56 protein-coding genes (2 of these 56 only partly in view) are annotated in these 57,671 nt (G+C 38.7%); 35 read left to right on the top strand and 21 right to left on the bottom strand.

Going from position 1 to position 57,671, the window contains the following annotated elements:
* A protein-coding gene (locus tag CHB66_RS04895; RefSeq protein ID WP_089238541.1) for a sodium:proton antiporter crosses the window boundary here: on the bottom strand, nt 1-15 show its 5' portion. Its footprint begins 1,485 nt before the window's first position; 15 of the gene's 1,500 nt are visible here — the first part of the coding sequence; its start codon is at nt 13-15; its stop codon lies beyond the left edge, outside the window.
* Nucleotides 16-207: 192 nt separating this feature from the next.
* Nucleotides 208-1,434, bottom strand: coding sequence for a Glu/Leu/Phe/Val dehydrogenase dimerization domain-containing protein (locus CHB66_RS04890; protein WP_089238539.1), 1,227 nt, complete (start codon nt 1,432-1,434; stop codon nt 208-210).
* 312 nt (nt 1,435-1,746) lie between these two features.
* Between CHB66_RS04890 and CHB66_RS04885 the strand changes: the two genes are divergently transcribed.
* Nucleotides 1,747-2,223 carry a hypothetical protein gene (locus tag CHB66_RS04885; protein ID WP_089238537.1) on the top strand — a complete coding sequence of 159 codons (477 nt, stop codon included), beginning with the start codon at nt 1,747-1,749 and terminating at the stop codon, nt 2,221-2,223.
* A 247-nt stretch (nt 2,224-2,470) separates the two neighbouring features.
* Here CHB66_RS04885 and CHB66_RS04880 read toward each other — a convergent pair whose 3' ends face one another.
* Nucleotides 2,471-3,532: an anhydro-N-acetylmuramic acid kinase gene (locus CHB66_RS04880; protein WP_089238535.1), complete on the bottom strand. Its 1,062-nt coding sequence runs from the start codon at nt 3,530-3,532 to the stop codon at nt 2,471-2,473.
* 145 nt (nt 3,533-3,677) lie between these two features.
* Here CHB66_RS04880 and CHB66_RS04875 point away from each other — a divergent pair, with 145 nt between their 5' ends.
* The 12 genes from CHB66_RS04875 (at nt 3,678) to CHB66_RS04820 (ending at nt 16,865) form a co-directional block, all read left to right on the top strand.
* On the top strand, nt 3,678-4,403 hold the full coding sequence (locus CHB66_RS04875; protein ID WP_089238533.1) for a type III pantothenate kinase: 726 nt from the start codon (nt 3,678-3,680) through the stop codon (nt 4,401-4,403).
* Complete coding sequence (locus CHB66_RS04870; RefSeq protein ID WP_089238531.1) at nt 4,387-5,670, top strand: hypothetical protein; 1,284 nt, start codon at nt 4,387-4,389, stop codon at nt 5,668-5,670. Before CHB66_RS04875 ends, CHB66_RS04870 begins: the two co-directional genes overlap by 17 nt.
* A gap of 11 nt (nt 5,671-5,681) precedes the next feature.
* Nucleotides 5,682-6,986, top strand: a complete 1,305-nt coding sequence (locus tag CHB66_RS04865) for a tetratricopeptide repeat protein (RefSeq protein WP_089238529.1) — start codon at nt 5,682-5,684, stop codon at nt 6,984-6,986.
* Nucleotides 6,987-7,072: 86 nt separating this feature from the next.
* Nucleotides 7,073-7,615, top strand: a complete 543-nt coding sequence (gene lptC, locus CHB66_RS04860; protein ID WP_089238527.1) for an LPS export ABC transporter periplasmic protein LptC — start codon at nt 7,073-7,075, stop codon at nt 7,613-7,615.
* A 3-nt stretch (nt 7,616-7,618) separates the two neighbouring features.
* Nucleotides 7,619-7,828 (top strand): hypothetical protein, encoded by a 210-nt coding sequence (locus CHB66_RS04855; protein ID WP_089238525.1) that lies wholly within the window; start codon nt 7,619-7,621, stop codon nt 7,826-7,828.
* On the top strand, nt 7,828-9,114 hold the full coding sequence (locus CHB66_RS04850) for a hemolysin family protein (protein WP_089238523.1): 1,287 nt from the start codon (nt 7,828-7,830) through the stop codon (nt 9,112-9,114). Before CHB66_RS04855 ends, CHB66_RS04850 begins: the two co-directional genes overlap by 1 nt.
* A gap of 74 nt (nt 9,115-9,188) precedes the next feature.
* Nucleotides 9,189-11,300 (top strand): peptidylprolyl isomerase, encoded by a 2,112-nt coding sequence (locus CHB66_RS04845; RefSeq protein WP_089238521.1) that lies wholly within the window; start codon nt 9,189-9,191, stop codon nt 11,298-11,300.
* 205 nt (nt 11,301-11,505) lie between these two features.
* On the top strand, nt 11,506-11,772 hold the full coding sequence (locus CHB66_RS04840; RefSeq protein ID WP_089238519.1) for a DUF493 family protein: 267 nt from the start codon (nt 11,506-11,508) through the stop codon (nt 11,770-11,772).
* 167 nt (nt 11,773-11,939) lie between these two features.
* Nucleotides 11,940-12,167, top strand: a complete 228-nt coding sequence (locus CHB66_RS04835) for a 4a-hydroxytetrahydrobiopterin dehydratase (protein ID WP_089238517.1) — start codon at nt 11,940-11,942, stop codon at nt 12,165-12,167.
* Between the two features lies 1 nt (nt 12,168).
* Nucleotides 12,169-12,855: a 16S rRNA (cytidine(1402)-2'-O)-methyltransferase gene (rsmI, locus tag CHB66_RS04830; RefSeq protein WP_089238619.1), complete on the top strand. Its 687-nt coding sequence runs from the start codon at nt 12,169-12,171 to the stop codon at nt 12,853-12,855.
* 122 nt (nt 12,856-12,977) lie between these two features.
* Entirely contained in the window at nt 12,978-13,772 is a 795-nt protein-coding gene (locus CHB66_RS04825) for an inositol monophosphatase family protein (protein WP_089238515.1), read from the top strand.
* Nucleotides 13,773-13,850: 78 nt separating this feature from the next.
* A complete protein-coding gene (locus tag CHB66_RS04820) occupies nt 13,851-16,865 on the top strand; it encodes an AsmA-like C-terminal region-containing protein (protein WP_089238513.1) in 3,015 nt (1,004 codons plus the stop codon).
* Nucleotides 16,866-17,037: 172 nt separating this feature from the next.
* Here the strand turns inward: CHB66_RS04820 and CHB66_RS04815 are convergent, their stop codons facing one another.
* The gene (locus CHB66_RS04815; RefSeq protein WP_089238511.1) at nt 17,038-17,943 is read right to left on the bottom strand and encodes an AEC family transporter; all 906 of its coding nucleotides are present in this window, start codon (nt 17,941-17,943) and stop codon (nt 17,038-17,040) included.
* An 89-nt stretch (nt 17,944-18,032) separates the two neighbouring features.
* Here CHB66_RS04815 and CHB66_RS04810 point away from each other — a divergent pair, with 89 nt between their 5' ends.
* Nucleotides 18,033-18,263, top strand: coding sequence for a hypothetical protein (locus tag CHB66_RS04810; protein ID WP_089238509.1), 231 nt, complete (start codon nt 18,033-18,035; stop codon nt 18,261-18,263).
* On the opposite strand, the gene CHB66_RS04805 is transcribed toward CHB66_RS04810, so the two are convergent.
* Nucleotides 18,260-18,634, bottom strand: a complete 375-nt coding sequence (locus tag CHB66_RS04805) for a UDP-glucuronosyltransferase (protein WP_089238507.1) — start codon at nt 18,632-18,634, stop codon at nt 18,260-18,262. The genes CHB66_RS04810 and CHB66_RS04805 overlap by 4 nt on opposite strands.
* 142 nt (nt 18,635-18,776) lie before the next feature.
* Between CHB66_RS04805 and CHB66_RS04800 the strand changes: the two genes are divergently transcribed.
* The 4 genes from CHB66_RS04800 to CHB66_RS04785 all read left to right on the top strand — a co-directional run bounded on the left by CHB66_RS04800 (nt 18,777) and on the right by CHB66_RS04785 (nt 23,965).
* Complete coding sequence (locus CHB66_RS04800; protein WP_141107369.1) at nt 18,777-19,910, top strand: hypothetical protein; 1,134 nt, start codon at nt 18,777-18,779, stop codon at nt 19,908-19,910.
* A 125-nt stretch (nt 19,911-20,035) separates the two neighbouring features.
* Entirely contained in the window at nt 20,036-21,109 is a 1,074-nt protein-coding gene (locus CHB66_RS04795; RefSeq protein WP_089238503.1) for a DUF4221 family protein, read from the top strand.
* A gap of 137 nt (nt 21,110-21,246) precedes the next feature.
* The gene (locus CHB66_RS04790; RefSeq protein ID WP_170932431.1) at nt 21,247-21,609 is read left to right on the top strand and encodes a hypothetical protein; all 363 of its coding nucleotides are present in this window, start codon (nt 21,247-21,249) and stop codon (nt 21,607-21,609) included.
* Nucleotides 21,610-21,700: 91 nt separating this feature from the next.
* A complete protein-coding gene (locus CHB66_RS04785) occupies nt 21,701-23,965 on the top strand; it encodes a TonB-dependent receptor (protein WP_089238501.1) in 2,265 nt (754 codons plus the stop codon).
* Nucleotides 23,966-24,193: 228 nt separating this feature from the next.
* On the opposite strand, the gene CHB66_RS04780 is transcribed toward CHB66_RS04785, so the two are convergent.
* Nucleotides 24,194-25,324: a DUF4221 family protein gene (locus tag CHB66_RS04780; protein ID WP_089238499.1), complete on the bottom strand. Its 1,131-nt coding sequence runs from the start codon at nt 25,322-25,324 to the stop codon at nt 24,194-24,196.
* A 415-nt stretch (nt 25,325-25,739) separates the two neighbouring features.
* Between CHB66_RS04780 and CHB66_RS04775 the strand changes: the two genes are divergently transcribed.
* The 4 genes from CHB66_RS04775 (at nt 25,740) to CHB66_RS04760 (ending at nt 29,238) form a co-directional block, all read left to right on the top strand.
* Nucleotides 25,740-27,008: a serine hydroxymethyltransferase gene (locus tag CHB66_RS04775; protein WP_089238497.1), complete on the top strand. Its 1,269-nt coding sequence runs from the start codon at nt 25,740-25,742 to the stop codon at nt 27,006-27,008.
* Nucleotides 27,009-27,023: 15 nt separating this feature from the next.
* Nucleotides 27,024-27,872 (top strand): twin-arginine translocase subunit TatC, encoded by an 849-nt coding sequence (gene tatC / locus CHB66_RS04770; protein WP_089238495.1) that lies wholly within the window; start codon nt 27,024-27,026, stop codon nt 27,870-27,872.
* Between the two features lie 4 nt (nt 27,873-27,876).
* On the top strand, nt 27,877-28,314 hold the full coding sequence (gene rpiB / locus CHB66_RS04765) for a ribose 5-phosphate isomerase B (RefSeq protein WP_089238493.1): 438 nt from the start codon (nt 27,877-27,879) through the stop codon (nt 28,312-28,314).
* A 132-nt stretch (nt 28,315-28,446) separates the two neighbouring features.
* A complete protein-coding gene (locus CHB66_RS04760; protein WP_089238491.1) occupies nt 28,447-29,238 on the top strand; it encodes a M15 family metallopeptidase in 792 nt (263 codons plus the stop codon).
* Between the two features lie 34 nt (nt 29,239-29,272).
* Here CHB66_RS04760 and CHB66_RS04755 read toward each other — a convergent pair whose 3' ends face one another.
* From CHB66_RS04755 to CHB66_RS04745, 3 genes are read right to left on the bottom strand one after another with little or no spacing between them, the layout of a single operon-like run.
* A complete protein-coding gene (locus tag CHB66_RS04755; RefSeq protein ID WP_089238489.1) occupies nt 29,273-31,741 on the bottom strand; it encodes a bifunctional UDP-N-acetylmuramoyl-tripeptide:D-alanyl-D-alanine ligase/alanine racemase in 2,469 nt (822 codons plus the stop codon).
* A gap of 44 nt (nt 31,742-31,785) precedes the next feature.
* On the bottom strand, nt 31,786-32,835 hold the full coding sequence (locus tag CHB66_RS04750; protein ID WP_089238487.1) for a lysylphosphatidylglycerol synthase transmembrane domain-containing protein: 1,050 nt from the start codon (nt 32,833-32,835) through the stop codon (nt 31,786-31,788).
* Between the two features lie 3 nt (nt 32,836-32,838).
* A complete protein-coding gene (locus tag CHB66_RS04745) occupies nt 32,839-33,588 on the bottom strand; it encodes a segregation and condensation protein A (protein ID WP_089238485.1) in 750 nt (249 codons plus the stop codon).
* 187 nt (nt 33,589-33,775) lie between these two features.
* Between CHB66_RS04745 and dxs the strand changes: the two genes are divergently transcribed.
* Together dxs and CHB66_RS04735 are read left to right on the top strand one after the other, a co-directional pair.
* Nucleotides 33,776-35,692, top strand: coding sequence for a 1-deoxy-D-xylulose-5-phosphate synthase (dxs, locus tag CHB66_RS04740; RefSeq protein WP_089238483.1), 1,917 nt, complete (start codon nt 33,776-33,778; stop codon nt 35,690-35,692).
* Nucleotides 35,693-35,768: 76 nt separating this feature from the next.
* A complete protein-coding gene (locus tag CHB66_RS04735; protein WP_170932430.1) occupies nt 35,769-36,002 on the top strand; it encodes a DUF2442 domain-containing protein in 234 nt (77 codons plus the stop codon).
* Nucleotides 36,003-36,019: 17 nt separating this feature from the next.
* On the opposite strand, the gene CHB66_RS04730 is transcribed toward CHB66_RS04735, so the two are convergent.
* Nucleotides 36,020-37,108, bottom strand: a complete 1,089-nt coding sequence (locus tag CHB66_RS04730; RefSeq protein ID WP_089238481.1) for a BF3164 family lipoprotein — start codon at nt 37,106-37,108, stop codon at nt 36,020-36,022.
* Between the two features lie 124 nt (nt 37,109-37,232).
* Between CHB66_RS04730 and CHB66_RS04725 the strand changes: the two genes are divergently transcribed.
* Nucleotides 37,233-38,009, top strand: coding sequence for an alpha/beta fold hydrolase (locus tag CHB66_RS04725; RefSeq protein ID WP_089238479.1), 777 nt, complete (start codon nt 37,233-37,235; stop codon nt 38,007-38,009).
* 263 nt (nt 38,010-38,272) lie between these two features.
* On the opposite strand, the gene CHB66_RS04715 is transcribed toward CHB66_RS04725, so the two are convergent.
* The 3 genes from CHB66_RS04715 to CHB66_RS04705 all read right to left on the bottom strand — a co-directional run bounded on the left by CHB66_RS04715 (nt 38,273) and on the right by CHB66_RS04705 (nt 40,453).
* Complete coding sequence (locus CHB66_RS04715) at nt 38,273-38,614, bottom strand: type II toxin-antitoxin system HicB family antitoxin (RefSeq protein WP_089238475.1); 342 nt, start codon at nt 38,612-38,614, stop codon at nt 38,273-38,275.
* Nucleotides 38,611-38,853, bottom strand: coding sequence for a type II toxin-antitoxin system HicA family toxin (locus CHB66_RS04710; RefSeq protein ID WP_089238473.1), 243 nt, complete (start codon nt 38,851-38,853; stop codon nt 38,611-38,613). Before CHB66_RS04710 ends, CHB66_RS04715 begins: the two co-directional genes overlap by 4 nt.
* A gap of 181 nt (nt 38,854-39,034) precedes the next feature.
* Nucleotides 39,035-40,453, bottom strand: a complete 1,419-nt coding sequence (locus CHB66_RS04705) for a DASH family cryptochrome (RefSeq protein WP_089238471.1) — start codon at nt 40,451-40,453, stop codon at nt 39,035-39,037.
* A 131-nt stretch (nt 40,454-40,584) separates the two neighbouring features.
* Here CHB66_RS04705 and CHB66_RS04700 point away from each other — a divergent pair, with 131 nt between their 5' ends.
* On the top strand, nt 40,585-41,172 hold the full coding sequence (locus CHB66_RS04700; protein ID WP_089238469.1) for a hypothetical protein: 588 nt from the start codon (nt 40,585-40,587) through the stop codon (nt 41,170-41,172).
* Between the two features lie 16 nt (nt 41,173-41,188).
* Here the strand turns inward: CHB66_RS04700 and CHB66_RS04695 are convergent, their stop codons facing one another.
* Entirely contained in the window at nt 41,189-42,145 is a 957-nt protein-coding gene (locus tag CHB66_RS04695) for a Fic family protein (RefSeq protein WP_212668438.1), read from the bottom strand.
* Between the two features lie 294 nt (nt 42,146-42,439).
* On the opposite strand from CHB66_RS04695, the gene CHB66_RS04690 reads away from it, so the two are divergent.
* Both CHB66_RS04690 and CHB66_RS04685 read left to right on the top strand, forming a co-directional pair.
* A complete protein-coding gene (locus tag CHB66_RS04690; RefSeq protein WP_089238467.1) occupies nt 42,440-44,845 on the top strand; it encodes an alpha-L-rhamnosidase-related protein in 2,406 nt (801 codons plus the stop codon).
* A 2-nt stretch (nt 44,846-44,847) separates the two neighbouring features.
* Nucleotides 44,848-45,831, top strand: coding sequence for a TlpA family protein disulfide reductase (locus CHB66_RS04685; RefSeq protein WP_089238465.1), 984 nt, complete (start codon nt 44,848-44,850; stop codon nt 45,829-45,831).
* On the opposite strand, the gene CHB66_RS04680 is transcribed toward CHB66_RS04685, so the two are convergent.
* Both CHB66_RS04680 and CHB66_RS04675 read right to left on the bottom strand, forming a co-directional pair.
* Nucleotides 45,832-46,254, bottom strand: a complete 423-nt coding sequence (locus CHB66_RS04680) for a secondary thiamine-phosphate synthase enzyme YjbQ (RefSeq protein WP_089238463.1) — start codon at nt 46,252-46,254, stop codon at nt 45,832-45,834. It abuts the gene before it with no gap.
* Nucleotides 46,255-46,587: 333 nt separating this feature from the next.
* On the bottom strand, nt 46,588-47,601 hold the full coding sequence (locus CHB66_RS04675; RefSeq protein WP_089238461.1) for a dipeptide epimerase: 1,014 nt from the start codon (nt 47,599-47,601) through the stop codon (nt 46,588-46,590).
* A gap of 68 nt (nt 47,602-47,669) precedes the next feature.
* Here CHB66_RS04675 and CHB66_RS04670 point away from each other — a divergent pair, with 68 nt between their 5' ends.
* Genes CHB66_RS04670 through CHB66_RS04660 form a run of 3 tightly spaced genes read left to right on the top strand, consistent with a single transcriptional unit; the run spans nt 47,670 to nt 50,391 of the window.
* Nucleotides 47,670-49,139, top strand: a complete 1,470-nt coding sequence (locus tag CHB66_RS04670; RefSeq protein ID WP_089238459.1) for a M14 family zinc carboxypeptidase — start codon at nt 47,670-47,672, stop codon at nt 49,137-49,139.
* 42 nt (nt 49,140-49,181) lie between these two features.
* Entirely contained in the window at nt 49,182-49,913 is a 732-nt protein-coding gene (locus CHB66_RS04665; protein ID WP_089238457.1) for an SIMPL domain-containing protein, read from the top strand.
* Between the two features lie 7 nt (nt 49,914-49,920).
* Nucleotides 49,921-50,391, top strand: coding sequence for a YehS family protein (locus tag CHB66_RS04660; protein ID WP_089238455.1), 471 nt, complete (start codon nt 49,921-49,923; stop codon nt 50,389-50,391).
* Between the two features lie 16 nt (nt 50,392-50,407).
* Here CHB66_RS04660 and CHB66_RS17275 read toward each other — a convergent pair whose 3' ends face one another.
* The 5 genes from CHB66_RS17275 to CHB66_RS04640 all read right to left on the bottom strand — a co-directional run bounded on the left by CHB66_RS17275 (nt 50,408) and on the right by CHB66_RS04640 (nt 53,944).
* Entirely contained in the window at nt 50,408-50,620 is a 213-nt protein-coding gene (locus CHB66_RS17275; RefSeq protein WP_394335274.1) for a DUF4221 family protein, read from the bottom strand.
* A gap of 3 nt (nt 50,621-50,623) precedes the next feature.
* Nucleotides 50,624-50,860, bottom strand: a complete 237-nt coding sequence (locus CHB66_RS04655) for a hypothetical protein (RefSeq protein WP_089238453.1) — start codon at nt 50,858-50,860, stop codon at nt 50,624-50,626.
* 179 nt (nt 50,861-51,039) lie between these two features.
* Nucleotides 51,040-52,611, bottom strand: coding sequence for an Rne/Rng family ribonuclease (locus CHB66_RS04650; RefSeq protein ID WP_089238451.1), 1,572 nt, complete (start codon nt 52,609-52,611; stop codon nt 51,040-51,042).
* 184 nt (nt 52,612-52,795) lie between these two features.
* Nucleotides 52,796-53,614, bottom strand: coding sequence for a tetratricopeptide repeat protein (locus tag CHB66_RS04645; RefSeq protein WP_089238449.1), 819 nt, complete (start codon nt 53,612-53,614; stop codon nt 52,796-52,798).
* A 21-nt stretch (nt 53,615-53,635) separates the two neighbouring features.
* The gene (locus CHB66_RS04640; RefSeq protein ID WP_076498592.1) at nt 53,636-53,944 is read right to left on the bottom strand and encodes an HU family DNA-binding protein; all 309 of its coding nucleotides are present in this window, start codon (nt 53,942-53,944) and stop codon (nt 53,636-53,638) included.
* Nucleotides 53,945-54,104: 160 nt separating this feature from the next.
* Between CHB66_RS04640 and mutY the strand changes: the two genes are divergently transcribed.
* From mutY to gltB, 4 genes are all read left to right on the top strand, one after another.
* Entirely contained in the window at nt 54,105-55,178 is a 1,074-nt protein-coding gene (gene mutY, locus CHB66_RS04635) for an A/G-specific adenine glycosylase (protein ID WP_089238447.1), read from the top strand.
* Between the two features lie 51 nt (nt 55,179-55,229).
* Complete coding sequence (locus tag CHB66_RS04630) at nt 55,230-55,685, top strand: single-stranded DNA-binding protein (protein WP_089238445.1); 456 nt, start codon at nt 55,230-55,232, stop codon at nt 55,683-55,685.
* Nucleotides 55,686-55,842: 157 nt separating this feature from the next.
* On the top strand, nt 55,843-57,192 hold the full coding sequence (gene gldE, locus CHB66_RS04625) for a gliding motility-associated protein GldE (RefSeq protein WP_089238443.1): 1,350 nt from the start codon (nt 55,843-55,845) through the stop codon (nt 57,190-57,192).
* 408 nt (nt 57,193-57,600) lie between these two features.
* On the top strand, nt 57,601-57,671 hold the 5' end (the start) of the coding sequence (gltB, locus tag CHB66_RS04620; protein WP_089238440.1) for a glutamate synthase large subunit. Its footprint extends 4,420 nt past the window's final position; 71 of the gene's 4,491 nt are visible here — the first part of the coding sequence; the start codon lies at nt 57,601-57,603; its stop codon lies off the right edge, out of view.

Genomic DNA, 57,671 nt, shown 5'->3' with positions numbered 1-57,671 from the left:
AATAAAGTTTTTCATTCAAATGCTTTTTATGGGTATATCCAAAGATTAGCCTGATGTCTAGCCAAAATTTCTCAATTACAAATTTGCAATTGTGGAGAAATCATCCCGCTAAACTACTTATTTTGAATGAAAAGGACTAATGAAAACAATTCAGCCAGCTCCAAATAATTTTGATATTTGGTTACTGGCTGATGATTGGTAAAATTGTTATACGAGTTGTTTCAGGGCAATTTCGAATGAAGCCTGTGCAATTCTTGTCTTGCTAGGATTGACTTCAAATGTTTTTTTCATTGCCTTGGCAATAGTTCTACTTACATCTTTGAAAATGGCATCATCTGTTAATTCAGCCTTGTCAGACATCAAGTAAGCGAATACCCTTGCCATCCCACAATTAGCTATAAAGTCAGGAATGACGGAGATTTGCTCATCAGTCCAAACGCCTGTTGGCCCAAAGAAGATCTCGGGGTCTGCAAATGGGACATTGGCGCCACAGGAAATCACCTCCAAGCCAGCTTTCACCATGCGCTCAGCTTGATTTTTATTGATCAACCGAGATGCAGCAGCAGGAATGAATATTTCTGATGGGATGTCCCAGATTTTAGCGTTGATCTCTTCAAAAGGCATCATGTCCGCTGCCACTAGTTTGTTTCCAGCTCTATTGACAAACAACTCGCGGATTTGATCCAAAGAAAAACCATCCTCTTTGATCAGTCCACCTTCACGGTCAATGATACCAACGATTTTGACTCCTTCTACCGCAAGGAAACAAGCTGCCGCTGCGCCTACATTGCCCCAGCCTTGGATGACTGCCCGCTTGCCTTTAAGCTGTCCACCCCAGATTTTATAATAGTGCCTTACCGCTTCAGCGACACCATACCCAGTGATCATATCTGCTACGGTGTATTTCTTTGGACCATTGGGCGTGTAGTCAGGATCTTCTAGTACCTTGGAAACACCTTGGCGCAGTTGTCCTATTTTTCGGATTTTTTGTGGCTCTGTCGCATTGAAGTGACCATTGACTACGCCTTCTTGTGGGTGCCAAAGTCCGTAGGATTCAGTGATTGGGATGACTTCATGGATTTCGTCCACATTCAGATCACCGCCTGTGCCATAGTAATTTTTGAGTAGTGGCATGACAGCCTTGTACCACCTTTGTAGTACTTCAGGTTTTCTAGGGTCATTGGGGTCAAAATTAATTCCTGACTTAGCACCACCGATAGCAGGACCTGAGACAGTGAATTTTACCTCCATGGTTTTAGCAAGAGATTCCACCTCCCTTTTGTCGAGGCCTTTTCTCATGCGAGTACCACCGCCAGCAGCTCCTCCTCTGAGGGAGTTGATCACCACCCAACCTTCGGCTTCAGTTTCGCTGTCACTCCATTCAAAAACGATTTCAGGTTGCTTATTCTCAAACTTCTTGAGTAGTTCTTTCATCTGTTGTAATATTTGGGTTTAATCGTAGGCAAAAATAGAAATAATTGGGAGATAGACAGTATGGTTAGCGGATTTGAAAAATTGAGATAAATGAAAAATTCAATTAAATATGCAATGATCTTGATTTAGATAAAATCCTCCGCACTATTTTTCAGACCTAGTACATAGAGTGCATTATATTTTTTGAACGAAATAAATTGTCTAAAAAGTATTAAATAGTTTTGTACTTTATTTTTGGCTTTGTAATTTAGACCTTAGTTATTTCAACTAGTATTTGGCTTTTATTTAACACAAATTTTAAAACTATTTTATATGAAAAAGTTAACCTTAATCCTTTTCTTTTTAGCTTTTGCTTTTACTTCTTTTGGTCAACAAGCAAAAACTTTTATAGACACAAAAAACCGCTTGCTTTCAGCTCCAAAATACTATCAAAATGAAACTCGTCTTAAAAACAGCGAAATAAAAACATTGATGGAGTTAAATTCAGATACTAAGCAATTTTTGGATAAAGCGTTGAGAAGCCAGAAAATAGTATTGCCACTTTATGTGATCACGACTGTAGGTTTAATTTCTACCTTTTTCATAAGTGATTCTGGGACAAGAGATATTGTTGGCCTTTCGGCTACGGGTCTAGGAATCACTGCCTCAATATTCGAAGCCAATTACAACCTTAATGTGCAAAGAGCTGTCAATCTATACAATAAGAACCTATTTGAAGGTCAAAAGACAAGTACGAGATTAGACTTCAAAGTCGATCCCCTTGCTTCTGGACTGGTATTAACTTTCTAAAAAGTATCCTCTTATCAGCGTTTTATTGGCACGCGGAACCTGTCCCGAAAATCGGGATGACACAGATGTATCGGATTTCTACTGATTTTATTCGCTTAGCTTGGTGTAGATGCAATCTACACCTTCATATTTTTTAGTATATAAAATGAAAAGTAAGTAGCCTATATTTGATCAGCGACCATCCGCTCAATCTGCTCAATCAGCGTTCTATTGACACGCATATTTTTCGGGTTTCCACTGATTTTGTTTAAATACCATAAACCATCCCCCCACAACTATCCCTGCTTGCTCCTGTGACAGAAGCCAAGCAGTTATTTTCGTTTCTTAAGCGAAGCACTCCCAAAAAGGCAAAAATCAGCGCTTCTTTAAAGTCGATAATTGTAGGATCAGCTTTAGGAATATCCAGATTTTCACCCAAAGCTTTTCTCAATTCATCCATAAAATAGCTGTTATAGGCACCTCCTCCAGTTACAAGCAATTTCCCTTTTGCATTCGGGATGACTTTTTTGATCTGATAAACATAGTGGATGATCAAGGTATGTAATTTATCCTCTATCGGTACATCAGGGTACCTTTCCAAAATATCATAAAATACCTCAAGATCTTCTCTTCCAAGTGATTTGGCTCCTCGTTTATGGTAAAATGGAATTTCATTGAGCTCTCTTAAAATTTCCGGGAATAAAACACCGCTGCTTGCAAGAGCTCCTCCTTTGTCATATGGCATCCCTTTTTGCTGAGCATAATGATTCAGAAGTAAGTTGAAAGGACAGACATCAAAGGCAGTCCTTTGATCTGCAGCATCCAAACTGATATTGGCAATGCCACCCAAATTGATACAGTAATCATAGGCACCGAAAAGCAGCATATCTCCGATAGGAACCAAAGGTGCACCTTGACCTCCTAGCTGTACATCAAGCATGCGGAAGTCATTGATAACGGGCAAGCCTGAAGCTGCATGAAGCGCCCAGCCATTTCCAATTTGTAGACTAAGCCCTTTGTTAGGTTGATGGAATACAGTATGTCCATGGGAAGCTATGGCTTGTGGCGCTATGGCATGTTGCTCACAAAATAACTTGACCTCTTGCCCCATCCATCTACCAAAATCTATATCTAATAAAGAAAGCTCAAGACCAGAAAATGTGTGACTTTTGAGCAATCGTTCTCCAAGGTTTTCTGGAAAGGGAATGGTCTCTGCATAAGGAATTTCGAAGGTCCATTTTTCATCCTTGGAAAATTGAGCAAAGGCGATGTCCAAGCCATCTCCTGATGTACCAGACATCAACCCGATCATGTGATAGCTCTTGGTCATGGTTAATTTTTGTTAAATAAATAGGCTTAAAGTTAAAAATAATCTTTTGAAAACAGCCCTCAGGTTAAAATGACTAATTTAGCCGACTGACTGGATTTTCAAATCAAAAAATGCTGGGATTTCTCAGCGCTATTGCACACAAGTATTGAGACAATTTATCGTAGATATAGGCAATACAAGGATCAAGACGGCGGTTTTTGAAAGAGAGGAGATGCTGGCCACAAGTTCCTTCGAATCGCTCGCCGATTTGAAATCATATATATCACAGCAGAAATTTGACGCCTGTCTGATCAGTTCAGTCAAGTATGCTGAGGAAGATTTGAAAGAAGCTTTGGGTTTTGACTTTCTGTATCTCACACGGGAAACGGCAATACCGATTAGCAACAAGTATGGCACCCCGGATACGCTTGGAGTGGACCGCAAAGCGGCCGCCGTAGGCGCTAGGGCGAAGTTTTCTGAAGGAAATCTGCTAGCGATTGACCTAGGGAGTTGCATTACTTATGATTTCCTCAATGCAGCTGACGAGTACTTAGGAGGAGCGATTTCTCCAGGACTTGCCATGCGCTTCAAGGCCATGCATCAGCAGACTGCCAGACTGCCATTGGAAGTGCTCAACGAACAAGAAATGCCACAGTTACTGGAAAATAGTACTCGAAGCGGCCTTAGGAGCGGTGTATATCATGGTATCCTTTTCGAAATGGAAGGATTTATAGCAGCTTACAAGCAGCAACATCAAGATTTAAAGGTCATTATTTGTGGAGGAGACTCAAAATTCTTTGAAACCTTAACAAAAGACTACATATTTGTAATCCCCAATTTGGTCCTGTTCGGATTGAATAGAATATTAACATACAATGTCCATAAAAAATAGACTGCGATTACTCGGCACCTTGGGTGTCTTTTTCATATTTACCAACGCTTTTTCTCAGACGACGGCATCCTCTTACAGTGCCTTGGGTCTTGGTGAATTCAACTACGGAGGGCTTACACACAATCAAGCCATGGGTGGTTTGGGTATCAGTTATGGTACAGGATGGGCGATCAACAATGTCAACCCAGCGCTCTCTACCCGAAATACGGTATTCAACTTTCAGGCAGCGATGACCTATAGAAATGTGAATGCAGCCACGACTTCCGAGTCCGAAACTTTGGACGGTGGAGGACTTTCTTATTTAGCCTTGTCCTTACCGCTCAAATCGACCAAGCTCACTATGGGCATGGGAATCAATCAATTGACAGGAGTGAATTATAACATTTTAGTCAATGGTGATGTTGCTAATTCAAATCTAAGCTCGGTCAATAGGGTAGAAGGTGAAGGAGGTATATCAGAAGCATACCTTTCGACGGGATATTACTTAGCCAAAAACCTCAGTGTAGGTTTGCATGCGTCCTACCTTTTTGGTTCTACGATCAGAACCAATCAACTGAGTTTATTAGATAGTGCGAGAAATCAAATAGGTGCTACCTCAGAATATTATGAAAGATTCACGGTAGCTGATGTTTCCTTCAAAGGAGGGATACATTATTTCTTCAAAGTAGGCGATGGTAAAAACATTCACCTAGGCGCCATTTATCATATGTTTGGGGATATTAGAGGAAAACAGTTTGCGAAAGTCGCCGATCAGGGCGAAGCTAGCGACCCCGATGCACCCGGAGATATCATCAATAATAATGATAGAGGAACAATTTTCCTTCCTAATAGATTAGGTTATGGTATATCTTTCGAAAAAATTAATAAATTTGTAGTTGGTCTTGAAGCTCAATTTCAAGACTTTAGCCAATACAGGAACTTTGCAGGGGAAAGTGGAGATCTTGGAGAAAGCTTCAAGGTAGGTCTAGGGGCTCAATTTATCCCAGACGCTTTCTCTATGGACAACCTTCTTAAGCGAGCTACCTATAGAGTTGGGCTGGAATACATCCAAACGCCATACGTTGTCAACCAATCTCAGATCACTGATGTTGGCATCAATTTTGGAGGCTCGCTTCCAGTAAACTCCCTGTCATTGGTCAACATGGCTGTGAAAGTTGGAACTCGAGGAACAACTGGAAATGGCCTGATAAGAGAAAATTACTTTAACGTAAGTTTCGGATTTTCTCTCAACGATAACACGTGGTTTTATAAACGATCATTTGAATAAACTAAACACCTATGAAACTTAAATTTGTATTAGCCGGGTTAGTGACCTTCATGGTGGCAGGATTTGCGCAGGCGCAAGACGGTTGGAATTGGCCATCTGATGAGAAGATGGAAGCGAAAGCGAGGGAGTACAATGCTGCTTACTCTGATTATTTGAATTCAGAACAATATATTGAGGCTACGAAACCACTAAATTGGTTGTTGGTCAACGTTCCAGAACTCAATGAATCTATTTATATCAAAGGAGTGTCTGTATATCATGGCGCTCAAGGAGCAACAGATGATGCAGCTAAGAAAAGAGCTTACCAAGATTCAGTACTTACTCTATTTGATCTAAGAAAGCAATATTTCGATAGAGAAGATGTTTGGATCGAAAATAAGGCCTTCTATGCATACAACTACAATAGGGGCGAAAAAACTAAAGTTGGAGATGCTATAGAAGTTTTCAATAGGGTAATTGAAGTAAATGGTGAATTTAGAACACCTTCTTTGTTAGCTGGTTACTATGACCTAGTTTACAGAAATTACATGTGGAACAAAGCTTACAGCAAAGAGGAAATCATTAGTAAATATGACAATATTACTGCATTGGTTGAGGCTGCTCAAGCAAATGGCGTAGATGTAGCACAAGCTACTGGCACTAGAGATCAATTGATCGTAGCAATGGAATTGATTGACTGTGATTTCATAGAAAACACCTTAGGTGCTAAGTTCAAAGCAAACCCGCAAGATGAAGCATTGGCTAATCAAATTTTCAAATATTCGGTCCAATATAAGTGTTTAAACACTACAGCGTTCAATATGGCATTGGAGTATATTGATACCAACAATCCATCATTCTCAACTTCTCAAGTAAGAGCAATGAGATTGATGCAAAATGGAGATTATGAAAAGGCACAGCCAATCTTGGAGAAAGCATTGACACTAGCTGAAACTGATGTTCAAAAAGCAGACGTTCAAATGGACCTTGCTAAAGTTCATGGTCAAGCAAATAGAAAAAGCGCTGCAAGATCAGCTGCAATGGAAGCAGCAAGACTTGATGCTGAAAAGTCAAAAGATGCGTGGAGGCTTATTGCGCAACTTTATATGAGTTCTTTCAATGATTGTAAGGGTGGTGAGAGCAGAGCAAAAGATTACTCTGTATATATCGCAGCTTACAATGCTTATCAAAGAGCTGGTGATTCTTCAGGAATGGCTCAAGCTAAGTCAAGATTCCCATCTAAAGAAGAGTTGTTCACTGAAGGGCTTCAGGCTGGTCAGACGATCAACACAGGATGTTGGATTGGCGAGACTGTGACTTTGGCCACAAGAGATTAAGTTAATCCTAAAAAATATAACTATCCTAAAAGGCGGTTCCTGAAACCGCCTTTTTTTGCTTTGTAAGCTTTATGTATATTTGCCAGATGTCGAGAATATTGCCTCTTATTGGACTGTTTGGAATCTTGTTGCTAGTATCCTGCAAAGGAGAAGAGGATACGAGTTTTCTGGAGTCTTACTTAGGCCCGGCATCTATTGCTTATGATATTGATTTGGTGCATTCGGATAGTACAGTCATCAAGATTAATCTTAAAGCTAAGAAGCAACTCGAATTCCAAAATGGAGACAATGAATTTCCTGACGGCATAGAAATTTTTTTCTATGATGAAGATGGAGCGCTTACAACGAAAATCAGAGCAAATAGAGGCTTTTATATCAAAAAAGAGGATATTTATCGTGGTGAAGGGGATGTACAAGTAGAGAACTTTGAAAAGCAACAAAAGCTATCTTCTGAGGAGCTCTTTTGGAATCCGACAAGAAAAAAGATTTATACAGAGAAATTTGTCACCATCCAAGACCCCCAACGCTTGATTAAGGGAACAGGGATGGAGGCTGATGAATCTTTCAGTGAGTATGAAATTTATTCCGTGATAGACAGTAGAACAATTATCCCAGGAGAAGGAAATTAGATCATGAAATTGAAAGATATCATACTTTTATCACTTTCTGCTGCTTTGGTAGTGATCGGAACACACCTAACGATTACCGAGGGGATTACACTATCCTATCCGGTATTTATGCTGGCAATAGCGATTTTGTTTTGGTATAGGTATAGAAAAAATGAAGCCCTGATCAAAGATAAAGAACAGGAAGCAAATAAAAAGATCAAGAAAAAGAAATAATGGAATACCAGTATCTCGCTTATGTATTGATTACTTTGGTGTTTTCGGCTCTTTTTTCAGGAGTGGAGATTGCATTCATTTCATCTAATAAATTGCAGATTGAGCTTCAGAATAAACAAGGACAATATTCAGGCAAAATTCTGGCAAGATTTGTCAAAAGGCCTGGGCAGTTTATTGGAACAACCTTAATTGGAAATACCATTGCATTGGTGCTTTATGGCATTTTTATGGCTAGTTTGTTAGAACCGATGATCAAGGAATGGATACCTGATAGCTTTGACAATCAGGCCAGCGTTATGGTGGTACAGACGATCATTTCAACCATTATTGTATTGATCACTGCTGAGTTTATCCCTAAGAGTATCTTTATGCTCAACCCTAATAGCTTATTAACTGCCTTATCTCTACCTTTCTTGGCAATTTATTATTTGATGTATCCGGTGGTTTGGTTTGTGGTGGGCTTGTCAAGGTTTTTTATTACCAAGGTCTTAAGATTAGAGTACAGTGAAGATAAGCCAGTTTTTAAAGTGACTGATTTGAATAGTTTTATTCAAAATAACCTACATCAAGACGGAGACGAGGGTAAAATTGAAGTAGATACGAAGATTTTTGATAATGCAGTAGAGTTTAAGTCTATCAGAGTGCGCGAATGTATGGTTCCGAGAACGGATATCGTGGCTGTGGATATTGATGATAGTGTCACCGAACTCAAAGATATTTTTGCCGAAAGTGGACACTCTAAGATCATCGTCTACAGAGAAAGTATAGATGATGTGATAGGATATTGTCATCAGTTAGAGTTATTCAAGAAACCCAAGTCCATTGAAGATATTTTGACACCGATTATCATTGTTCCAGAATCAGCACTTGCCAATGAGCTTTTGGTTCAGTTTATTCAAGAGCGAAAGAGTTTGGCGCTTGTGGTGGATGAGTTTGGCGGTACAAGTGGAATTGTGTCTATGGAAGATATCATAGAAGAGATATTTGGGGAGATTCAGGATGAGTATGACAATGATGATTTGATAGAGCAAAAAGTTTCAGACCATGAATATCTGATGAGCGCAAGACACGAAATAGATTACCTAAATGATAAATATAATTGGGAGTTACCCTACGGAGAATTTGAAACGCTCTCTGGATTAGTCATCTCACTTATAGAAAATATACCCAATAAAGGTGAGTCTGTCTCGTATGGACCTTTCACGTTTACGGTGGTGGCCAAGCAGGATCACCGCATAGATACTTTGAAAATCAAAGTTAATTCCCCAACAATTTCCAAGAAGTAATTTATTGAGAGCGATAATATTTTGAATTTAACGCTAGATGTAATTATTTTGCGGCACTTCAAAAAACCAGAAGAATGGCATTAATTAAAAAAATCAGACAGAGAACAGGTCTTGCAATCGGTGTAATTGCAGTAGGTTTGATATTTTTCCTTGTAGGAGGGGATATATTAAGTCCGAACTCAACCCTTTTAGGGGGTAGTTCAAATAAGGTAGGCGAGATTGCAGGTGAAAGTATTACTTACGAGGAATACATTCAAAAAATCGAAGAAACCAAATTCTCTTTTCAACAAAATACAGGTAGAACGCCATCAGAAGCGGATATGTATAGCATACGAGAGCAAGCTTGGCAAGCCTTGATCGTTGAAAGGGTATTCAAAAATCAATACGAAGCTTTAGGCTTGACCATCTCTGATGCTGAGTTGATAGATATGGTTCAGGGAGAAAATATCATCCCAGAACTGAGGCAACAACTTGTCAATCCTACTACGGGAGAATTTGACAGAGCACAGTTGATCACTTTTCTTCAAAGCTTAGAAAATGCTGGCCCTGAGCAAAGAGCCTTCTGGGCACAACAAGAAAAACTTTTTGCTGACGCAAGGTTGAGAATTAAGTATGACAACTTGTTGGCAACTTCTGAATATGCAACCAAAGCTGAGGGAAGGCTTCAACACAAGATGGCCAATACTATCGCTGATGTTGATCACGTCTTCATTCCGTTCTATGTGATTCCTGATGCAGAAGTAGAGGTGACTGATGCAGAACTCAAGGCTTACATCAATAAGCACAAGGAAAAATTCCAAGTCTCCAATGCTGCAGACTTAGATTATGTAATCTTCAACTTGTATCCAAGTGGAGAGGATTCTACGGCTGTGATTTCTGAAATCAGCAGATTGACTGAAGAATTGAGAGCTTCTGATGCAGATTCTGTATTGGCAGTTAGAAATTCTGAAGGAGCTAATCCTTTCAGAACATACCTTCCTGGTGAAAATTTACCAGAATCGTTGACTAGCAATGTAGATGAGATTGTACCAGGGGAGACTTATGGCCCATTTGTGACGGCAAGATCTACTTATGTGACTTACAAAATCACAGATAAATTTAACGGTACACCTAGAATGAGAGCTAGCCACATTTTGTTTGGAACTCAAGGACTAGAAGATGCAGACAAAGCCGAGGTGAAAGCGCAGGCGGAGGAAATCCTAAAAGAGATCCAAGGTGGACTAAATTTTGCCACTGCAGCCACTCAGTATGGGCAAGACGGAACAGCTCAGAGAGGTGGTGACCTAGGATGGTTTGCAAAGGATGATTTTGTGACAGAATTTGCAGATGCAACTTATGCAGCTAGAGCCACTGGATTGATCAATAAATTGGTGGAAACCGAGTATGGCTATCACATCATCAATGTAACAGAACTTCCTAAAACAGATACATACAAAATCGCAGCTATCGAATTAGAATTGATTCCAAGCGATGCTACTAGAAATGACATCTTCAGACAAGCAGATTCCTTTGCAGCCAATTCTTCCAATGCCAAAGAATTCCAAGCAAACGCAGAAACTCAAGGTTTTAGAATCATTCAAGCAAATGGTGTAGATGCATTCTCAAGAAACTTGAATAACCAAACCAATGCTAGAGAAATCATCAGATGGGCATTTAATGATGCTTCAATAGGAAAAGTTTCTCAGGTTTTTGAATTGGACAACACTTATATCGTTGCTACTCTGAGGGGAAAATATGAAGAAGGCACTGCTTCTTTGGATCAAGTTAGAGCACAAGTGCTCGTTCAAGTAAGAAACGAGAAGAAAGCAGCAAAAATCATGGAAAAAATCAAAGGGAAATCCACTTTGGAAGAGATTAGAGCTGAATTTGGAGATGATGCCTCTTTGGACAATTCTGCTGATCTGACATTAGGTAGTAGTGTATTACCAGGAGTAGGTTTTGCACCAAAAGCTATTGGAGCGATTTTCGGACTGAAAAATTCAGGAGAAATGACTAAGCCCATTCATGAAGATGTAGGAGTTATTGTAGCAAAATTGAATAGTATTACCCCTGCAACAGAGGTAGCTGACTACAATAGTTACCAAGCATCCATTGCTCAGAACAATTCCCAAAGAACCACATATATGATCATGATGGCATTGGAAGACCTAGCCAATGTGAAGGATTATAGATATAAGTTCTTTTAATTAATATGACTGTCTGCTTTTGAGCTAATATACAACTGATAACATACCATAATCATCAGTTGACTGCTAATGGTTCAGGCGGACATAATCATTAAAGAAATACTTTAGAGGAAGACCCGTGATACAGTCACGGGTTTTTTTATGTCTGAATTTTCTTTCATTAATTCGGGTTCAGTATTGTATAAGCATTAAATTCGTAGTGAATATGAAAAACACATTTGATAAACAGGCATTCAAAGAAAAGCTTGAAGCACAGATGAATTTCCCTGCGCTCTATATGTTCAAATTCATCGTACAGGCAGGTAAAGAAAATGAAGTGGCAGCATTATTGCCTAACAATGAGATGAAACTCAAGAGCTCTAGTAAAGGCACTTATGTCAGTGCTACCATAAAAGCGATGATGGGATCTAGCGAAGCAGTGTTGGATGTCTACGAGCGAGCAGCTAAGATAGAGGGAGTTATTTCTCTATAATTTAAAATTCAAGAATAATGGATTTATCAAACTGCGCTAGTAGTATAAAACGAATCTGATCTTGCTCTATTCAGAGATTATTTGCTATTGTCCAATAGCCAGCTATGAACTCAGGATCTAATCCTTATGGTAAAGTAGCGTACAATCATAATTAAAATACTTAGAATATGTGGAAAGAAGAAGATAATAAGCTAAAAAGAACTTTTGAATTCAAAGACTTTCAGGAGGCATTTGCATTTATGACCAGAGTGGCATTTCTTGCAGAACAACAAGGACATCATCCAAACTGGAGCAATGTATACAACACTGTTGCTATAGAACTGACTACACATGATGAAGGCAATATTGTCACCGATAAAGACCGTAAGTTAGCTAAGGCTATCGATGCAATCTGATATGGTAGAGGATAAACACATCAGCTTATTCCTCATCCCTACACCCATTGGTAACCTTGGTGATATTACGCTGAGGGCTATAGAGGTGCTAAAGTCTGTGGATGTCATTCTCGCTGAAGATACTAGGACTACTGGTAAGCTACTTAAGCATCTTGAAATACAACGTCCCCTTCAGAGCTATCATATTTTCAACGAACATAAGACCGTAGAAAAGTTGGTAGAGCGGATGGAAAAGGGAGAAGTAATGGCACTATGCTCTGATGCCGGTACTCCTGCTATCTCAGACCCAGGTTTTTTACTTGTTAGAGCAGTCAGAGATGCCGGCATGGAGGTAAACTGCCTGCCTGGAGCAACTGCTTTTGTTCCAGCACTAGTCAATTCGGGGCTTCCCAATGATCGCTTTACTTTTGAGGGCTTCTTGCCCCATAAAAAAGGTAGAAAAACCCGTATAGAAAAACTCATGGATGAAGAGCGTACGATGATTTTCTATGAATCGCCTCACCGCTTGATGAAAACTTTGGTTCAATTTTCAGAAGCATTTGGAGAAAATCGCATGGCTTGCGTGTCTAGAGAGCTGACAAAAATCTATGAAGAAAATGTCAGAGGCACACTCGCTGAGCTGATCACTTATTACGAAGAGCATCCTATCAAAGGAGAGATCGTCTTGGTCGTGCAGGGGAAAGGGTAAGTTGGTTATTAGTCAATTGGTAGAAAAGGCTTTGGGGAAGTGTTACTTATATTATTGCAAAAGACTGGCTTGGATAGAGTTAGTCCATCAAAATTTTTATAAAAACCTATTAAATAAACACAATGATTGATTTGAATGTGATCTTAGATCAGACCAAGGAAATTGCGAAGGAGGTTGGGGCATTTATAAGACGAGAGCGACAGCATTTTGACCTAGCTAGTGTCGAAGCCAAAGGATTGAATGATCTTGTCTCTTATGTGGATAAGGAAGCCGAGAAAATAATCGTAGCGCGGTTGACTCAGGTTTTGCCTGAAGCGGGGTTTATCACCGAAGAGGGCACCAAGGCTGAGGAAACCAAGGAGTACACTTGGATCATTGATCCATTGGATGGAACGACCAATTTTATTCATGGAATTCCTGTTTTTTGCGTGAGTATAGGCTTGATGAAAGATGAGGAAATTGTCCTTGGGGTAGTTTACGAGGTCAATTTGCACGAATGCTTCTATGCGCTCAAGGGTCAGGGAGCTTATTGCAATGATACCAAAATCACGGTGAGTAAAGCGCCTACTTTATCAGAATCACTTATTGCAACTGGCTTTCCTTACAGTGCATTTGGGCAAATAGATGAATACCTAGGAATCTTGAAAGTACTGATGCAAAAAACACATGGATTGAGAAGGTTAGGGAGTGCAGCGGCTGATTTATGCTATGTAGCCTGTGGGCGTATGGATGCTTATTTCGAATACAATCTTAATTCATATGATGTCGCGGCAGGGTCTTTGATTGTACAAGAAGCAGGAGGTCAAGTCACTGACTTCAAGAAAGGAAATGATTACATCTTTGGCAGGGAGATTCTGGCGAGTAATTCACAAGTTCATGAAGAACTTTGGGAAGAGTTGCATAAAATCTGGTCATAAATCTAGAAAATCACTCTATTGCTTCGCCATCAGCCTCTTCTTTTCGTTGAATGATTTGTAAACATAAACAGGATACATATGAAAAAGACTGTCTATATTGTATTGGCGATTTTTGCTTTTTTACTGGTCGCACTGGTAGCGACCCCATTTATTTTCAAGGATAAGATCATAGAGCGTGTCGATCGGGAGATAGCCCAATCTGTCAATGCGCAAGTGCATTACGACTTTAGAAATATTAGCCTGAGTGTGTTCAAGCGCTTTCCTGACATCAGCATGACTTTGCGGGACTTTGGTATCACGGGAAATCCCCCTTTCCAAAATGATACCCTGGTCCATGTGGCTCAATTTCAGGTAGATTTAAATTTGTGGTCTGTTTTGTTTGCTGATACACCTTCTTTGACGGGTATTCACCTAGATGGAGGAAGTATCTATGTCAAGGTGCTTGAAGATGGGCGTGCTAATTATGACATCACTTATCCTTCAGAAGTAGAGGAAACCAGCGAAAGCAATTTTGAAATTGGAGTGGATCTGATAGAAGTCAATAACTTGACTTTTATTTATGATGACAGGGAATTGGATTACTTCATGGCTTTGGGTAATGTACAGCTAGCTGGAAAAGGAAACTTTACCGCAGATGTCTATCAGCTCCCATTGAAAATGGAGGCGCTCATTGCAGATATCACCTATGAAGGGATCAATTATTTGAGGAATAAAGACTTTAAGGGAAGTACCACGGTAGATGTGGATATGGGGAATATGAAGTTTGCATTCTCAGATGGGGATTTTGGCCTGAATGACTTTCTTTTTGACCTTTACGGCTTTGTAGCTATGCCTGCGTCTGATATTGAATTTGATCTGAATTTTGAAGGCAAAGACAATTCTTTCAGAAGTATTCTTTCTTTGGTGCCTGGCATTTATTCCGAGAGTTTTGCTGGTTTGAAGACCTCAGGAACCATGGATTTCAATGGGTTTTTCAGGGGTATTTATAATGATTCAAGCTTCCCTGCTTTCGATATCAACCTGAATGTGGTAGACGGTATGTTTCAATATCCAGACCTGCCTCGCCCTGTGAGTGATGTACAACTTGCCATGCAAGTAGTCAACACTACGGATAATTTGGATTTCACCAAAGTCAATGTTCCCACATTTTCCTTGAACTTTGGCTCAAATCCAATCTCGGGTAATCTACTTTTGGAAAATTTAGTCACTTATGATATAGACGGTAGATTAGTAGGAAAACTTAACCTTGAAGAATTGACCTCTATCTTCCCCATAGATGGGATGGCACTGCGTGGCATGCTAGATGTCAATGCTACCGCTAAAGGTCGCTATGATTCCATTGCCAATATGATCCCCGCTATCAATGCCAAAATGCTGCTTAGCAATGGTTACATCAAAAGCAGTGAGTATCCAGCTCCCATTGAAAATTTGAATGTCTCCGCCAATATCATCAATACCAGTGGGAAAATGGCGGATTTTCTAGTGGATCTAAGCAACTTTGGCTTTGAGCTGGAAGATGAGGCGATCAGCGGTAACTTGAAAATAGTTGATTTTGATTTGCTCAAATGGGATGGGGCTGTCAAAGGAACCATAGACCTTGGAAAAATTATGGCCATATTTCCTGTGGGGAATACCATCATGGAAGGAAAAATCAGTGCAGATTTGAATACCAAAGGCTCTTACAAAGACGTGGAGCTTGAGCGCTTTGATCGATTGGATACCCGGGGAGAAATGAGCGTGGAGCAGTTTTATTTCACTTCTTATGACTTGCCTCAAGGGATTAGGGTCAATGAGGCCAAGGCTGATTTTACACCAAGTCGCATTAATCTAACTAAGTTTGACTCAAGAGTTGGAGAAAGTCCGTTGACAGCTACAGGCTTCTTGTCTAACTATATGAATTTCTTCCTAAAGGAAAATGAAACACTTAAGGGACAGCTTGCCCTTCAATCCAACCGGTTCAATGTGAATCAATGGATGACTGAGTCAGAAAGTACAGAAGAGACAAGCCTTACGGTCATCGAGTTGCCAACAAATATTGATTTTACCATGTCCTTAAATGCCGCAGAGGTGATCTATGACAACCTCAATTTGAAGCAAGTGAAGGGTAATATGACGCTGAAGGAAGGTGTGCTGAGTTTCAAAGAAGCTTCTATGGCTGCTCTAGGTGGGCAATTGGTGATGAATGGGTCCTACGATCCTAGAGACTTGACCGCTCCGAAGTTTGATTTCAACTTCAATGTGATTGACCTCAGTATTGCAGAGGCTTTTGACAAGTTGAACACTGTCAAAGTTTTAGCCCCTGTGGCGGAGCATTTGACAGGAAAGTTCTCAACTAGGTTAGATTTTTCAGGTCTTCTTGGACAGGATATGATGCCTATATTGTCCTCTTTGGACGGAAAAGGAGTGATTAGGGTATTGGAAGCTGCTTTTCAAAACAGTCCTTTGATCCAGGGCGTGACAAGCTTGACAAGGCTCAATGATACCAATACCTTACAATTCAGAAATCTCAATTTACCAATAGAAATAGAAGACGGAATGCTCAGCTTGAAGCCTGTAGACCTTCGCCTTTGGGACTATCAAGCCAATGTGCAAGGAAGTACGGGTTTTGATGGGAGCATCAATTACCTCGTCAATATGCAAGTTCCAGCTGGCAGATTTGGTGCACAAGCTAATAATTTACTGGCTACTATTTCAGGAACTGAGGCGACTACCTCTACTTTGATCCCAGTAGCCATTACCCTTGGTGGCACTTATGGTAGTCCAAAAGTCGGTCTTGCTGGAGGTAATTCCATAGAGTCACTACTTACCAATGCGCTAAGGTCCAGAGTGAGCTCTGAGCGTGAAAACTTACAGGCGCGTGCCACAGAACAATTCAAAGCAACAGAAGATAGTATCAAAAGTGAGTTGAAGACGAGAGCAGAAGCTTTACAGGATTCTGCAAAAAGAGAAGCTGAGAAGAAGGTTTCCGAAACCAAGGATAGAGCAGTGGAGGAGGCCAAAAATGTACTCAAAGGGATTCTTGGAAACCGGGCAAGACCAGCGGCGAAGCCAGATACTGTTAAAAGAGATACCACGAAGTCGGGTAATAATTAGGCATCTTTGGTTTCACGCAAAGTTTGCGAAGGAGCAAAGTTTCGCCAAGGATCATAAGAAGTAATTGGGATAAAAGGAATTTCAAGTTATCGATAGAAATGTCTAGTATTTTTCTCTGTGTAACCTTGCGTTCCTCCCTTGCAAAAAATGCACCTCTGTGGAATTGATCAAACTATCCCAAGATCCAGTACCAGACTCCCACAGTCACAAAGGAAAGCGGGATGCCTACGCCTACTAAAAGAGAAGCGAGTTTGGGTTCTAGGTCATGGGTAATCGCTATGATAGATCCGGTGATCATGGGTGCCATGGCCATTTCGATCACAGACACTTGGAAAGCCAAGCCTTCTGCTCCCAAAATCCAACCAAACAGCAGCAGCATCACCAAAGGAGCGATCACCAGCTTGTAGCCTAATCCTAGCCAGAGGTATGTAGATTGGATGGCTTGAAAATTGACTTTGAGTTGTAGCCCTACCGCGATCAGTGCCACAGGGGTGAGCGTCTTGGCTACAAGATCAAAGAAGAAATTTAGATCCTCAGGAACACGCAATCCAGTTAAATTCATCGCCAAGGCCAATACAAAAAATGTGAATGGAGGGAATGTCAGGATTTTTTTACTGATATCTCGCTTCCTACTTTTCTCCTTGGCATGAATCGAAGCCACAATGATCGCAAGTGAACTGACGATGATAAATGAGCCTGCTTGATCAATGATCAGGGCTATCTTTAATGCTTCCTCTCCGTACAGTGCATTCACAATCGGAAATCCCACAAAGGAAGTATTGGCTAAGCCAGCTGTGATGATCAGGCAACCTGTGAGTGATGAACTCCATCGATAAATGCGCCCCAGTGAACCAAAAAGTAACCAAGAAAGCCCAAATGAAATCCAAGCAACCGATGCGGGCATAAGCAAGCTGCTATCAAGGTTGATTTCAGGAATCAACCTGAGCGAAAGCATCGGTAGGACCAAGTAAATCAGGTATTTGTTCAGGTATTGGGCGGTATGGAGCGGAAGTAGCTTGACCTTTTGCAGTAGCAAGCCCAGCAGAAGAAAAATCAGAATCAGGAAGAGTTTGTCCATAAGCGATCAAAGTTAACACAATCATAATTTTGTCTTGACAGCTGCTATCAGAATATCTACTTTTTTTGTCAAGACAAAATTAAAAGAGCATGACAAGACTGATACCCATTGAGATAGAAGACAAGAAGCTGGTTCAGTTGGCCCAACTGACCATCGATCAGGCCAATGATTTGAGGAGTTGGTTACCTTCTGATAGTCTGAAAAAAGTCAGCCTTCATGGCGTAGACCTTCAAGATTGTGTGGAATTTGAGACTTATGATTATTGGTTCAAGAGCCACCATATCCTGAGCAAATCATACCAGACGATTTTAGATTTTTAGATCATTCCAAAAGTTTTTCGCTTTTCGCTAAAGTAGCGCTCTAGTTCTTGGTAGAGCAGACTTTCAGCAAGGGGAATCCCAGCTAAAGTGAGCTGAATGTTTCCTTGTGCTGTACTGGGTGTCACATCCATGGTTTCAATCATAAAAATCAGCTCTTGAAGTGTCAGCGGTTGATCAGACTTTTCGGGATTCAGCTTGATTTCATTGCCATAAAAATCCACCGCTTCATAGTAATACACACCATCCAAGGCATTGGCATAAATGCTAATTTCTTCACCCCACTGACTTTCAGGATAACTCAGCTTACAAAGCAACGTATTCGGCCCTGTTCCATTGAAATAACTTTCCGGTCTATAATTAAAATTGATCACGGAGTAAAATTAGGGATAATTATTTGTCTTGGTAGAAAGCCTCGTTTGTATTCACACAAATTTATTTCAACTAATTAATAGTCAGGTTAGGATAATTTAATATCTTGATAAAATTATAGGTTTTACTTTAAATAGAGATTAAATGAGATTGCTCTTATTAATTTCAGTTGTTATAGCGTTCGTGTCGTGCTCAAGTAAATTAGAAAAGGATATTAGAGTTCAGGATACATTTGAAATAAATAGAGATTTAGAAGTTGAGTTAATTGAGTTTGACTCAATCACAAGTTCTAGTGATGGTTTTTTTAGGTTTCTTAATGATGAATTTTATTATTTTGATATCAGGTTTTCATCGGTACAGATTTATTCTAAAGATGGAAAATTTAAGCGATCAGCACTAGGAAAAGGTGATGGTCCAAACGAAATTAATTCTTTCAAATACCATATTTTCAAACAGGATGGTAGTAGTTTGTTTTTAGCAACTAACAATCAGTTGTCACAATATTCACCAGTATTCAGTAAGGAAAAAGCAGTAAATCAACTTGATTTTAATAGAGAAAAGGATGAATATAAACGAGCTGAGTATCTTGAGATAGGGACTTATGCTTATGATTTTTACAATTTTAGAAATTCCTCAAATCTTCTGTTTTTAAAAGATGATCATATCTATTTCCCTCTTTATATATCTCCAAATATTAATAAAGAGTTAAATGGCTACAATGGCAATTTTGATTATTATGAAAAATCTTTGTTGATCGGAAAAGCTGATATTAATAGTGGAAAAGTAATAAAAGTGTTTGGAGAAAGGTCTCAATCTGCCTTGGCCAAAGGTTTTGTTGAAAGTTTAGATTTCGTAACAATTGCATTTAAAGATGATAATATCCTTGTTGGGCATGCATTAGATAATGATATACAAGTTTACGATCAGCTTGAGAATTACCTTGAGACATTGACAGTAGATTATGATATTTTGGATGAAAATTATATACAGATAAAATCTTATGAAGAGTCAGAGAAAACCTGGCAAAAAGTATATCGAGATCAAGCCTTTTATTATCATCTATATGTTTCAGATGAATTGATATTCAGAAGTTACAATAAAAAATTAGATGAAGATGGTCTAATTATTTTAAGAGGAAACACAATTATTGCAGATGTTTCTGTTCCTAAAAGATTTAGCATTTTAGGTGAAGATGATGAGTTTTTTTATGCGGATGGGTTGATTGATGATGAAAATGAAAAATATGGTGTATATAAGTTTAAAAAAGGAATTGAATGAAAAAAGGTCTATTGAAAAAGGGATTGAAGAAGCTGATAATGGGATTTTAAAACCACAGTCTGAAGCAAAGAAAATTTATGAAAATTGCTTGTAAAGTTTTTTTAGACTTATAATAAGTACTAAGTATGAAAGTAAAATATCTTTTATTATTATTTTGGATTTGTTTTTCTTGCTCTAAAAGTTCTGAAAAAGTTCAAGTAAATAAAGATTCACAAGTTCAAAAAAGTATCACTTTTAAACTGGACGACGAATCTCCGAATTTCTTTTTCCTTTACCGATACCATGAAGGAAAAATAGTGAATTACAACCATGCAAGACATAGTCTGGATTTTTTTAAAACAGATGGATTAAGCAAAAGAATTAAGCTTCAAACTGATGGCCCAGAAAGAGTTCCCAGAGTGGATGGATTCTACATTGACGATGAAATGATTTTTATTCCGGGCCAGGTTGGTGAATTAATTGTCTTGAACTTATCAGGGGATTTAATTCGGAGATATAGGAACCTGACAAATAATTCAGGCGATTTTATTACACCAAACTTATTTACTTATAACAAGCCACTTTTAAAAGATGGGATGCTGTATTTTTCTGCACTTTCTTATAAAAAATTAACTGAGATAATCTATTCAGAAGAAACCTTAATTTATGAGTTAAATTTAGAATCTGGTGAGATACATGAGATTATGAAGTATCCAAAAACAGATATTGAAAAAGTAATTTCAATGGAATATCATATGGCAAATAATGTTATTCAATTTCCAAATAAGACCATTCTTAATTTTTCAAATAGTTCTGACATCTATTACTACACAAATGAAAAATGGTCCACCAAATCTATAGCATCTGAATATTTTAAGTCAGTGACTTCATATAAGGGGGATAAAATTGATGATGCTTTTGAGGCCAAAGAACATCTTTTTGATAATGGAATTTATAGTGCTTTAATTCACGATCAATTCAGGGGTTTATTTTATAGGATTTATTCTTTGCCAAAACTCCCAGGAGTAGCCGATTATAGAAGAATTCAATTCCTAACTGTTTTAGATCAGGACTTCAATCTAATTGAAGAATTCCCTTTTCCGAATGGTCTATACGCTCAAGGTCATTTTGTAAATAAAGATGGATTTTATGTTTATGATTCGAATCATGCTCAAGAAAATGAAGAGGAAATAAAATTTGTAAGAATATATCCAAAATAATAATTTTTCTTAATCGGTTTATTACCTCCCAAACCCCAAAATCCCTCCAATAAGTAATTCTATCAAAGTCAACTCAACTTTCTTCGCTATATTCGCAACCAAACAGCAAATATCTAGTTTGAAGATTATTGTAAAGCGTGAGTCAATTTAGAAACATATTACCTCTTTTCAGCCATTTCTGTTTGGCATTGTTGCTAAGTGTATTAGCGAACGGGGTATTCTTTTTTCACTCCCACGAGCTTGAAAATGGGCGTATTATCACTCACGCCCACCCCTTATTGACAGAAGAACAACAGGAACTTCCTGACCATGGCCACACTGAGGAGGAATTGATCTTCTTGGATTTGATTGCCCATGCTGATTATCTTGTTTTTGACTTTGAATACCTGCTTCCAGAAATTGCGCCGCTTATCGCCACGCAGGACATGTTTGCCTCCGCAGCAGTTGCTGTTTATGAGTTAGAGTTTGGCTTTGACCACAGAGGCCCGCCAGTGGTCTGATTTTTCTTTCTTGATTTTTGGCTTCATCACCTCATGTTTAGAGGAAGCCTTTTTACCATATTTTCTTACCAAAAAATTATCGTACAATTTTATGCGACTGATTATACTCGTTGCTGCATGTTTCCTATCATTGGGCGCATGGGCATCTCAAAATATCTCTGTTGATGGCAAAGTCATCGACAAAAACACCAGACAACCCATTCCTGGTGTATCAGTTTATATTCCCGAGTTGAGTAGGGGGGTAGTTACAGATCTAGAGGGGTCATTTTCCCTCAATGCGCTACCAGAAAGAACGCTTACGGTTCAGTTTTCATTTGTGGGCTATGGCACCCAAACACAAACGTTTAGAGTTTCTAATAGCGCCAACTTGATCATTGAGTTGGAAGAAAGTGTTTCTAGCATCGATGAAGTAGTGGTGTCAGGCGCTTACATCATGAGCAAAGAGAGCTCTCCAATAGCCATAGAGAAAGTAAGCCGTGATGCAATACTCAAAATGCCAGCACCAAGTTTGATGACAGCCTTGACGCGTACGCCTGGTGTCAATGAAATATCCCTTGGGCCAGGTATCAGTAAGCCAGTCATCAGAGGGCTTTCATTCAGTAGAGTGCTTTCTGTGTACCAAGGTGGAAGATTTGAAAACCAACAATGGGGAGCAGATCATGGTCTTGGGCTAGCGGAAACAGGCATCAGCGATATAGAGCTGATCAAAGGCCCTGCCTCGATCATCTATGGTTCAGGAGCCATGGCAGGCGTGGTCAATTTGATTGAAGAAAAAGATGCTTCTGCCGGAAATGTAGAAGGGGATGTCAATCTGAGAGGTTATAGCAACTCCTTAGGCTTGAGGTCTGAAGCAGGTGTAAAAGGAGCCACAGAGAATGGGTTTGTTTGGTCACTCAGAGCAGCAGCGGAATCCCATGCAGATTATTTGGACGGAGATGGCAATACCATTGGCAATACCCGATTCAATACACAGAATGTCAAGGCGGGTATTGGATTGAAGAAAAAGTGGGGAGATACACGCTTGAGATATACCTTCTTAAATCAGAAGTTGGGCATTGTGGAAGAAGACGAAGTGGATGAATTGGCCACTGGTAGAAATGATAGAGCCATGCAGTTGCCATTTCAGGATGTGACCGATCATTTCATTAACTCGGAAACCAATGTCTTCATAGGAGAGGATCGATTAAAAGCTACTTTCGGACTTCATTTGAACAATAGAAAGGAAATCGAAGAGGATATCAATGAAATAGATCTTGGACTACGTCAATCGAATTTCATGTATGATATCAAGTATTTCAAAGAATTGACTCCGGGATTAGAAGCTATAGTAGGTATTCAAGGGTTTTATTTACAGAATAATAACATGCAGGAAGCTGAAGAGATTCTAATCCCAGATGCAACTAAGGATGATCGCTCTGTTTATTTGCTATTGAACTATAACAAAGATAAGTGGGTAGCTCAAGGAGGAATTAGGTATGATTATAGGAAAGTAGTGGCCGATGCTAGCGCCCCTAATCTGGTAGATTATGGGTTTTTGCTTCCTGGAGAACCAGCAGATAGGACATTGACTAGGACTTTTGATGGTGTAACAGCCAGTGCGGGGACTACTTATAGACCTAATTCGGAATGGAGATTCCGATTGAATGTGGCACAAGGTTTCAGAGCGCCTGATTTGGGTGAGTTGTTTTCCAATGGACCACACCCTGGTACCAATAGATTTGAAAGAGGCAATGCTGATTTTGTCAGAGAGCAGAACATTCAGACAGATTTTGGTATCCGATATAGTAAATCTGATTTCTCCATTTCAGGTGAAGTATTTTATAATCATATAGACAATTATATTTTCTTCTCTCCTACGGCAGAGACGATGGGAGAATTGACCGTATGGGAATTTGAGCAGGCTGATGCAAGACTATATGGAGGAGAGATCGAATTGGATATTCATCCAAGAGCGGCTAAGTGGCTTTCTGGATCGACTTCCTACAGCATGGTGATCGGTCAGAGAAGATCGGACATGAGCTTTTTGCCATATATTCCTGCCTTCCGTTGGAATCAATCCATAGACTTCAGATTGAATGACATTGGATCCTTATCCAAGCCATACATCAGTTTAGTTGGTTCTTGGATATTTGATCAAAACAGAGCGGCCCCTTTAGAAGAAGAGACACCAGGATACTACCTCTTAGGTTTAAATATTGGTAGTCAGGTGATGGTAGGGAAGAAACCTTTGGATGTGTACGTGAGTGGATCCAATATTTTGAATACAACTTACCTAGATCACCTATCACTCTTCAGACCTTTTGGAGTGAATCAAATGGGTAGAAATGTAGCCTTGAATGTGAGGATACCGTTTTGAGAAGCAAGAGACTAAAAGTGAGACATAAAATACAAGACTCAAGACTTCCTTAAATATATTTTACAGATGAAAATAACCCTCTAAATGATTAGTTTGGAGGGTTATTTTGTTTTAAAGTTTGGATAAATTCCCAAAGGCCTATTACCATGAAAAACGCAATTTTGACTTACGATTTTCATGGTAAAACAGAAATTTGTTAGCACCAATTCTCTACTTGGAACAATCCTTTTATCTAATTTTTAAACGAATAAAACCCATTTCATCATTTATATTCTCAAAGACCCAGAGCATTCCGTCTTTCACAAAATGACGACTTGGAGCCTTGGAGTAATTTTCCATTAATGTTTCCGAAACTACCGTAAAATCTTTATCCATCAATAACAAATGTACCTCTGCACCGTCTGAAGTTAACTTCCCGTCGATTTCTTGATTTCTATTGTAATGCACAAAACGATAATAGAGCTGCTTATTTTCATCCCAATGTGGCGGACTAAAGTTGATATCTTCTCCAAGGTTTCTGTTGTAAATAGAAAACTCTTCCATGGTTTCCACTACAGAAGGGATTTTGACTGATTTTTTGGAAGGTAAAACTAGTGGTTTTGCCAGATGATGTGTGAAGCTTTCTGTTTCTAAATCATACACATATAAATCAGAACCAATTTTGTTCGAGAGGATTAACTTATTCTTTGATTTTACTAGTTCCAACCAATCACCCAATACTGCTCTTGGGTTTCCTCCATCTGAAAAAACCATCTTAAATTCTGTGAGATAATCAAATTCAGGAATAAGGAAATTTTGGAATGTTTTATTTTGAGTATCAACAAGACCAAATAAACTGGGTTTTTCAGCCCATTCATTTAACAAAGCAAAAAGTTTATTTTGATCATTGGGGTTTACCAGCAAGGCCCTTTCATTATAGCCAGAAAGCACTTTATCCCCGCCGAGTTCTTCCAGTTTAAGATCAATATTCTTTGTTTTTACCCCATTCAAATCAAAAACTCCCTTATTGCTGAAACTTCCGATAAATATTTGATCTTCTGATAGAGTTTGAAATTGCATTGGGAATCTACCAACCCCATTTGGTCCCTCTTCATCATATTGTATTCTCTTTACAAACTCCAACTTATCCAGATCAACAATTTCCAGATTTAATGTCATAGGGTGTATATAGTAAAGGCTTTTATAATCAGGGCTGAGGTCAGAAAACATCAAGTCACCTATTAAATTCAGTATCTCACCTTTGGAATCCACCATCACAGTATCAATCTTTACAGTTAGGTTTGAGAAATGAGCTTGTTTTTCATTTCCACCACAAGAAAATAAGAGGACAGAGAAGACTAGTAAAAGATAATTTTTCATAGAGTTGATTTTAGTTACAAAGTAATCACTAAATAATTAAGAACAAAAAAATTTCTAATGTCACTAGTTTTAGTCTTTGAAAATCTATGATTTATCTTGACAAGATATGTGACCTTAAAATCATTGAAATTTAATGTCATATGAATAATGCCCATTAAGTTTAATGTCAAATTATGCCACTCACATTAAATAATGGATTATTTGAGGTGAGTATTTTGCAAAATGAATGCCTGCCTGGATTTTAGATCATGGTAACTTTTAAATCTATCAACATGTATCCAAACAATCTTTCGTAATACCAACATGTATTTGTGCTGTAGATAAATTGTTATAGCATTTCCCTTTTAGCCTTTTATTCAATTGGATAATCCATCGAATAAAACTAATTTTGGGCAACCTATTAAAAATCATATCCATGAAAAGAGATCAGGCAATCTTTGACCTCATTGCAAAAGAAGAAAACCGTCAGAAGACTGGTATTGAATTGATCGCATCTGAAAACTTCACCAGCAAGCAGGTGATGGAAGCGGCAGGAAGTGTGTTGACCAACAAATACGCAGAGGGTCTTCCCAATAAGCGGTATTATGGTGGCTGCGAAGTAGTAGATCAAATTGAGCAATTGGCCATAGATCGCGCCAAGGAACTTTTCGGAGCGACATGGGCCAACGTACAGCCACACTCTGGTGCACAAGCCAATGCTGCGGTATTCTTGGCAGTTTTGAATGCTGGAGATTCCATTTTAGGTTTTGATTTGGCGCATGGAGGACATTTGACACATGGTTCGCCAGTGAATTTTTCAGGAAAATTATACAAGCCACACTTCTACGGTGTAGAAGAAGAGACTGGTTTGATTGATTATGATAAAGTAGAGGCAACAGCGCTTGAAGTGAAGCCTAAGTTATTGATCTGTGGCGCTTCAGCATACAGTAGAGACTGGGATTATGAGCGCTTGAGAGATATTGCAGACCAAGTTGGGGCACTGCTTTTAGCCGATATTTCTCATCCATCTGGTTTGATTGCAAGAGGTTTGTTGAATGATCCATTGGAATTCTGCCATATTGTAACGACAACTACGCACAAGACTTTGAGAGGTCCAAGAGGTGGATTGATCTTAATGAGAGAAGATTTTGATAATCCATTTGGAATCAAGACGCCTAAGGGTGAATTGAGAAAAATGTCTGCATTGTTGGATTCAGGAGTATTCCCTGGTACCCAGGGTGGCCCATTGGAGCATATCATTGCGGCTAAGGCAGTAGCTTTCCAAGAGGCGCTTTCTGATGAATACATGGAGTATGTAGTACAGGTAAAGCAAAATGCTGCTGTGATGGCTGATCAATTTGTCAAATTAGGGTACAAGATCATTTCTGGAGGTACAGATAATCACCTGATGTTGATCGACCTAGGCAACAAAGAGCTGACAGGTAAAATAGCAGAAGAGACCTTAGGCAAAGTAGATATCACGATCAATAAAAACATGGTTCCTTTTGACAAGCGCTCACCATTTGTAACTTCTGGTATGCGTGTAGGAACGGCAGCTGTGACTACGAGAGGCCTAAAAGAATCAGATATGGTCCGTATCGTATCATTGATTGACAATGCACTGACCAATCACGACAATGATGCAACCTTAGCTAAGATCAAGTCAGAAGTTAATGAGTGGATGGTTCAATTCCCATTATATTAATTACCCAAATTTCAAGTGGCATTAGATCAGTATAGAGACGAGGAGGAAGACGAAGGCATGTCCTTTTTGGATCATTTGGAGCAATTGCGTTGGCATTTGCTCAGATCCGTAGCGGCGGTTTTGATTTTCACAGTGGCAGCATTTCTTGCCAAGAGCATTGTATTTGGAAAAGTAATCCTAGGCCCGTCCAAGGTTTCTTTTGTGACCTATCAGCTGCTATGTAAGATCTCAGACGCACTCAATATTCCAGCACTCTGTATCGATACACTTCCCTTCACCATCCAAAGTCGTCAGATGACGGGACAATTTTCCATGCACATTACCTCAAGTTTGGTTGTGGGCTTGGTTGTGGCTTTCCCGTATCTTTTCTGGGAAATCTGGAGATTTATCAGCCCAGGCCTTTACAGCAAAGAGCGTCAAGCAGCAAGAGGTGCTGTGTTCTTTGTGAGTTTATTGTTTTTTACTGGTGCTGCTTTCGGCTATTTTATCCTTTCACCATTATCGATCAACTTTCTAGCAAATTATCAGCTAGACCCATCCATTCTCAACGAATTTGATATCACTTCATACGTAACCACAGTGGTGATGCTGGTCTTGGCTTCTGCCTTGATGTTTCAGCTACCAGTAGTGATATATTTTCTGTCTATGTCTGGACTGGTTTCTGCGGCTATGCTCAGGTCATATAGGCGACATTCTATTGTGGTGATATTGGTAATTTCAGCGATCATTACCCCACCTGATGTCATCAGTCAGATTATCATTGCGATGCCTATCATGGTCTTATACGAAACCGGGATTATGATAGCAAAGCGCTTGGAAAAGAAGAGGGCGTTAGAAGAACAAGAACTCAGCGAAAATCAATAAAATCATGACTAAGAAAATTGCCATAGGCGGAGACCATGCAGGTTTTGCTTACAAGAAAGACCTTATCTTCAAATTAGAAGAAGCAGGTTATGAGGTTAAGGACTTTGGCCCTTACTCAGATGCATCAGCAGATTACCCGGATTTTGTGCACCCACTTGCAGTAGCAGTAGAGTCAGGGGAGTATGAGCAAGGGATTTTGATCTGCGGTAGCGGCAATGGTGTAGCCATCACAGCCAATAAACACCAAGGTATCCGTGCAGCTTTATGCTGGAATCAAGATTTAGCAGCTTTATCTAGACAGCACAACGATGCCAATATTTTGGCACTACCAGCGAGATTTATCTCTTTTGAACTAGCCACAGAATTGGCGATGATTTTTCTAGAGACAGAATTTGAAGGTGGCAGACATGCCACGAGGGTAAATAAGATTGCCTGTAAATAATACGAAAGCGAGGTGAAAATCTCGCTTTTTATGTTAAAAATCAGTGGTTTACCTTGCTTTTCCCTAATTATAATCGTAATTTTTTTGAATAGTTTTTTAAAAAGTAATTTTTAACTAGAAAGCAAGGATGATATGAATACAAAAGAAGTAGCAGTTTTTGTTCAATCTTGGTTACAAAAGCAAGGGCTTTACAGAGGAAGGATTGATGGTATTCCAGGGCCTATGACTCAAAGTGCCATAGATGCCTCAGGGCAGGTTCCTAAGAATTGGTCAGCGCGAAGAAAGCTAGTAGGCATGCTGCAATATATCACTTTGCAATATGGTCAAAACCCTGGACCCATTGATGGATATTATGGCCCTAATACCCAGTATGCTTTTGAAAATACACAATATATCATACTGCAAGACAGCCCTCCACCAGCATGGCGCCCGGAAGAACTTGCCTTACAAAAAAGTAAATGGCCCAAACAGTATAGCGCTGAGTTTGACCAATTCTTTGGTCCTAAAGGCTCAAGTTTAACTTATGCTGAATCTCCATACGAACTGAAGATTGCATGGAACCCAAATCAGAGGATTTGGAGATTTTTATGTCATGAAAAGGTCAAATCAAGCATTGAGAAAGTGATGCGAGCTGTTTTGGACCATTATGGTCTTGAACGGGTTCAAGAGTTGAGATTGGATTACTTCGGCGGTTGCTACAACGACCGGAGTATCAGAGGTGGTACCCTACCCAGTATGCATAGCTGGGGAATAGCGATAGACTTTGATCCCGCCAATAATCAGCTGAGATGGGGCAGATACCGGGCTACATTCGCCAAGCAGGAGTACCAAGCATGGTGGGAAATCTGGGAAGCTGAAGGTTGGGTCAGTTTAGGTAGACAACGCAATTTTGATTGGATGCATGTACAGGCGGCGAGTTTGTGATCATTATGAAATCAACTCTCAAATACTTTAATTACTAATCCAAGTAATAAACTCGCTTTACCCTGCTGCTGATATTGGTCAATAATTCATAGGGGATTGTACCGATTTGATTGGCGAGTTCTTTGAGAGAGATACCAGGCCCGTAGATCAATACTTCGTCCCCTTCCTTGACCTCTATGCCTGTGATATCTACCATGCACATGTCCATACAGACATTGCCGATGATTGGAGCTTTTTGACCATGTATGAGTACATAGCCTTGACCATTGCTGAATCTTCGGTCATATCCATCTGCATAGCCTATGGCAATGGTGGCGGTTTTACCAGAGTTCTTCATTTTACCTTTTCGGCCGTAGCCGATCGTTTCTCCTGCTTCGATCGTTTTGATCTGTGAAATGGTCGTTTTTAAAGAGGAAATCGGCCTCAGGGCGGAATCATAAAGCCCATTCACTTCTACTCCATACAAGCCTATACCTAAGCGAACCATGTCAAATTGGTATGCTGGATATCGAATAATGCCCGCGGAATTGAGTGCATGGCGAAGAGGCATAAATCCCAAAAAAACCGAAATCTGTGAGCACATTTTTGAGAAAAGCTCCAGTTGCTTGATCGAAAAATCTTCGTGAGTAGCTTCATCCGCACCTACCAAGTGTGTATACAAACTAGCGACTATTAATTCTGGAAACTGCTGAATCAGCTCCTTCAGTTCAGCCAATTGGCTGATATCGAACCCAAGACGGTGCATCCCAGTATCCAAGTCTAGATGAATCTTCATACTGACATGCTGTGTCCTACAATATTTGCCCAATTGTCTGAAAAAGGAAGGGCTATAGACCACGGGCTCTAGTTCATGCTTCTGTAATAGATGAAAAGCATCCTGAGAAGGGTTGAGTACCATGATGGGAAGTTTGATGCCTTGTTCTCTCAGCGCTACTCCTTCATCTGTGTAGGCTACAGCCAAGTAATCAGCTTTGAGCTGTTGGAGGTGATTGGCTATCTCAGTAGCCCCTCCGCCATAAGCAAAAGCTTTGACCATCACCATGATCTTGGTACTTGGATTTACTTTGGTCTTGTAGAAATTATAATTGTGCGTCAGCGCATTGAGGTTGATCTCTAAGGTGGTTCCGTGTATTCTTTGCTGTAGCTTGTTGACAATCCGCTCAAATCCGAAATCCCTCGCACCAGTGACTAAGATCAAGTCATTTTCAAAAGTATCTTCTCGTAAATCCACTAATAGCTCTTCAGTATTAGAATAGAATCGTTGCTCACAGGACAAGAATTCTCGCAAACGCGATATATCTAGTCCAACTCCTATCAACAAATCTATCTGGTAGAAATGGATTAAGTTTCCCACTTCCTGATAGACTTCATCCGCTTTCCCTACCTGCATCAGGTCAGATAGGATCAAGACTTTTCTATTTTTTGGCCTTTGGGCAGCCATAAAATCCAATGCCAGTTTGAGTCCTGCTAGGTCATTGTTGTAAGTGTCATCGATGATGATGCTCTCATTATAGCCGGACTTGAGGGTCAAGCGCATATCCACTGCCTTCAGGTGATTGATACCCTCTTGGATTTGTTGCTCTGACATTCCTAAGCTGAGCGCCGCGACGATGACATGTCGTATATTTTCCAGAGAAGCTTCATCAGCAAAAGCTACTTGAAAAGTAAACATGCCCAAATCAGGTTTGAGTAGGATGATTTTGGTTCTTTCTGCTTCTTTTTTGATAGATAGTGTATAGTCTGCACCGGGATGTTCAGACCATGAAATCAATCTACTTGATTCAAATTTTTGTTCAAGATAGGCAGCAACAGCAGCTTGATCTTTTCTGTATATTAGGTATCGAGCATCCTTGAAAAGCAGTGCTTTTTCTTGCATCTTTTGCTGCATGGATTCAAAACCTTCTTCATGAGCTGTGCCGATATTACTGAATATTCCAATGTCTGGCTTGATGATCTCTGCTAGGGCTGGCATTTCATTGGGCTTAGAAATACCTGCCTCAAGGACAGCTACTTGGTGATATGCTTCTATTCCAAATACCGATAGGGGTACGCCGACTTGACTATTGTAGCTTTTAGGGCTTTTGGCTACAGCAAATTGTTGAGACAAGATCTGCCCAAGCCATTCCTTGATAATGGTTTTACCATTGCTTCCGGTAATAGCTACTACAGGCTTATCAAATAACCTTCTTTGGTAGGCAGCTAGCTGCTGAAGGGCTTTTTTGGTATCATTGACATGAATCAAGTTTACTTCTTGGCTAATGGCACTGTGTGCTTGATAGCCTTTTTTGACCAGAAAATTTCTCACGCCCAAATCAAATAGCTCGGGAATAAAATCATGACCATCAAACTTCGCTCCTTTCAAAGCCACAAAAAGTGATTGTTCAGGTTGAATGACAGCTCTAGAATCGATGATGATGTGTAGCACTTCAAGCACTTCCACGAGGGATTCATGGGTGTTGCTTACGATTTCACTGATCTCTTGTAGATTGAGTGCTTTGAACATTATTTTTTCATTTGAACCCTATACAATTAAGGATGATGCGACTATTATTTTTTCTTGAAGAAAACCTGACGGATCCACTTAGGAAGGAAAATCGCTCCTAAAATCAAATATGGATAATAGGATAGCATTCTCCATAAGATACTCGTGACAAATGTGTAGCCAGAAAGGAATTCTCTGAAGAATTGACTGAAGAAAAACTCAGCAGTACCGCTACTACCAGGTGTTGGAGAAATCATCATCACGATCCACATGATCACCTGTCTAGCGAATATTATAATATGCTCTGTCCAAGACAAAGATTCGTAAGCTGAGATCAGTGCATTGAGCATTAGATATCTTGAACTCCAGATAAAGATCGTTGCTCCGATGATAGGTAGCCAATAGTCTTTTTTCTTTCCTTTGAGCTCTTTGGATGCTTCAATGATCTGATTACCATATTCGTGGGCTGCATGCTTCCACTTAACGAGCCACTTGATAGAGTAGATTTTCAACAAGACCCATTTAAATACCCTCGGTCTATAGAATAGTGCAGCAGCCATTACCACAGAGTAGAGTGTATACAAGCCATAGCTGCTCCAAAAGAGGATTTCTAAGCTATTGCCCAAGCGCATTTCCATAACCCTGCTGGCTGGGAAAATCTCTCCTTTGGCTAGAAAGAGTATGATTGGTGCACCAATTACAAAGAACAAGTTGTCTAAAATAGCAGTCACCATTACATAAGCGATGGCCTTACCTAATTTGATTCCTTCTTTGTTAAGAATAAATATCGCTACAGCCGTACCTCCCACAATGGATGGAGTCACCGCCGAGGCAAACTCCCATAAGATAATTACATAGATCGCCCTGACCCAAGTAAGTTTTTTGTCTGTGATGGTTCGTATGCGGTAGACATAGCCAATATCTCGGAAAAGAATAAAGATCACAGCAAGGAAGATTCCTAAGAAAGAGGCATCAAAGACACCTCTAAGTGTTTTGGCATTTACATTCGGATCTAAGTAAAACATTAGAAACACAATAGCAAGTCCAATCAGCACAGGAACCCAGACCTTATTGGGGTTAAGCGTCTCAAAAATCTTCTTATTATCTAACTTCATACACTAAGCCGTGGTGACTGGCTCCGTTTTTTCTACCCAGAAATTATTAAAACCTTCTCCTATCTTGATGGTAACCATAGAAAGCTGAAGGAGTTCCAAAATTGCCAAAAAAGTGTAGATGACAAATATTTTATCCGGTTTGTATTCGATGAATTCTGTGAAAGGCACTTGAGCTCTGAAACTTACTTTTTCCAAGACAAAATCTTTCTGTTGTTCAATGGTGTAAGGATATTGGATGACTGTATGCTTGGTTTCATCTGTTCTAGCGGTAAACTTGGCCATTACTTTTTGGTATACCCTTAGCATTTTGTAAAGATCCAAATCTTGTACTTCTGCTTCTACATCGTCTATTTTTGAAAGTTGCTTGAGCTCTGCGGTGATGTTGCCTCGTTTTTCTTTTGAAAGTTTGGTTTCCTCCATTAAAGCCAAATCACCTATGACAGATTTATATTTTTTGTATTCTAGCAGGTGTCTGACCAATTCCTCCCTCGGATCGATTTCCTCTCCTTCTTCATTGAGCTGAGGTCTTGGGATTAGCATCTTGGATTTGATTTTCATTAGGGTGGCAGCAAATAAAATAAAATCACTGGCTACTTCTATTTCCATTTTCTCCAATTGGTGGATGTATTCCAAAAAGTCGTTGGTGATCTTGGAGATAGGGATATCATAGATGTCCAGCTCATCTCTCTCGATAAAGAAGAGCATCAGATCGAAGGGTCCTTCGAAAAGAGGCAATTTGATCTCAAAACTCACTGGATACTATTTTATTTATCTTAATTTTGCAATTCTCAGGCATTCAAAGATATCTAAATAAATGCTAAATTATATCTCTGTGAAGATAAATATGCGGTTTCTAATAGATATGGCTTGAATATTGAAAAGTACAAAAACAATCATAACTTGAGAGAGTTTATTACTTTTAAAAGTCAAAAGCTTCAAAATGATCATAACACCAGGCAAATTACTCGCTCAGATCGACTCCCCAGCCGATCTAAAGAAATTCTCTAAAGATCAATTGGTACAAATCTGTGATGAACTACGTCAATTTATTGTAGATAATGTGTCTATTTACGGAGGTCACTTTGGGGCGAGTTTAGGTGTGGTTGAATTGACCGTTGCATTGCACTATGTACTGAATACTCCGGAAGATCAGTTGGTATGGGATGTAGGGCATCAAGCCTATGGTCACAAAATCCTTACTGGCAGAAAAGATCAATTTCACACCAATAGAATTTATGGAGGGCTATCTGGTTTTCCTAAAAGAAAAGAAAGTGAATATGATACTTTTGGCGTAGGCCACTCCAGTACTTCGATCTCAGCAGCTTTGGGGATGGCTGTAGCTTCTAAGTATAAAGGACAAAAGCAAAAGCAACATGTAGCTGTCATTGGTGATGGCTCAATGACTGGAGGGATGGCTTTTGAAGCAATGAATCATGCTGGTGTATCTGATACTAACTTGCTGATTATTTTGAATGACAACTGTATGTCAATTGACCCCAATGTGGGCGCACTCAAGGACTACCTTACTGATATCACTACTTCTCAGACCTACAATAAGGTTAAGGATGAAGTTTGGAATTTGCTAGGAAAATTCAGCAAGTTTGGTACCTCCGCTCAAGAAGTGATTTCTAAAGTAGAAGGCGCGATTAAGTCCACCTTGCTCAAGCAAAGCAACCTTTTCGAATCGCTTAACCTCAGGTATTTTGGCCCAGTAGATGGACATGATGTCAATCACCTAGCAGAGATCCTTGAGGATATGAAAAATATCCCAGGTCCTAAAATTCTTCACTGTGTGACAGTCAAGGGTAAAGGCTATGCTCCAGCAGAAAATGGCAACAAAACCACTTGGCATGCACCAGGATTATTTGACAAAGTAACTGGCGAAATATATAAAAAGACACCAACCGCACCTCAAGCACCTAAGTATCAAGATGTATTTGGTCATACACTTGTAGAGCTAGCCAAGGAAAATGATAAAATCATGGGGATCACCCCAGCAATGCCCTCAGGTTCTTCTCTCAACATCATGATGAAAGAAATGCCAGATAGAGCATTTGACGTTGGAATCGCTGAACAGCACGCTGTAACTTTTTCTGCCGGTTTAGCTACCCAAGGCCTGATTCCTTTTTGTAATATTTACAGTTCTTTCATGCAGCGTGCTTATGATCAAGTTGTACATGATGTCGCTTTGCAAAATTTGCAAGTTGTATTCTGCTTAGACAGAGCTGGATTTGCTGGCGCTGATGGACCTACACACCATGGTGCCTATGACATCCCTTATTTCAGATGTATCCCAAATATGGTAGTGACTGCTCCGATGAATGAAGAGGAGCTGAGAAATCTGATGTACACCGCTACGCAATATCAAGGCCCATTCTCCATTCGCTACCCTAGAGGTCAAGGAGTGATGCCAGAGTGGAGAACAGCCATGCGCGAGATTCCAATCGGTCAGGGTAGAGTTGTAAAAGAAGGTGAAGAAGTAGCCATCTTGACAATCGGACACATAGGAAACTATGCGGTGGAGGCGACAGAAAAACTTGCTGAAGAAGGCTTGAATCCTGCGCACTATGATATGCGATTCGTGAAGCCCTTGGATGAAGAGCTGCTTCAAGAAATCTTCGGAAAGTTCAAGAAAGTGATCACTGTAGAAGATGGAGCGCTGATGGGAGGCTTTGGTTCTGCTGTAATAGAATGGATGACTGATAATGGGTATTCAGCTCAAGTGAAGAGATTAGGGATTCCTGATAGAATAGTAGAGCATGGAGAGCAAATCGAATTACATAGAGAATGTGGCTTCGACCCAGAAGGAATTGCAGATGCTGTAAGGGAACTGGTTGAAGTACAGGTGAAGGGTTGAAATTAAAAGATACTTGATCTGTCACGGCGGGTAAGTTAGTAGATATAAGTCTTTCCAATTCAAGCTTTATCTTGATATGAAAAACTTTCCAATCCATAAATCTCCTTTAGCAAAAAAAGTCTGGTTTGACAAAACCAAATTCTATGTATTACTCGATGATGAAAGAGAAATAGGGATACCTTTAGAATGGTTTAGAAAACTCAAATCAGCTAGTACTGAAGAACTAAATCAATATAGACTGATCGGAAATGGAGAAGGAATTCATTGGGAAGTTTTAGACGAAGATATTTTAGTAGAGGCCTTGCTGTAAATTCAGCAAGGCTTTTTTTATTTCTTTAAAATATCTGGAATATCAAAATATGCAATATTCGGATCTTTGTCGGTTGTTACCCCAAATATTTTCCCTGCTGTTTCATCTACAGTTATAGCTCTTAATGACCTATCTAGATTAAGAACTATCACAGGCTCTCCAATTAATGAGAATACAAAAATTTTCCTTGCTAAAATCCCTGTCTCTCTAAATTCATTTTCTCTTATGCCACCATATAGCGCATAAATATAATTTCTTGTTATACTTACATCCCTGTACCGGTATGGGTTACTTTTTATATCTAGGATTAATTCCGATTTATTAGCAGGACCGACAATATCAAATGGTGGAATGTCTAAATCAGGCCCATCTATGACCACAAATTTTTTGGTATGATAGTCAAAAATTTCTAGTCTATCTCTATGTACACACGCAGTAATAAAGTATCTTTTTGATTCATCACCAATGAACCAACTTGAGTTAAGAGTACTGAGTAAATAGTTGTCCATTTCTTGTTTGGTTTTAACAGGCTCCCATTCACCATATCCAGCTATTTTTCTTCCATCTTTGTGATATTCGACTAATCTGTTTGGTTCATCAATTGAGACTCCCAGGTACGTCGAATCTGAAGAACTAATCATTCGAATCATTTTAAAAAAACTCTCAGGCTGCCTAAATTGCTCAACAGAATAAGGTGATTGATCAAGTAAATTGAACCTTGATATTTTTTTGTCCACTGCGCTATACGCCCAGAAATTATCCTCATCAAAACCAACGTCAATTAATGAAACATAGGGAATCTCGTTAGGCCCGAACCCTATTACACCTTTTTGATTAATATGTTCAAGGGTAATAGGATTATAAATGTGGATAAAATTATTTTCTTCTGGAATCTTACTGTCTTCAATTACGAAAATATATTTACCCTCTTTGCCAGAAATATTGTATGGATATAATAATTCAGGTAATTCTCTCTTTGCAGAAAAAATATTTATTTCAGGAACATCTTGAGGTTTAAAAATTACATATTTATCAAAATATAGGTTTTCTTCCTGATTTGAACAACCCAACAATGTTAATAGAATAAAAGGGAATAGTTGTTTCATAAATTTTCTAAATAAGTATCAATTACTGGATCTATCTTTATTTTTGATAGCATTTATAAACTATACCCCATAAAACTAAGAATTATTTTATAAATTCAAATACTATATACTAATATTTTAATTTATGATCTCTTTTACCAAACAAGGCGCTGGAAATCCAATCATCTTACTTCATGGATTTTGTGAAACGAAGGAAATGTGGAAAACTTTTTCCGTACAACTTTCAGAAAGCCACACTGTTTACTGTCTTGATCTACCTGGTTTTGGTGAGTCATCATTAAAAGCTTCACAATTGAACCTTGAAGAAGTAGCAGTTACCCTTCATGATTGGATGGAAGAACAAAAAATCCAAAAGCCTATCATCATAGGCCATTCTCTTGGAGGTTATGTTGCTTTGGCTATGGCGGAGTTGATGGGTTCGGAGCTTGGAGGTATCGGATTGTTTCATTCCACGGCATTTGCTGATGACCAAGAAAAAAAGCACACCCGAGATAAAACCATAACATTTATCAAAAAACATGGTGTGGAAAAGTTCATAGACTCTTTCGTTCCCCCTCTCTTCTCCGCTCAGCATCAAGTACGATTGGAAGAAGAAATCGCTACCTTGATTCAATACGGAAAAAAGACAGCTAAGAAAACTGTCATCGCATACATCGAAGCCATGCGAGACCGAAAAGACAGATTTGAAGTGTGGAAAACTTTTGGAGGCGCAAAACTAATGATCGCCGGCACCTTAGATCCTGCTATAAAAATAGAGGCAAGCAAAGAACATGAAGCATTTGCTACTGCCTACCATGAATTAGAAGGAGTTGGACACGTGGGGATGTTTGAAGAGAGAGAGTTAAGTTTAGAATATGTTCAGACTTTTTTAGCGAAAGCTTCAAATCAAATGCTTAAGTAGTGAAAAAGAATAATTGGTTAAAAAGATATCCAAACTACAAAAACTATTTTCTTAAATTAAGTCTACCTATAAGTTTACTTGGAGGAGTTTCACATTATTTTCTTATGATCAGATTTGATTTTGAAAATGTTGTACAAATGAAAGAGATTTTTGGATCAATATTGTTTGTGATTTTTATGATAATCGCTGACTATTTTACATTCTACAGACCCAATAGAAAATTTCATGTTAATAAAAATGAATGAAGTTTAAATTCATCTTAATCACACCTCCTCTTTCTCAATATGTAATCTAATAGCCTCAGCTACTATATTATTCAAAGATGTTTTTGCCTCCATAGCCAAGAGTGCAGCTTTTTGGTGTAAGGTTGAAGAAATTCTTACATTAAAACTACCCTTAAATGGTTTCTCAGGAGAAATCCCATTTTGTTTACAATCTGATAAATAGCTGTCTACAGCCAACTTAAAATCTTCTTCAAGAAGCTTTCCAGTCTCTCCTTCATATGAAATAAGCCCCTTAATACCAATTACTTTCCCATACAGCATACTATCTTCAGGACTGTATTCGATACTTCCTGTATATCCTTTATAATTTAGATGTTTCATAGTTTTAATAATTCCTTAATTTGTTTGAGTTGATACAGCTTCATAATCCCGTTTGGATGAGGTTTATGTAACATAATTGGCGTGCCATGTTCATCTTGAAATCTAACTCTAGACCCAGCTGTCTTGCCAACTTTAATCTCTTCAAAACCAAAATATCCAAGAAGCTTGACAAGCTCATCGTAATGAAAGTCTGATGGCATATTCAAAAACCTACTTAGAAGCTTAGCTTTTTTTGACATAACTCAAAGTAACCAAATATAGTTGCATTTTACAAACTGAAATGCAAGATTTTTAATAAGAAGATTATACTAACTTTGGATACATAAATCATTAAAAATATTTAGGCTTAGTTACAAACTACGCTTAGTCGGGGTCAACTTCCCTTTGCGTTTCCCAGCCTTCTTTTGCGGTTTAATCAAATTAAAACTTCGGTATTTTGACCATCGGATGTGGATAAGTGCCTCCTAGGGAAACACCTGATTCCTTCAATTGCTTTGTGGATAACTCGAAAGGTTGATGGATGTCAAATCCCTGAATCGGATCAAGTTCTGGTATCCAATGACGAATATACTCTCCCTTTCGATCGTAATTATGCGCTTGTTTGAGGATATTGAAATACCTGTTTTCTCTAGGGTCATTTCCAACTCCAGCAACATACATCCAATTCCCCCAATTGGAACAAACATCGTAGTCTATCAATTGACTTTCGAAATAAGCTGCACCCCACCTCCAATCAATATTCAGGTCATTGACTAAAAATGAAGCTACATTTTGCCTTCCGCGATTAGACATAAACCCTGTCGCATTCAATTCCCTCATGTTCGCATCTATGAATGGAATACCCGTATTTCCTTCAGTCCATTTTTGGAAAAGCTGTTCATTTCTTACCCAGTTATCCACAGTGTTTTTGATTCCTGATACTTGGAATATCTTGTTTCCATGCTTTTTAGCAATAAACCTGAAGTAGTCTCTCCAAATTAACTCAAAGATCAACCAATAAGTAGACTGATTTTTCTTTCTTTCCCTTTCGTAGCGCTTGACTTCTTCATAGATGAACCTTGGAGATAAACAACCCAATGCCAACCAAGCTGAAAACTTACTGCTGTAATCAGCACCCAAAAGACCATTTCTAGTTTCTTTGTAAGTTTTTAAGCAGTCATTCTCCCAGAAGTAAGTTTGGAGTCGCCTGATTCCTTCATCCTCTCCACCTTCGAACACAATTACAGCCTGAGATGAATTGGCAGGTTTCTCCAAACCATATTTTGACAACAGAGGCATTTTACCCCAGTTGATATTTGGCGAATTTATCTTTTGAGGTTTTGGATACGTTTTCCTTATTTTAGAAAACTTCTCACATTCTTTTCTAAATTGAGTAAAAACCTCGGGTGTCTGATTCACAGGAAATGGTAAATCCTCCATGTGGAAAAGTGTACTTTGCCAAAAAGTGAATGTTTCAATCCCCAATTTCCATAAAGCACTTTCTAAAGCCTCTTCCACTTTTTTTTCCTCGGAAGTTACCTCCTCGGAAAAATAAACACCATGAACGCCATGTTCCCGAGCAATTTTGGGAATCAACTCTTCAGGATGACCTTCTAAGACCAATAAATCCGAGCCCAATTCCTTAAGTTTCTTTTTCAAATTATCCACTGACTCCATCAAGAATTTTGCTCTATGACTCCCTGTCTTGGGAATACCTAGATCTAGACTCTTAAATTGTCGTGGGTCAAAGCAGTATACTGGAATTATTTCATCCCCTTTTTCTACGGCTGAAAATAAGGCTGCATGATCATGCAGCCTTAAGTCATTCCTAAACCAAACTAATAAACGCTTATAATTCATTATATATAAAACCTACTGTTTATATAAAGTGTTTGGGCATTATAAATTTTATTCCTTTTATTGGCTATCGTTAGTAATAATCTTTAATTAAAAATTTTACACAAATTGATTGTACAAAATCTAATAACAACATGAAGAAACTATCTATCGCACTTCTCATCATGCTATTTGTAGGTGTTAAAGTCCATGCTCAAAGAGATCAAGGACCCCAAGGTCCTGGGTCGTTGGTTTTTTGGGAAAATCTATCCAAGCTTTGTGGTAGATCCTTTGAAGGAGAAATGATCAATGCCTCTGAAAATGATCAATTCTATGGTAAAAAATTGGTCATGCATGTGAGAACCTGCGAAGATGGCAAAATTACCATTCCATTTCATGTTGGTGACGATCACTCACGAACTTGGGTATTGACGATGGAAGAAGGGAATGTAATCAAGCTAAAACATGACCACAGACACGAAGATGGTTCAGAGGACAGGGTGACACAATACGGTGGGATCAGCTCCAATACAGGAATGGCACGTCTACAATTTTTCCCAGCTGACAAAGAAACTACGGATTTGATTCCTTATGCTGCTACCAATGTTTGGTGGATAAGTTTAGATGATACTTCTTTCTCATATAACCTAAGAAGAATCAATAATGACTCATCCATCAATGTCAAGTTTGATTTGACCAAGGAGGTAGAAACCCCACCGACCCCTTGGGGATGGGAAGATTAATTAAAAAAGGGAAGATTTAAGATTTCTTCCCTTTCTTGTTTTTTAGGTAGTTTTCAACCGATTTTTTGGATGTATACCATACGCGCCCTTCTTTGTAGGCTTCTATTTTTCCTTGACGCGCCAGCAGACTGATGTATTCTTGACCATAGGGAACTTCTGGCTCTTGGACAATATTGGAAATAGCATCAAAATCAGCAGCTGTATCTTCCAAACTATTTAAATAAATCGTCAGCGACCTATCTACAGCTTGAACAATAAGAAACAGTAATTTATCAAAATTACCATTGTTGGCTAGATTCAGGGCTTGGTAATAGCGCTTTCTGTCCACACCTAAGATCACCGCTGGTGGAAACCCTTCTTTCATAAGCAGCAAATTCATCAGTAAACGAACCGTACGCCCATTACCATCAAAAAAAGGATGAACCCATACAAACCGATGATGAAATAAAGTGACTTTTTCAAGAATATCCATCGTGCTAGTATTCTCCCATTCAATCAGTTCAGTGATATAGTCAGGGACCCTAAGCGCATTTGGGGGTATGAAATTAGCCCCTCCAATTCGAACACCTGCTGTACGGAATCTTCCAGCAAAATCCTTTTGGATTTTATTGAGGACTATTTCGTGCACATCTAGGACGTCTCTTTCTGTCAATTTATAATCTGCCGATGCCAGAGACTGTACATAGGTGATGGCCTCTTTGTGATTGACAATTTCCAAATGCTCGTTCAAAGATTTGCCACCTACGGTTATTCCATCTTCAAGCACCATTCTGGTCTCTTGCAAGGTTAGCGTATTTCCTTCAATGTGATTGGAATTATATGTCCACTCTACATTCAAGTTTTCTCTAATATTGGCAAGTACTGCATAAGGAATTGGACGGAATTCATCCAGCCTTTGCTTTTTCTTATGCACAGATTGCATCAATTGCAAAGTGATCTCACTCAGTTGCCCTATATTAAATTCATATTTCACACACTAAAGGTACGATTTTTTAATGAATATCGGTAAAATCTAAAAAAAATTTACCCGATATTTTAGCTTCTTTAAAGTTTAATTCAATAATATCTTTTGATTCCTCAGTAATGTAATCATGCTTGCTATGATTGAATAAATGGTAGGTTTGAAGTGGGGCTTTTCTTTTGACTTTGTGAAGCATATATACCACTTGTTATTTTATTCAAAGACGGTGAACTTGTTTCCCAAAGCGCAACTGTGAAAATTAAGATATAAGACTTAAATTTAATTTTCAGTCTTATATCTTTCCCTATGAATAAATTTGCCACAAACAACCTCTACTTTCTTTTTTCAATTCTTCTACTTGTTGGATGCAAACCTGAATCTCCGAAATCAAGTTTTCAAGACCTTGTAGCTGACAGCCCTCAGTTGATTGGAAAAAAAGAATACCTCAACTCTCCATTCTTTGCTGCAGGTGACCGTGTCTATATGGTAGGGCATCAAAATGGAACTTTCCCGGATTTAGGATGGCATGTTGAAGGTGAAATGGGTGGAATTTGGAATCATCCAATCAAATTGATGGATGGCTTTACTAACTCGGTTCAGTTAGACGGAAGTTCATATTGTCTAGATCGCGCTGATCAGTTTGTTAACTTCCCATTTGGAAACAAGCATGTCTTTGAATCAACCATCCCAGATTTAGAAATCTCAAGGTTTCAATTTGTTCCTGATGCAATAGAAGGCCTCATCATAGAATACACTTTTACCAATAAGAGTGATCAAACGCAGACTTTTGATTTTAACTTTTCAGGTTACACAGACCTTATGCCTGCATGGCTAGGTGAAAGAGTAGGGATGATTGATGATGTGGATAACTTGGTTTTTGATGAAATTAGGCAAACATGGAGGGGAAAAGATCAATCCAATGAGTGGCATGTGCTTTTTGGTTCAAATGAAATAGCAATACCATCAGAATCGGCTGATCCAAACTGTAACTATACACCACAGGGAAAAGGAACTTCTGCTAATCTGCAATACAAAATATCCTTAAAATCAAAAGAAGAAAAGACCCTCAAGGTTTTCATAGCGGGTTCTTATACTTCTCAACAAAATGTTGAAAAAACCTATGACCTTTTGGCGCAACACTATGAAACCTACTTGAAAGACAAAATCAAGCATTATGAAAGAATCGCTTCCATGTCAAAGTTAACTATTCCGGATAAGGAATTGCAGGAAGCATTTGAGTGGGTGAAATATAACACCGAGTGGCTGGTGAGAGATGTACCTGAAGTAGGTCGAGGGCTTGGCGCGGGGATGCCGGATTATCCTTGGTGGTTTGGTGTGGACAATGAATACACGCTAAAAGGAGCGATAGCCACAGGAAGAAAGGATTTGGTCTATCGCACGATCGAACTTATCCACAAACTCTCTGAATCTAAAGGCAATGGTCAGGTTATCCATGAAGTCAGTACAAATGGTGTAATTTTCAATCCAGGAAATATCAATGAAACACCACAGTTTGCCTCTCTGATATGGTGGGTCTATCAATGGACTGGAGATAAAGAGTTTTTAGAAAAATATTATCCCTTTATCAAGAAAGGTCTAAAATGGTTGATGGAGGAAAATGATGAAGATGGGAATCTTTTTCCAGATGGTTATGGCATGATGGAAATCCATGGCTTGGAATCAGAAATGATAGATGTGGCAGTTTACACGCAAATAGCCTTTGCTGATGCTGCTCAAATGGCAAAAGTCATGGGAGAAACAGCGCAATCCGAAAGTTATCAACAAACGGCTGATCAGCTAAAAAAGAAAATAAACGAAGAATTTTGGGTTGAAGAATTCAGTTCGTATGCCGATTTTATAGGCACTACTTCAGAAGCTTTAAAATTGATCGATGCTGCAATTGTAAGAGCTGATACCTTAAATAAACCTTGGGCTGTCGAAGAATTGAAAGCTAATAAAAGGAAGTTATCCACCTATCCAAGAAATCAAAAGCAAGGATTTGTACTTTTTCACAACTGGGTGGTCAATACGCCTATGGAAATGGGAATAGCAGATCATGAAAAGGCAATCAAAGCACTAGACAAAGGGAGTAAATTTGTCAATCCTTTTGGGGTTTTTGTGACGGGTATTGATCGTGATGAAAGTTCAGAGTTAGCCGATGGGAAGTTTGAAGGAAGTAAGGTGTTTTCATACACAGGAGCGGTGATGACATTACCAACAGGTGTGCAAGCAATATCAGAAAACAATTATGGCAGACCAGACCAAGCACTTGATTATTTGAAGCGAATGACAAGATCATTCGGTTTTGCGCTTCCAGGCTCCATCTACGAAGTCTCTCCTGACTATGGGATGATGGCTCAAGCTTGGAATTTGTATAGCTATGCCGTACCAATCGTAACACAGTTTTTAGGGATCAAACCTGATGCAGAAAAGAAAGTTATCCACATCAAACCTCAAATGCCAAGTGCTTGGAATGAAGCCAAAATCGAAAATGTGATCATATCCGACAACAGCATTTCTATGAAATTCAAAAAGGAGGGGAATGAAATTAAGATAGAAGTCACACAAGAAAATGGCGACTGGGAAATACACTTTGACCCTTCATTTTATAAATTTAAAACTTTGAAACTAAACAACAATGAAATAGAAACCGTTGAAAATAAAGTTATCCCAAGTACTGGCAAATCAATTTTTTTAACATTAACACTTTAATTATGAAGTTTTTTTTCTATTTGTTCTTAACCTTCCTACTCAGTTCAAATTTATTTGCTCAAAATGCAATTCTTGACTTTCAATTGAAAGGCACGTTAAAGAAGAATGAATATTTCACCCTTTATATGGGAGGTGAGGAATATCAATCAAACGATTTGAGTAATAAAAAGACTGGTTTTGAAGTTGGAAAAATAGAACAAATTTCCTTACTGAAATTAACAAACAAAGGGAAAATTTTAGGAAGCAAAGGCTTTTGGGTTGTACCAGGTGAATATACTATAACTGGAACAATAGATCCCTTTCAACTCCAAATTGATCCAGTTAATGGATATCAAAATCTCCAAAATCAAATAATCCATGCTAGTACTTTATCCGCAAAACTCGAGATTATCGAATCAAATTTGGACAATTTGGTTGCTATTGCAAATCTAAGATCAATTAGTAATCAACTTGAGGCTGACATACTAGAATCTTTAATTGAGAAAATTGACTCTTCACTACATCAAAATAAAACTTACTTACAACTAGAAAGCGATCTTCTAAAAAGAGAATTTACTAAATCTGGTAAGGGAGAAGTGTTTACAGCTTTTGAACTAGAAAATAAAGGAGGGGGGATTGTCTCACTGGAGGACTTGAAAGGTAAGCCTACCCTAATAGAATTTACATTTACAGGTTGTGCTGGATGTGTAAAAATTCTTCCAGAGCTAAGGGAAGTTTATGATCAATATGAAGGAAAACTTAATGTGATTAGTATCTATAGTGATAAAACGAGAAAGACATTTGAGAATAATAACCCAATCTACAAAAAGGAATTAGTCACTTGGACTTCCCTTTGGGATCCGACGAATTTTGTCTGCACAGTAAATCAAATCAATACCTATCCCACTTTTGTTCTTCTGAATGAAAATGGTGAAGTCATAGATCAATTCCAAGGAGGTCTTTACGGAAAAATCAAACGAAAAATCGCTGCTTTAAACCTAGAATAATCAAACTCCAAAAGCAGTCAAAACCAGTTTTCTAGGCCCTCCATGGTCTCTGAATTCGCAGAGATAAATTCCTTGCCAAATTCCCAGGTTGAGTTTTCCACCAGTTATAGGTATTTCAATACTATTTCCCAAAATACTGCTTTTTAAGTGCGCAGGCATATCATCTGAACCTTCATAAGTGTGGATAAATCGTGGATAACTTTCTGGAACTAGCTCATTGATAAAGGTTTCAAAGTCTTTCCTTACCGTCGGATCTGCATTTTCATTGATCGTCAGTCCTGCTGAAGTATGTTTGATAAATACCTTAATCATCCCCATTTGAATTTCCCTGATTTCAGGCATTTGATTCTCGACTATTTCAGTAATCAGATGATATCCTCTCGAATAACTTTTAAGTTGAATTTCTTTCTGGTAAATTTTCATTAATTTCTCGCTTTGTTAATAGGTTAATATGATTATCCGCAATGACACCAGTAATTCAATAAAACGAAAGGTTCAAGCGGATAATCGTAGACTGACGCCGGTCGACAGTCGACAACAGCTGAATTTAAGGTTTGTGCCTAATAAAATATGGTTACTGGTTTGAAAGCGGATATACATATAGGTTAAAGATAATATAATCCATTAAAGTGTAGTTTTAAAAATACAGTCAGGGCAATACGCCTATCCAGGTCAAGTTTGAAACCTCCCCACTTGGTGTAGTTTGAAACTACACCTATATATCAGATTTTATATCCGTTAATTCTGCATAAAACATTAATCTACCATCTCCGCCCCTATCCCATTCCCTTCAGGAAAAGTGACTGATTTATCTGTAATAATTACTCCTTTGGCAATGTCCTTTTTCAGAAGCATTGCGCCATCCATATCAACATAATCTAAAAGAGGAGCAATATGTGCGATCGCTGTAATCCCTACCGAAGATTCAGTCATGCAACCAACCATGGTTTTCATTCCTAATTTTTTTGCTTCTGCAATCATTCTTAATCCAGGTGTAATTCCTCCAGCTTTGACCAATTTCACATTAATCCCATGAAATAGCCCATGGCATTTTTTTACATCTGATTCTACAATACAACTCTCGTCAGCGATGACTGGTAGCTTGCTGAATTTGAACACTTCCTTCATCCCTTCCAAATCATCTTTGCCCAAAGGCTGCTCCATAAACTCCACATTCAACGTTTTCAGCTCTTCAGAAAACAGGATGGCTTGCTCCGCAGTCCAAGCACAATTGGCATCGATTCTAAATGGAGAAGCCGTATGCTTTCTCAATCCACGGATAATTTCCAAATCATGGTCAGTACCCAGCTTGATTTTATAGAGTGGCCAATCTACTTCCTGCATCTTAGCAATCATCTTATCCATAGTATCTATCCCTATAGTAAAGTTCGTCAAAGGAATATTTTTAGGATCTAGTTTAAGATATTCATAGAGCTTCAAGCCCTTCTTCTTTGTAAACAAATCCCAAGCGGCCATATCCAATGCACATTGGGCAAAAGGGTTATCTACAAAGATCGTTTTACTAATTTCCCATAGTTCCTCTGGAATTTCCCAAGCTACTGTTTCCACAACCCGCCTAGCTGCTTCAAGGCTCATGCAGATGTTTTCTTGGGTCATTCCATAAAACGGATTTGTGGTCGTCTCGCCCAAGCCATAATATCCTTCATCTTCGAGTTTGACGATTACAGTATCTTGAATATCCCTACTCTGATGTGCAATGGTGAAGGTATGCTTCAATTCAAGGTCTCTGACATAAAAGGAAAGCTTCATAGGTTTACATTTAAAATTCTGGGATACGCTATTTTTAGCTAATTTTAGATAAAGATAACCATTCGCCTATGAAGACGCTGAAAAGAAGCTTACAAATCTTATCTCTTATTGCCCTATTTTGTTGCAAACCAACACTTGAAAAAGGTTCAGCATTAAATCCTGAACAATTGGAAAGCGCTTATGAACTGTATCGGCAACCAGATATACAGCAAAGAAGGTTTAAGTATGATTCAGTCATTCATTTAATCAAAGAAAGGGATGCGCTTTTTCAAATTGAAGAAATTGGAAAGTCTGTAGAGCAAAAGCCTATTTTCCAACTCAGCATTGGAAATGGCTCCACCAAAGTCATGCTCTGGTCTCAAATGCATGGAAATGAAAGTACAGCTACCATGGCACTTTTTGATCTGATGAACTTTTTGGAAGGACAGGAAGATGATTATGTGGATATCAGAGAAAAAATCTTATCAAAACTCCAGATTCGTATTATTCCCATTGTCAATCCTGATGGGATGGATATGTGGATAAGAAGAAATAAATTGGAAATTGATCTGAATAGAGATGCAGTAGCATTAGTCTCTCCTGAAGCTAAAATCTTAAAAAATGCTAGAGATACCTTTGAACCTGACTTTGGGTTCAATCTGCACGATCAGCAGATTTATTACAATGTGAGTAAAACATCAAAGCCTGCTACTATTTCTGTACTTGCTCCAGCTTATAATTACGAGACAGAGGTGAATGAAGTACGAAAAAGAGCCATGCAGGTCATCATAGGGATGAATCAGATGCTGCAACAGACTATTCCAGGCCAAGTAGGAAAATATGATGACGCCTTTGAGCCTAGAGCATTTGGGGATAATTTTCAAAAGTGGGGTACAAGTACGATCTTGATTGAGTCTGGAGGTTATCCACAGGATCCAGAGAAGCAAAACATCAGAAAGCTTAACTTTATGATGATGCTTCATGCTTTGATTCAAATTGCAGAACAGACTTATCCACAATACAAGCTGGAGGATTATTATGCCATTCCTGACAATGATTTGAAATTGATGGATGTGATGATTAAGAACCTTAGCTTGGAGAATTCTGGCTATACTTATCAGGCTGATTTGGGTATCAGAAGAAGGGAAGCAGATACCCAAGAGGGTTATTATGTCAATGGTAGCATTGAAGATATGGGGGATCTTTCTGTCTTTTACGGCTATGAAACCTTGGACGCTTCAGAACTTGAAATCCGTGAAGGCAAGATTTATGAAACGCCATTTGACCAAATCTCAAATATCACCAAAGAAAAAGCTGATCAACTATTGAAAAGTGGCTACTTAGCTGTAATTGTGAAAGAAGCAAAAGGCAATGAAATCTATAATTTACCTATTTTGATATTGTCCCAAAAGGACAAAATTCCTTTTAAAATCAGAACTGGAGGCAGCCCAAACTTCTATTTGGCAAAAGGTGAAGAGTTGAAATATGCCCTCGTGAATGGCTATCTAATCGATCTTCAAAATAAAATAGACCAAGAATACCGTATGATCGTTCAGTAAATCCTCCAAATCTTTCTACATTTAAGGTATGAACGCACTCTTATGAAAAAGCATCTTACGGCTATTATTTTTGCATTAGCTATCGTCGTTTCTGTGGCTATTTTAGGCAATTCCATTGTCAACAGAAATAAAAAGTCAGGAACTGTAGACGTGACTGGACTCGGGGAGCAAAACTTCACCTCTGACTTGGTAGTCTGGGAAGGAAACTTCAGTCGGGAAAGTTTTGAAATCAAAGATGCCTATACCGATTTAGAAAAAGATCGAAAGGCAGTAACCAGCTACCTTGTGGAAAAAGGAATTCCGCAAGAACAAATTATCTTCAAAGCCGTCAATACCAACCCCCAATACCAGCAAAATTATAACAACAATGGCAATTACATGGGTCAGACATTTTTGGGATATCAGTTGAACCAGTCTATCCAAATAGAATCCAATGATGTGGATAAAGTAGAACAAATCTCTAGAGAAATCACAGAACTGCTCCTGCAAGGCGTCAAGTTTTATTCCCAATCACCACGGTATTATTATACCAAACTAGAAAGTCTCAAAATCGAGATGATCTCCAAAGCCACTGAGGATGCTCGTCTCAGGGCCGAACGCATTGCCCAAAACTCTGGCTCCAAACTAGGAAAACTAATCTCTGCCAACATGGGAATATTCCAAATCACCGGTCAAAATTCCACAGAGGACTATTCTTGGGGTGGAACTTTCAATACAAGTTCAAAAGAAAAAACAGCTTCGATTACGATGAGACTGAGCTATAGTGTTAAATAAAGATTAAATGAACAACAACGATATACTCAGAAGCCTCCGCTACACATTTGATTTCAATGATGAACAGATGATCTCAATTTTCAAGAAGGGAACACTTGAGGTCAACAGAGAAACTGTGAGTAATTGGCTCAAAAGGGATGATGATCCCGGATTTAATGCTATTTACGATGTAGATTTGTCTGCGTTCTTAAATGGACTGATCGTCAAAAATCGTGGTAAAAAGGAGGGGGAAGACCCCAAGCCAGAGAAGAGTCTGAACAACAACATGGTATTCAGGAAGCTCAAGATAGCCCTGAACATGAAGGATGAAGATATCTTGGATGCCTTGGATTTGATAGGGTTTAGGTTTAGCAAGCATGAACTCAGCGCACTATTCCGCAAGCCCACCCAAAGCCAATACCGTCCCTGTAAAGACCAAGTATTGAGGTACTTTTTGAAAAGTTTACAAGAGAAGTTTAGGCCTGCTAGTGGAACTTAATTCCCCAAGCTTACCCTTACAAACCCCATTTCATCATCTGAAAATCGTCACCATCGTTAACCTTTGACCGATCAGCACTTTTGAGCAGCTCAGCGTCCTTATTGAATACCCCTGATTTGACAGATCCTTTGATAAAAAACAAATCATCTGCCAGTGCATAGATATAATTGATATGACTTGTACCATTAGGCCTTTCCTTAGCAAAAGGAATACTTTGTACATACTCCAGTTTTTATAGGTTGATCTCATCTATTGAATGATCAAACTTATTGAATTGATAAATGGTATTTTTCTCCATATTTACACTCGCATTGGTGATATTTCTAGATAGATCGAGATTTCTATCTTTAGAGTCAATCACCAAAGTATCTAAATTATAGGAGAACACTTCCCCAAAATCATCTGTAGCCTTTTGACTACAAGAGAAGAGTAAACCAAGTACAAAGATGAAATGCGTGTGTTTTTTCATAAGTTTTTTGAAGAACAGTGTAAACTAAAAAATTAACATTTATAAAACAAAGTTTAGTGCTAGAGAATTCTAATCTACTAAAAATCAGACTGCTTTAATTCGTGTTTAACTTTTCCAAAGTTTGGAACTTTGGAAAAGTTCTTATCTAAACTGGGCTATTACCCACAAAAAAAGCGAGACTATTCAGTCTCGCTTTTAACTTGAAGTTCTATTTCTTCTCCTGAATCGTCCAGGAATCTGTACTCCGTCACAGGTAGTGAGGAATCTTTGATCAGCTTTACCCACTTGAAATATTTGAAAAACCATCTCACCCGCTGTGAAATGATGCCGTTCGTAAAGTAGGCATGCAAGTAGGGGTGCAATCCGATGTGGATTTTCGATACGTTTTGGATGGTAGCAATATGTTCTAGATCTTTCTCTAGTTTATCTGCTACCAAGATAGAAGCTTGTATTTTGCCCGTACCATTGCAGGCCGGACAAGTTTCTTTGGTGACAATGTTAACTTCAGGTCGCACGCGTTGCCTTGTGATTTGCATAAGACCAAATTTGGTCAATGGTAGCACGGTGTTCTTGGACCTATCTGATTTCATCTCTTCCTTCATTGCATCATAAATGGCCTTCTTGTTATCAGCCTTCTTCATGTCAATGAAGTCAATGACGATGATACCTCCCATATCTCGGAGGCGCAATTGTCTAGCAATTTCTTTAACAGCGACCAGGTTAGTTTTTAGTGCTGTTGTTTCCTGATCACTTTCTTGATTGGACTTATTACCACTGTTCACATCGATGACGTGCAGGGCTTCTGTATGTTCTATGATGACATAGCCACCTTGAGGGAGGCTGACTGTCTGACCAAACAAGCTTTTGATTTGCTTCTCTATTCCAAAACTTTCAAAGAGCTTTGCTTTACCGTTGTAAAGCTTAACAATTTTTTCCTTTTCAGGGGCGATCGATCTGATATAAGATCGGATCTGATCGTAGATCAATTCATCCTCTACTGTGATTGCATCGAATGATTCGTTGAGCAGGTCTCTAATGATAGAGGATGCCATACTCATTTCTCCTATTATCTTGTCTTTAGGCTTGGCTTTTGGAAGCTTCTTCATTCCATCTTCCCAAGTATTCACCAAGTTCCTCAAGTCTTTGTCTAGTTCTGTGACTGACTGACCTTCGGCGACTGTTCTGATGATTACACCAAAATTGGCGGGTTTGATAGAAGTGATAAGCCTCACGAGCCTGCGCCTTTCATCTGCACTGCGTATTTTCTTGGACACATTGACTGTGTTAGAGAAAGGAACGAGTACCAGATATCGACCGGCAATGGAGAGCTCACAGGATAGTCGAGGACCTTTCGTTGAGATCGGTTCTTTGACTACTTGTACCAGGATTTGGTTGTTTTTAGGAAGGACATTGGAAATTTTTCCAAGCTTTTCTATATCCTGTTCAAGGTCTAGTCCTTTCAAATTGTAAGCGAAGAGATTTCCATTCTTAGCCAGTTTGGTGAATTTATTGAGACTATTGATCTGGGGGCCAAGATCCTGATAATGCAGGAAGGCATCCTTTTCATAACCTACGTCAATGAAAGCTGCATTCAGCCCATTGACAATTTTCCGTACTGTGCCGAGATAGATATCTCCCACTTTGAACTTGTTGTCATCTCCATCAGAATGAAGTTCCACCAAGCCCTTATCCTTCAAAAGGGCGATACGACTACCGCTTTGAGCAGAATCGATTATTAATTCTGTGCTCAAATCGTGTCTCTATTTATGTGAATGAACGTTTACTGTAAAAACTCAAAAAGAAGAAGTAATTAATTACTTCTTCTTGTGTCTGTTTTTTCTAAGTCTCTTCTTACGCTTGTGCGTAGCGATCTTATGTCTTTTTCTTTTTTTACCGCAAGGCATAGTTTTAAAGATTTAAAGTTGAACAATTATTTTACAGCCTTTCCAGATAGCTATCTACACTAGACAAAACCATAGGATCTGTCGTCATATCCTTCACTTGCTCGAATTGCTTTTTTGCTTTGTTATTCTGCTTGGATTCAAAGTAACTCACAGCCAGATAAAATTGCCCTTGTAGATTATTTGGATGGTATTTGACCAACTCTTCAAATCTATCAGCTGCTCTCTTATATTGGCCTGACTGCATGGAGAGCACTCCCATATTGAATAGTGCATCTTCATTTGTAGGCTCAGCTTCCAATACTTCCCTCAGCATGGTGATACCTTGCATGGGATTGGAAGAAGAGACATAAGTCATGGCTACTTTGGTTTTCAAGTCTAGACGTTTTGGATCTTTCTCCAAAACTTGATTGAGGTAGCTCCTAGTTTTTTCGGCTAAGAAAGCCACTTTTTGCTCATTGAGTGCAAATGTATATGCCTCGTAATAAGCAGTACCTGTTTTTTCCAATCGCGCTAGGCTATTGATCTTTTCTGCCGCCAATTCATAGAAGTAGGCCGCACTGTCAAATTTGCCTGCCTCTAAATAAAGCTCGGCGATAGCGTCAGCAAAGGTAGCGAAATTTTCCTGATTATCTTCTGCTTCCATTTGTCCCCTAAGTGACGCAATCTCAGCAGCCATAGATTCATCTACAGTGCCCAAGTGCATATCAGCTGGATTTGAAGTATTGGATTCTTCTGACTCGGTGATTTGAGCCCCTCCCTCGTCATTGTCCACGACTACGCGTGGCAAAGAGAACAAAATCGCAATAGCTGCGACTCCGATGACTATGGCTATGATTTGGGATTTTTTCATCAGGAAAAAAGCTCTCAGGAATTAATCCTGAGGAGCTAGTTCTTTAATTTTCTTGCTGTTTTTAATTTTCTCGATAAATACCTTCGAAGGCTTGAAGGCTGGCACATAATGCTCATCGATCACAATTGCAGTGTTCTTAGAGATATTTCGGGCGATTTTTTTAGCTCTCTTCTTATTAATGAAGCTGCCAAATCCTCTCACATAAATATTGTCTCCCTCTGCCATGGAATCTTTTACAACTTTGAAGAACGCCTCAATGGTCTGAGTCACATCGTCTTTCTGGATTCCAGTTTTGTCCGAAATCTTGTTAATTACTTCTGCTTTAGTCACTGTTAGTTTAATTTAAATTATTATCGAATAAGCTTAACGACCTATTAACCAACTAATTTTGGGACTGCAAATTTACAAGAAGCATTTCAATATAAAAACATATTGCCCAAAATTAGCTTCATTTGTTTAACGAATATTCTTAAATAAAAATTTCAACATTTTGAATAACAAGTATTTCGCCTCTATTTTATTGGATTGGTATTGGCTTCACAAAAGGGATTTACCATGGAGAAACACCAAAGACCCTTATATAATTTGGCTTTCTGAAATAATTCTTCAGCAAACACGTGTAGCACAAGGGCTTCCTTATTTTGAAAAATTTATCAATAAATATCCAAAAGTAGAAAATTTAGCAGAAGCCCCAGCTGATGAAGTTATGCGGCTGTGGCAAGGTCTCGGTTACTATAGTCGCGCTCGCAACCTGCACCAATGTGCCAAAGAGGTTGTTTCTGTCCATGGAGGGCAATTTCCTAATTCATACCAAGAGCTTCTTCGCCTCAAAGGGGTAGGTAGCTACACAGCAGCGGCTATTGCCTCTTTTGCCTTTGATCAAAGTGTTGCAGTAGTGGATGGGAATGTGTTTAGGGTATTGGCTAGGTACTTTGGGGTTAGTACAGATATTGCAAGTCATGCTGGCAAAAAGGAATTTGAAGCCATGGCCAATAGGTTTATATCTAAAGAACAACCAGGGCAGTATAATCAAGCAATCATGGAATTTGGCTCCTTACAATGCACACCTAAAAATCCTGATTGCTTGCATTGTCCTTTGCAACAAGGCTGTTCTGCTTTTAAAGATGGTTTGGTAGAACAGCTTCCTGTTAAAATCAATAGGATAAAAGTCAAGACCAGGTACTTTAATTATCTTTATATTAGATGTGGGACAGAAGTGATTGTCAAGCAACGTGGAGCAGGGGATATTTGGCAAGGTTTATATGATTTTCCTTTGGAAGAAACAGCAAATAGCTTGATCACAGATGTAGATGGGCTCGGCTTGCTGTCAGGTATTGAGACAATTACTGACAAAATTAGATTTTACCCTGAAAGTACCTTCAAGCATATACTCACACATCAAAGAATTTTCGCCAACTTTGTAGAGTTTGTGATTAATGAAAAACATAATAAGGTACTTCGAGATTGGGTTATTCAGCGAGGATTTGAGATTGTAGATATGGAAACCCTCGAAAACCTTCCAAAGCCAAGGTTGATCTTGCGGTTTTTGAACGGAGAAAAATAATGCTTAAATTTAATCGGAAACTTTTTGTCAAACATTTAAACTAATACAATTATGGCCGGAGTAAATAAAGTAATTTTAATCGGTAACCTAGGTGCAGATCCAGAAGTTAAGCACCTTGAAGGTGACAAGGTGGTGGCAAATCTCAGATTGGCTACTACAGAAGCATACAAAGACAGAAGTGGCAATAGGGTAGAAAACACCGAATGGCACGACTTAGAAGTATGGGATGGACTGGCTCGCGTCGCCGAACAGTATATGAAAAAAGGCAGCAAGCTCTACGTAGAAGGCAAAATTAAAAGTGATACTTGGCAGGACGAGCAAGGTAACAATAGAAAAAGAACCAAAATCAGAGTGCTTAGTCTGACCATGCTAGATGGTAGGCCAGATGGCCAAAGTGGTGGCTCTCCAGGTGCTTCTAATCAAAGTTATAACAATGCTCCACCGCAACAGATGCCTTCTCCTACTGTGTCAGAAGGTCCTGGAGAAGAAGATGATCTTCCTTTCTAGGAGGGCCTTACATCGCTTTATCTACCAATCTGAATTAAGCAAAACTATAAGTACTTGATACAAAAAAGATAATTTCTGATCTTTAGCTTAGTAATTAAGCTGAAATTGAGCTTCTTATTTAGAATTGGTTAATTTTGCAAAAACAACTTAGACATTAATGGACGACCCATATCCGAGTATAATGTTGCTGGCTGAGATCTCAGAGGTCTCGGTCAGCTATCTTTTGATTAATGGATTGATATTTATTCTTTTATTGATTGGATCAGGATTGATTTCAGGCTCAGAAGTCGCATTTTTTTCCCTGACTACAGAAGACCTTATAGATTTGAATGATCGGGCGGAAAAAAATGCGCCCAAAGTAATTCACTTGGTTGAAAACCCTCAGCGACTTCTGAGTACAATTCTGATTCTCAATAACTTGATCAATATTGGAATTGTCACCTTAACTACTTTTGTAACTTGGAGTATTTTTGGACTCAATGCGACTGGTATTGTAATTATTTTAATTCAAACCATAGGGGTTACCTTTGCTATTGTGTTTTTTGGAGAGATTGTTCCCAAAGTATATGCAACCAAAGCCAAGCAGGAGTTTTCATTAATGATGGCGCCTATCATTCAATTTTTTTCTGTTTTATTAAAGCCACTTTCTCTATTCTTGATGGGAATTAGCAACATTATCGAAAGAAGAATCGAGAAAAGAGGTTATTCCTTATCCGTAGATGAGCTACATCAAGCCATTGAAATCACAACCGAAGATACTTCTGAAGAAGAAAAAGATATTTTAAGAGGAATAGTAAACTTCGGAACCCTCTCAGTCAAGCAGGTCATGAAATCTCGTATGGAAATCACAGCAGTCGATTTGGATACCGATTTTCATGAATTGATGGATAAAATCAATAAAAGCGGCTATTCTAGGATCCCAGTTTACAATGAAACCATAGATAATATTGAAGGGATTCTTTACATCAAGGATTTGCTTCCGCATATAGAAAAGGAGGAAGATTTTCAATGGCAGACATTGATTAGAAAAGGCTTCTTTGTTCCAGAAAATAAGAAAGTTGATGCCTTGCTCAAGGATTTTCAACAGAAGCGAGTCCACATGGCCATTGTAGTAGATGAATATGGTGGTACTTCAGGTTTGGTTACTTTGGAAGATTTGATAGAAGAGATTATTGGAGAAATCAATGATGAATTTGATGACTTAGAAGACTTTTATTTCAAAGAAATTGATCCGCAGACTTTTGTTTTTGAAGGTAAAGTGTCTCTTAATGATTTTTGCAAAAAGCTTGATTTAGATGCTGGTATTTTTGATGAAGTCAAAGGAGAAAGTGAATCCTTGGGCGGGCTTTTGCTGGAGCTCAATTCTAACCTTCCAAAGAATGGCGTCAAAATCAATTTTGGGGACTTTGAATTTACCATTCTCGCCGTGGATACCCGCAAGATTAAGAAGGTCAAAGTAAGAATTATTACCGGAGAAGAGAAAGACCTAGGGCATTACGAGGATTGAGAAACATATTTCATCATCCAAATAATAGTTTGTATTTCTCCTCAATTACAATAGATTAAGAAGTGGAGTTGAGTAACAAAAGCTTTTGGTAATTGTGAATTTTTTATTGTCAAGTGAAAAATTTTTAAATTTTTTTCAATTGAAAACTTTAGAACCTAGATTCATTGATTTAACAAAAAAAGTAAAAAGAATGACTGATTTTTGAACCTATTTTTTAATTTTCAACAATAAAATTATTGTATGTGTAATTAAAATGAACCGAAGTTTATTTTTTATATCTGGTAATTAAAGTCATTTTACAATACAAACTATGTATATAAATAGCTATTTGGTTGCTTAAATTTTAATAAAAAGAATATTTTTTGTAAATTCAGCAATCAAATTGAAAACCTATTAAACTTATTGATAATGAATAAAGGATTGTACCGTTCAGCATTTGAACATGATTCTTGTGGTATAGGTGCGGTCGTCAACGTCAA

Origin of the sequence: Belliella buryatensis (assembly GCF_900188245.1) — a bacterium.
Lineage (GTDB): Bacteria > Bacteroidota > Bacteroidia > Cytophagales > Cyclobacteriaceae > Belliella > Belliella buryatensis.
Note: the sequence above shows the minus strand (reverse complement) of the source record. Positions and strands in the feature narration are given on the sequence as shown.

Bases quoted from the DNA above. Each gene is read 5' to 3' on its own strand.
- gldE (WP_089238443.1), top strand. From the start codon at position 55,843: ATGGACGACCCATATCCGAGTATAATGTTGCTGGCTGAGATCTCAGAG.
- CHB66_RS04710 (WP_089238473.1), bottom strand. From the start codon at position 38,853: ATGTCAAAAAAAGCTAAGCTTCTAAGTAGGTTTTTGAATATGCCATCA.
- CHB66_RS04795 (WP_089238503.1), top strand. From the start codon at position 20,036: ATGAAAGTAAAATATCTTTTATTATTATTTTGGATTTGTTTTTCTTGC.
- CHB66_RS04815 (WP_089238511.1), bottom strand. From the start codon at position 17,943: ATGGACAAACTCTTCCTGATTCTGATTTTTCTTCTGCTGGGCTTGCTA.
- CHB66_RS04705 (WP_089238471.1), bottom strand. From the start codon at position 40,453: ATGAATTATAAGCGTTTATTAGTTTGGTTTAGGAATGACTTAAGGCTG.
- CHB66_RS04845 (WP_089238521.1), top strand. From the start codon at position 9,189: ATGGCATTAATTAAAAAAATCAGACAGAGAACAGGTCTTGCAATCGGT.
- CHB66_RS04885 (WP_089238537.1), top strand. From the start codon at position 1,747: ATGAAAAAGTTAACCTTAATCCTTTTCTTTTTAGCTTTTGCTTTTACT.
- CHB66_RS04735 (WP_170932430.1), top strand. From the start codon at position 35,769: ATGAAAAACTTTCCAATCCATAAATCTCCTTTAGCAAAAAAAGTCTGG.
- CHB66_RS04655 (WP_089238453.1), bottom strand. From the start codon at position 50,860: ATGAAAAAACACACGCATTTCATCTTTGTACTTGGTTTACTCTTCTCT.
- CHB66_RS04670 (WP_089238459.1), top strand. From the start codon at position 47,670: ATGAAGACGCTGAAAAGAAGCTTACAAATCTTATCTCTTATTGCCCTA.
- CHB66_RS04715 (WP_089238475.1), bottom strand. From the start codon at position 38,614: ATGAAACATCTAAATTATAAAGGATATACAGGAAGTATCGAATACAGT.
- CHB66_RS04645 (WP_089238449.1), bottom strand. From the start codon at position 53,614: ATGAAAAAATCCCAAATCATAGCCATAGTCATCGGAGTCGCAGCTATT.
- CHB66_RS04855 (WP_089238525.1), top strand. From the start codon at position 7,619: ATGAAATTGAAAGATATCATACTTTTATCACTTTCTGCTGCTTTGGTA.
- CHB66_RS04835 (WP_089238517.1), top strand. From the start codon at position 11,940: ATGTGGAAAGAAGAAGATAATAAGCTAAAAAGAACTTTTGAATTCAAA.
- CHB66_RS04810 (WP_089238509.1), top strand. From the start codon at position 18,033: ATGACAAGACTGATACCCATTGAGATAGAAGACAAGAAGCTGGTTCAG.
- CHB66_RS04630 (WP_089238445.1), top strand. From the start codon at position 55,230: ATGGCCGGAGTAAATAAAGTAATTTTAATCGGTAACCTAGGTGCAGAT.
- CHB66_RS04880 (WP_089238535.1), bottom strand. From the start codon at position 3,532: ATGACCAAGAGCTATCACATGATCGGGTTGATGTCTGGTACATCAGGA.
- CHB66_RS04850 (WP_089238523.1), top strand. From the start codon at position 7,828: ATGGAATACCAGTATCTCGCTTATGTATTGATTACTTTGGTGTTTTCG.
- CHB66_RS04675 (WP_089238461.1), bottom strand. From the start codon at position 47,601: ATGAAGCTTTCCTTTTATGTCAGAGACCTTGAATTGAAGCATACCTTC.
- CHB66_RS04685 (WP_089238465.1), top strand. From the start codon at position 44,848: ATGAAGTTTTTTTTCTATTTGTTCTTAACCTTCCTACTCAGTTCAAAT.
- CHB66_RS04785 (WP_089238501.1), top strand. From the start codon at position 21,701: ATGCGACTGATTATACTCGTTGCTGCATGTTTCCTATCATTGGGCGCA.
- CHB66_RS04690 (WP_089238467.1), top strand. From the start codon at position 42,440: ATGAATAAATTTGCCACAAACAACCTCTACTTTCTTTTTTCAATTCTT.
- CHB66_RS04780 (WP_089238499.1), bottom strand. From the start codon at position 25,324: ATGAAAAATTATCTTTTACTAGTCTTCTCTGTCCTCTTATTTTCTTGT.
- CHB66_RS04775 (WP_089238497.1), top strand. From the start codon at position 25,740: ATGAAAAGAGATCAGGCAATCTTTGACCTCATTGCAAAAGAAGAAAAC.
- CHB66_RS04890 (WP_089238539.1), bottom strand. From the start codon at position 1,434: ATGAAAGAACTACTCAAGAAGTTTGAGAATAAGCAACCTGAAATCGTT.
- CHB66_RS04760 (WP_089238491.1), top strand. From the start codon at position 28,447: ATGAATACAAAAGAAGTAGCAGTTTTTGTTCAATCTTGGTTACAAAAG.
- rsmI (WP_089238619.1), top strand. From the start codon at position 12,169: ATGGTAGAGGATAAACACATCAGCTTATTCCTCATCCCTACACCCATT.
- CHB66_RS04660 (WP_089238455.1), top strand. From the start codon at position 49,921: ATGAACAACAACGATATACTCAGAAGCCTCCGCTACACATTTGATTTC.
- CHB66_RS04840 (WP_089238519.1), top strand. From the start codon at position 11,506: ATGAAAAACACATTTGATAAACAGGCATTCAAAGAAAAGCTTGAAGCA.
- CHB66_RS04750 (WP_089238487.1), bottom strand. From the start codon at position 32,835: ATGAAGTTAGATAATAAGAAGATTTTTGAGACGCTTAACCCCAATAAG.
- lptC (WP_089238527.1), top strand. From the start codon at position 7,073: ATGTCGAGAATATTGCCTCTTATTGGACTGTTTGGAATCTTGTTGCTA.
- CHB66_RS04730 (WP_089238481.1), bottom strand. From the start codon at position 37,108: ATGAAACAACTATTCCCTTTTATTCTATTAACATTGTTGGGTTGTTCA.
- rpiB (WP_089238493.1), top strand. From the start codon at position 27,877: ATGACTAAGAAAATTGCCATAGGCGGAGACCATGCAGGTTTTGCTTAC.
- CHB66_RS04820 (WP_089238513.1), top strand. From the start codon at position 13,851: ATGAAAAAGACTGTCTATATTGTATTGGCGATTTTTGCTTTTTTACTG.
- CHB66_RS04870 (WP_089238531.1), top strand. From the start codon at position 4,387: ATGTCCATAAAAAATAGACTGCGATTACTCGGCACCTTGGGTGTCTTT.
- CHB66_RS04865 (WP_089238529.1), top strand. From the start codon at position 5,682: ATGAAACTTAAATTTGTATTAGCCGGGTTAGTGACCTTCATGGTGGCA.
- CHB66_RS04725 (WP_089238479.1), top strand. From the start codon at position 37,233: ATGATCTCTTTTACCAAACAAGGCGCTGGAAATCCAATCATCTTACTT.
- CHB66_RS04800 (WP_141107369.1), top strand. From the start codon at position 18,777: ATGAGATTGCTCTTATTAATTTCAGTTGTTATAGCGTTCGTGTCGTGC.
- CHB66_RS04755 (WP_089238489.1), bottom strand. From the start codon at position 31,741: ATGTTCAAAGCACTCAATCTACAAGAGATCAGTGAAATCGTAAGCAAC.
- CHB66_RS04700 (WP_089238469.1), top strand. From the start codon at position 40,585: ATGAAGAAACTATCTATCGCACTTCTCATCATGCTATTTGTAGGTGTT.
- CHB66_RS04665 (WP_089238457.1), top strand. From the start codon at position 49,182: ATGAAAAAGCATCTTACGGCTATTATTTTTGCATTAGCTATCGTCGTT.
- CHB66_RS04680 (WP_089238463.1), bottom strand. From the start codon at position 46,254: ATGAAAATTTACCAGAAAGAAATTCAACTTAAAAGTTATTCGAGAGGA.
- CHB66_RS04825 (WP_089238515.1), top strand. From the start codon at position 12,978: ATGATTGATTTGAATGTGATCTTAGATCAGACCAAGGAAATTGCGAAG.
- dxs (WP_089238483.1), top strand. From the start codon at position 33,776: ATGATCATAACACCAGGCAAATTACTCGCTCAGATCGACTCCCCAGCC.